This window comes from Curtobacterium sp. MCLR17_043, assembly GCF_003224215.1.
Lineage (GTDB): Bacteria > Actinomycetota > Actinomycetes > Actinomycetales > Microbacteriaceae > Curtobacterium > Curtobacterium flaccumfaciens.
Genome location: NZ_QKLH01000021.1, coordinates 1 through 53,438, shown reverse-complemented (window position 1 = coordinate 53,438; position 53,438 = coordinate 1). Strand labels below are relative to the sequence as shown.

Sequence of the window (53,438 nt, the reverse complement as noted above, 5' to 3'; positions counted from 1 at the left end):
AGATGTGTATAAGAGACAGCGCATCGGAGCGCGCTGCAAGGTCCAGAACGGTGCCCTCGTCTACGGACCGGCGGTCGTCGGCGACGGTGTCTTCATCGGCCCCGGTGCCGTCCTCACCAACGACAACACGCCGCGGGCGATCAACCCGGACGGTTCCGTGCAGGACGCCGACGACTGGCGGCCCACGGCCGTCGTCGTCGAGCACGGCGCGTCGATCGGCGCCGGGGCGCTCTGCGTCGCCCCCATCCGCATCGGCCGGTGGGCGATGGTCGCGGCCGGCGCCGTCGTCGTCCACGACGTCCCGGACCACGCGCTCGTCGCCGGGGTCCCCGCCCGCCGCATCGGCTGGGTGAGCCGGACCGGCCGACGGCTGGCGCAGGTCGACGACCGAACGCTGGTCTGCACCGAGACCGGCGACCGCTTCCTCCACTCCGAGACCACCGACACGATCGAGGCGATCCGTTGACCACCACACTCGAACTCATCCCCGCGGCGAAGCCCCTCATCGGCCTCGAAGAACGCCGCGCCGTCGATGCCGTCCTCGAGGGGGGTGGTCTCGCGCAGGGCCCCGAGGTCGCCGCCTTCGAGCGCGAGTTCGGCGACGTCCTCGTCGCCGGAGCCTCGGTCACCGCGGTCAACAGCGGCACCGCTGCCCTGCACCTGGCGCTCGTCGCGCTCGGCATCGGTCCGGGTGACGAGGTCATCGTCCCCTCGTTCACCTTCGCGGCCACGGCGAACGCGGTCCGACTCGTCGGCGCCGAGCCGGTGTTCGTCGACATCGATCCCCTGACCTACTGCGTGGACCCGGCGGCTGTCCGGGCCGCCGTCACCCCGGCGACCCGTGCGGTCATGCCGGTGCACCTCTACGGGCACCCGGCCGACATGACCGCGATCACCCGGATCGCCGAGGAGCACGACCTGCTCGTGGTCGAGGACGCTGCGCAGGCGCACGGAGCCCGGTGGGCCGGCACGCGCGTCGGCAGTTCGTCCGACGCCGCGGCGTTCAGCCTCTACCCCACCAAGAACATGACCGCGGGCGAAGGGGGCATGGTCTCGACCCGCGACGCCGCGGTGGACCGGATGCTCCGGCTGCTGCGGAACCAGGGCATGGAGCAGCGCTACGCGAACGAGGTCATCGGCTTCAACGCGCGGATGACCGACATCCACGCTGCGATCGGGCGTGTGCAGCTCCGCAAGGTGCTCGGGTGGACCGCACAGCGGCAGGCGAACGCGGCCTACTTCAGCCGTGAACTCGACGGGGTGGTGACACCGACGACCGACCCCCGAGCCGAGCACGTCTTCCACCAGTACGTCGTGCGGGTGCCGTCCGACCGCGACGGCTTCGCGGCCGCACTGCGCTCCGAGTTCGGCATCGGGACCGGGGTCTACTACCCGACGCCCGTCCACCGCCTCCCGTCGTTCGCACACGACCTCGACCTGCCCGAGACCGAGCGTGCCGCGTCCGAGGTCCTCGCGCTCCCCGTCTACCCGACCCTGACGCTCTCCCAGCTCGACCGCGTCGTCGAGGCCGTCAACACCCTCGCCGGGGCCGGACGATGAGCGGCGTGCTGCGGGCCGGGGTCATCGGCCTCGGGATGATGGGGCGGCACCACGCCCGGGTCCTCCGGTCGCTCGAGGGGGTCGAGCTCGTCGGCGTCGCCGATGCCCTCGGTGACCCGCACGACGTCGCCCAGGGCGTGCCGGTCGTCCGGTCCGTCGGTGAGCTCGTCGCACTCGGGCTCGACACTGCGGTCGTCGCGGTCCCCACGGCGCACCACGAAGCCGTCGGTCTGGAACTCGCCGCGGCGGGGGTGCACGCCCTGATCGAGAAGCCCGTCGCGGTCGACGGTCCGGCTGCCGCGCGCCTCGTGGCCGCCTTCGACCGCGCCGGACTCGTCGGCGCGGTAGGCCACATCGAGCGCTACAACCCGGCGTTGCAGGCGCTGCGACAGCGGCTCGACGCCGGTGAGCTGGGCGACGTCTACCAGATCGTCACGCGTCGCCAGGGGCCCTTCCCCGCACGGATCGCGGACGTCGGCGTCGTGAAGGACCTCGCCACGCACGACATCGACTCGACGTCGTGGATCGCCCGGTCACCGTTCGTCCACGTCGGAGCGCTCGCGGGCACCAAGAGCGGGCGTCCCCATGAGGACCTCGTCACCGTCACCGGACGCCTGGCCGACGGCACCCTGACCTCGCACCTCGTGAACTGGCTCACCCCGTACAAGGAACGTCTGTTGATCGTCACCGGTGACCGCGGCACGTTCGTCGCCGACACCCTCACCGCCGACCTGACCTTCCACGAGAACGGCACCGTCCAGACCGAGTGGGACCAGGTCGCCGCGTTCCGGGGTGTGTCCGAGGGGGCCAGCACCCGGTTCGCCATCACCAAGCGCGAGCCGCTCCTGGTCGAGCACGAGGCGTTCCGCGACGCCGTGCTCGGGCGGCCGTCGGACATCGTCACCCTCCGCGACGGCCTCCGGACGGTGCTCGTCGCCGAGGCCGTCCTCGAGTCCTCGCGGATCCAGCAGACCGTGCAGCTCGGCACGGACGCCGAAGGAGCAGCAGCATGAACGTCGTCGTCGTCGGTCTCGGCAAGATCGGGCTCCCGCTCGCCGTCCAGTACGCACGATCCGGTGCACACGTCACCGGCCTCGACGTCGCGAGCGGGGTGGTCGACGCCGTGAACGCTGCGACCGAGCCGTTCCCCGGCGAGCACGGGCTCGCCGACGGCCTGCGTGAGGTCGTCCCCGCGGGGCTGCTCCGCGCGACCACGGACGCCGCGGCAGCGATCCCCGACGCCGACGTCGTCGTGGTCGTCGTGCCGCTCTTCGTCGATGCCGACGGCATCCCCGACTTCGGCTGGATGGACGCCGCCACCGACACGGTCGGCGACCACCTGCGACCCGGCACCCTGGTCGCGTACGAGACGACGCTGCCGGTCGGGACGACCCGTGGCCGCTGGGCGCCCCGGCTCGAGGCCCGCTCCGGACTCGTCGAGGGGCAGGACTTCCACGTCGTCTTCTCGCCGGAGCGGGTCCTGACCGGCCGGGTGTTCGCCGACCTCCGGCGCTACCCGAAGCTCGTCGGTGGTCTCTCCGACCAGGGCTCGGCGCGCGGCCGGGCCTTCTACGAAGCGGTGCTGCAGTTCGACGAGCGCGACGACCGCGGTCGGCCGAACGGCGTCTGGGACCTCCGCACCGCCGAGGCCGCCGAGCTCGCGAAGCTCGCCGAGACCACCTACCGCGACGTCAACATCGCGCTGGCGAACGAGTTCGCCCGGTTCGCCGAACGGCAGTCCATCGACATCGCCGCGGTCATCGACGCCTGCAACTCCCAGCCGTACAGCCACATCCACCGGCCCGGGATCGCGGTCGGCGGTCACTGCATCCCGGTGTACCCGCGGCTGTACCTCTGGAACGACCCGGAGGCCACGGTCGTCCGTGCCGCACGTGCCAGGAACGCCGCGATGCCGGCCCACGCGGTCGACCTCCTCGAGCGCCTGCACGGGGACCTGCGGGGCCAGCGGGTCGTGGTCCTCGGTGCCGCCTACCGTGGCGGCGTGAAGGAGACCGCGTTCTCCGGGGTCTTCGGCACCGTCGACGCGCTCCGGGTCCACGGCGCAGTGGTGACCGTGTCCGACCCCCTGTACTCGGACGTCGAACTCCGCAGTCTCGGCTTCGAGCCCCACGTCGACGGCGAACCGGTGGACGCGGCGGTCGTGCAGGCCGACCACGCCGAGTACGCGACGTGGGACGAGTCCCGGCTCCCCGGCGTCCGCACGGTCGTCGACGGCCGACGGGTCCTCGACGTCGAACGGTGGGCGTCCACCACGGTGACCGCGATCGGTGCTCCGCCCGTGGTCCCCGTGGCCTGACACCGTGCGGTCCTCGCCCCGACGGCGCCTCCCGGCGATCGCGACGATCCTCGTCGGCACGGTCCTCGGACAGGGCCTGGTCGTGGCGATCTCACCGCTGCTGACCCGGCTCTACACCCCGGCGGACTTCGGCACGCTCGCGGTCGTCACGGCGGTCGCGAGCATCCTCGGAGCCGGTGCGACGCTCGGCACCGACCGTGCGCTGGTCGTCGCACACGACCGGGCGACGACCAGCGCGCTGGTCGCACTCGGTCTGCTCTCGACGCTGGTCGTCGGCGTCGGCACCACCGGGGTCGCCTGGGTCCTCCGCGGCCACGCGGCACGGTGGTTCACCGCACCGGCCCTCGAAGACCTGTGGTGGGCCGTCCCCGTGACGGTCGTCGCGGTGGGGGTGCAACGGATCGCCTCCGCCGTGCTCGCGCGGCGGCAGCAGCACCGGTCCATCGCCGTGCGCAACGCCTGCCAGGGCATCGGCCAGTCCGTCTGGAACCTGGCGATGGCCGCGGTCGGTCCGGTCGGGCTGGTGGGCGGCTTGGCGGTCGGCCGGATCGCAGCCGTGCTCGGGATGGTCCGGTTCCGGCGGGGTGACGGCGAGCGGATCACCCCTCGGTCGCTCTCGGCCGCCGCCCGTCACCACCGGCGGTTCCTCGTCGTCACGCCGTGGTCCTCGATGCTGAACGTCGTCGGGCAGCAGGCTCCCGGTCTGCTCATCGCGGCGCTGCACGGCAGCGTCGCCGCGGGCTTCGTCGCCCTCACGATGCGGGTGCTCGGTGCGCCCGTCGGCATGGTCGCCGACGCGACCGCGCAGTACGCCGCCGGGGCGTTCGGACTCCGCATCCGATCCGGCGATCCCGTGCGCCGGCTCGTCCTGCGGCTCGTCGTGCGTCTCGCCACCGCGGGTGCGGTCGCGGTGCTCGTCGTCGTGCTGCTCGGACCCGCGGTGTTCTCGACCGTGTTCGGTGTGGAGTGGGCGGTCTCCGGCACCTACTCCCAGGTCCTCGTCCCGGCGTTCGCAGTCCAGGTCGCCGCATCGCCGGTCACGCAGGTGCTGTCGATGCTGCAGCGGCAGGGGGCACAGCTGACGTGGGACGCATCGCGTCTCGTGGTGTGCGCCGCCGCGGTGCTCGTGCCGTCCGTGCTCGGGGCCCCGATGCCGGTCGTGCTCGTCGCGCTCGCCTCGGCGATGACGGTCTCCTACGCGGCGGTCCTGCTGCTCGTGGTGCGGGCGACCCGCCACCACGACGACGATCTGCTCGGCGCGATGCCGTGAGCGGCCCGCCTGCTGGAATGCAACATGTAGATAACTCGCTCGGGGGCAGCGGCGCCCCATAGTTTCGCTGCATGGCCCCTCGACCCCGCCCGTTCGACATCGTCCACGTCTCGAGCGCCCACCCGTGGACCGACAACCGAGTGCACCTCCGTGCTGCGGCGAGCGCGGCGCGTGCCGGGTACCGCACGGCGTTGGTTGCCGTCGCTGCCGCAGGCGTCGGCGCCGATCCGGACTGGCACCTGCCCGATCCCGAGACGGGGGTGTACGTCCGACGCATCCCGGCTCGGCGTCGCGGGCGACGGGTGCTGCTGTCCTCGGTCCAGGCCATCGGGGCGGCACTGTCGTCCCGGGCGCCGATCGTGCACCTGCACGACCCCGAACTGTTGTGGGCGCTCCCGCTCCTGCGCGTGCTGCACCGGACGGTGGTGTACGACGCCCACGAAGACCTGCCGGAGCAGGTGCGGGGCAAGGAGTACCTCGGCCCCGTGGCCCGCCGCGGCAGCACGGTGGCGGCGCACGCGGCAGTGGCCCTCGCACGCCGGTCACGCACCGTGGTGGCCGCGACGCCGACCATCGCGCGCCGCTTCCGCGCCGACCGGACCGTCCTGGTCCGGAACGTCCCACGGCTCCGAGCCGAGGACACCGACGCCCCGCCGGCCGCTGCTCGTGGTCGGGTGGCCGTCTACCTCGGGTCGATGAGCCGCGACCGGGGGATCGACGTCCTGACCGGGGTCGCGGCGTCGCCCGAGCTCCCGGACGGCTGGCGCGTGGTCACCGCCGGTCCGATCGACTCCGCGGTCGACCGCGGTGCGTTCGATGCGCTGGTCGACACCGGGCGCATCGACCACCGCGGCGTCCTGGCACCCCGCGCGGCCCGCGACCTGTTGGTGACGGCCCGCGTCGGGCTGCTCCCACTCCTGCCGACGCCGGCGTACGCGGCGTCGATCCCCACCAAGCTGTTCGAGTACCTGGCGGCCGGACTGGCGGTCGTCGCGACCGACGTCCCGCTCTGGCGCGAGCTGCTCGACGGCGCCGACTGCGCGACGTGGGTGCCACCGGGTGACCCGGAGGCCGTCGTGGCCGCACTCCGCCGGTACGACGGCGATCCTGATCTGCTGCGACAGCACGCCGAAGCCGGCCGCGCCCTGGTGCTCGAACGCTTCCGGTGGGACCACGAAGAGCACGTCCTGCTCGACCTGTACCGCTCGCTGTCCGGCGTCTCGCCGATGCCGGAAGCAGTCGGGCGGTGACGCCGCTCCGGACACCCCGGTCGGTCGTCAGCCGACGGGGTGCGCTGTTCGGCGCGGCCGGAGCGATCCCCGCCGCGCTGCTCGCCACCGGGACCCGCCCGGCTGCCGCGTCCGGGCGCTCGAATCCCGCTCCAGCAGACACGGCCCGGACGGTGACCGACGCCGGGGTCGCCCGGTTGCAGGACGCCGTCGCGGCCACCGACGCGGGTGCCGTGCTCGTCGTGACCCGGCACTGGGCGCTGTCCGAGCCGCTGCGGATCGACCGCGCGATGACGATCCGGTTCGTCGGCGGATCGCTCTCCACCACGCGCGACATCGACCTGGTCGTCGTCGCCGCGTCGGACGTCACCATCATCGACGCGGTCCTCCGTGGCTCCGGGTCGGACCACTCCGGACTCGGTCGGGGTGTCCACGTCGTCGGCACCGTCACCCGGCCGTTCCGCGACGTCCGGATCCACGGCGCCGACATCCGCGACTTCTCCCACGACGGTGTCCTGCTCGACCACTGCATGGCGTTCACCGTCGCGGACTGCGTCATCGCCGACGTCGGCTACGCCGGGGTGCTCATGTTCTCGTGCATCGACGGCACGGTGCGCGGCAACCGCATCGCGCGGGTGACCCAGCCCGCGCCGTACCTGAACTCCTACGGCATCGAGGCCGTCCGCGCGACCACCACCGGACTCCTCGGCGCACCACGTTCGGCCCGGATCGTCATCGCGGACAACCACGTCTCCGACGTCCCTGCGTGGGAAGGCATCGACACCCACGGCGGGCAGTCCATCGCGATCCTCCGCAACCTCGTCGAGAACTGCCGGGTGGGGATCGCCGTCGTCCCCTCGAAGGACGAGGCGAACGCCGGCGCCACGAAGTACGCGCCCCTCGACTGCTCGGTCATCGACAACGTCGTCCGCCGCACGACGTCCGGCCCCGGGTCCGGCATCGTCATCCGCGGCGCGGGCGAGACCGTCGGGGACCCCGCCGAACGGGCGAACGGCATCGTCCTCCGCAACACGGTGACGGGGTACGGGGACGGTGACCGCGACGGGGCCGTGCTCGTCTACCTGACGCGGCACCTGATCGTCGCGCACAACCACTGCCCGGGCGGAGTCCGTCGCGGGCTCTCCCTGTACCACTCGAACGACGGCATCACGCTCGTCGGCAACCGGATCGCGGGGCTGCGGCGACAGGGCACGGCGACGTCCGTCGCGATCGACGTCCGCGCCACCGAGAACCGCGGGCACCTGGTGGGCAACCGGTACGAGGGCAGCGTCGAGAGCGGTGCCGTCTACGGGGTGCTGTGCCGCCAGACGGCCAACGACCTGGTGCTCGTGGACAACGACTGGGCTGCGACGACGACAGCGGTCGTGGCCGGTGCCGGCGCGGTGCTCCGGGTCCGCGAGGGCTGAGCTGCCCGACGCCCCGGCACCTTCCGCCGGTCGGTCCGGCCAGCGATCCGCGCACGTGCTGCAGCATCGCGGCGCCCAGCACCCTGCACCGGCACCGCGCGGAGCAGCATCGGGGCCGGTGCCGACACCTGTGTCAGCGCGGGCGCGGGTGCTCCGCCCACGATCGCCGAACGGCGGCCGCTCCGGGACCGTGCTCGCAGCCGATCGTCGCCCGGAGCGGTGGGCCGCCGTCTGGGCGAGGCCCGCTCCCAGCCGCTGCGCGGGGCGATCAGCAGGATCAGCGTCCCCATCAGCAGCCCGTGCGAGAGCATCGCCGTGAAGATGGACGTGTTGGACAGCATGATGCTCGGCATCACCACTGCCATCGCCGCGACCCGCATCGGGAGCCCCCGGCTCGCGCCGTCGAGGAACCGCAGCCAGACGAACAGCGCAGCCGCCGCGACGAAGATCCCGATCCACCCCAGGTTCGCGAACCCGTCGGCGAACAGGTTGGCGTTCGCGTAGCCCACCGACCCGGGCACCAGGTAGTCGGAGATCCGTTTCGGCGGCGGCAGATCGTACGGGTACTCGATCCAGGGGCTGAGGAACGAGTACCCGTAGCGTGCGACGGGGTTGTCGGAGAAGTAGTCGACGTAGACCGATGACAGCAGCCCCGGCGTCAGCATGAAGCGACGGGTGAACACCGACGTCCAGGTGATGCCGCCCTGCACCTCGTCGGCGACCGCGGAGACGATCATGATCGCGAGGGGCGCGCCGAGGAAGGCGAGCGACCGCGCCGGCTTCGCGCCCCGGAACAGCACCGCCATCCCGAGGACGGCGATGAACGAGAACAGGACTGCCTTGAACCCGGTGCTCGAGTACAGCAGGAACTGCCCGGCCAGGGCGAGGACCACCAGGGACGGGCGGCGACGGAAGATGCCGCGCGCGAGGACCAGCGGGTTGATCACGTACGCCTGACCGGTCAGCAGGTACCCGAGGGCACCACCGGTCCCGACGTCGGCCGAGTAGTCGGCACGCACCTCGTAGATGTCGTCGAGCGCCAGGAACCGGATGTGGATGCCGACCGTGGCCGCCATCAGGCCGTAGGTGACGAGGGAGTAGAGGCCGCACACCAGCCAGGTGAGCGTGCCACGGTCGATCCGCCGCGCGCCGATGACCAGCACGTCGTCCGCCGGCTCGACCCGGGCTGCCGGAGCAGTCGCGCCGCTCGGCGTGGCCAGGCTGACCAGTGCGAACGCCGTCCCCACCGCGGCACTGAGCGCGATCGCCGTGGCGGTGGACACGTACCCGGTCGAGATGCTCATGATCATCGTCGGGCTGACGCACACCACGAAGATCGTCCAGAGCACGACGTGCGACGGCCGGACGAGCACCCGGGGGAGCGTCAGCGCCACCCCGGTCGTCAGCACGATGACGACGAGCAGTGCCTGCCAGGGCGCGGGGACGTAGCCGTACCCCAGGTACGAGAAGATCGGTGCGACGAGGTTCGCCGAGATCCAGTTCATCGTGAGGCCGAGGAGCCCGACCGCGACGAACACGCCCGTCACCCGTCCGACCGGACGTGCGAGCTCGGCCCGGTCGATCGTCGCCCGCGTCACCGGGTGGCCGTCGGCGTCGATCGTGCTGCGCGGACGCCGGGCAGGAGTTCGTCGTACATCTCGACCAACCGCTCGGCCTCCGGGGCCCAGGTGAACCGCGCGGCCGCCCGCCGGGCCTCGGCACCGTGCCGCTCGAGGAGCGCGGGGTCGTCCGCGTACCGGCGGATCGCCTCGGCGATGGCCGTGGGGTCGTCAGCGGGGACGAAGGTCACGCACTCGACCCCGCGCAACAGGTGCCGCCACAGGGGGATGTCGGTGGCGATGACGGCGAGTCCGGCCGCGAGGTACTCGAACAGCTTCGTCGGGAAGATCTGGTCGGTGACGGGCGTCCGACGGAAGGGGACCACGCCGATCCGGGCGCGGAGGAGCAGGTCGCGCGCTTCCATCGGACCGACGACGCCGCCGTGCACAGCCCGGCCGGTGGCCTCGGCGGCACGCAACCGCTCCGTCGACGTCGCCCGGTCGATCGAGCCGACCATCTCGACCCGCCATCCCGCCGGGAACGACGGTTCCTCGACGACGGACGCGAGCACGTCGATGCCACGGTCGTGACTCAGGACGCCGACGTGCGCGACCAGGGCGGGCCGCGCCTCCAGGCCGACCTGGGCGTCGTCTTCCGGACGCGCGAAGGGGAAGTTGTGGATCGCGATCCGGCGCGGTGCCGGGAACCGGCGTCCGGTCCACTCGGTCGCGGTGACCACCCGGTTCGCCGTGCCGGCCACGCGGAGCAGCCCGTGCGAGAGCCACGCGAACACGGCACGCTGCCGGTGGGTCAGGTAGTCCTTGCCCCAGACCTGGTCGGGCAGGTCCTCGTGCGCGTCGTAGACGACGGTGCGACCGGCCAGCCGGAGCACCGGGATGGTCCAGATGAGTTCGGGATCGTGCAGGTGCACCACCCGGGCACGCGACCGCAGCGCGAGGGCGAGTGCCTGCGTCGTCGACACGACCATGCGCCGGACACGCGCTCGCCGTGGGATCCGCACCACCTCGACGGCCGTGGGTGGGGCGCCGAGGTCGGACTCGACCGCGATGAGGCGGACGCGGTAGCCGGCGTCGGCCGCTGCCGCGGCTTCCCGCAGATGGACGCGGTTGTCGACCCAGGGGTGGGCGCTGGAGACGTGGACGATGTCGGGGAGCATGCTCGGGTTTCCTCGGACGGGACGGACAGGACGGGACGGGACAGGGAGGGGTCAGGCGGCGACGGTGTCGTCGAGGACGCCGGCCAGGACGCCGGCCAGGACTCGGTAGTCGTGCTCGCGCACGACATGGTCGCGGCCGCGGGCACCCATGGCCTCGCGTTCGGCGGCGGACATCGCCGCGAGCGTGAGGATGCCCTCGGCGATCGCCTCGGGGTCGTCCGGCCGGACGTGCAGGCCGCTGGCGGAAGCGACCACGGGTTCGAGGGGGACGGGTGCTCCGACGAGCAACGGGCGGCCGAGCAGCATGTACTCGTACTGCTTGTTCATCGAGACGCCGTGTTGGTACAGCGGCAGGTCGTGCATGTTGACGACCAGGCAGTCCGCTCGGCGCCCGATGCGGCGGGCGTCGTCCTGCGGCACCCGTCCGTCCCAGATCACGTCCACGCCGGCCTGGAGGCGCGACGCGCGTTCCCGGAGCGCGCTGACGTCCGATCCGTCCCCGACCATGCGGAGCACCAGACGCCGGCCGCCGCTCGCGGCTGCCCGGCGGGCGGCGAGGTCGAAGCCGTCGAGGACGGCTTCGAGCGCGTTCGCCGGCCCCATCGAGCCGATGTAGGTGACCGTGAAGCGGTCGTCAGCGGGCGCGAGTGCGGTGTCGGGCTCGTCCGCAGGCTCTTCGGGTGCGTCGGGTGCGTCGGGTGCGTCGGGTGTGTCGGGTTCGCCGGGTTCGTCGGCTCGCTCGTCGAGCGCGACACCGTTCGGGACCCAGGTGAAGGGCGTGGGCTGACCGCGGTCGGCGTAGTACCGGCCGACGCCCTCGAGCGGGGAGACGATGTGCGCTGCCCGGCGGACGACGGTCCGTTCCAGCCGCCGGAGCAGCCGGACCAGCGGGTGCCGTTCGGTCATGCCCGCCAGCCCGAGGGCTGATTCCGGCCAGAGGTCGCGCGGCTCGAAGACGAACGGCACGTCCATCCGTCGTGCGAGCACCGAGGCGCCCCACGCCGCCAGGGGATGGAAGGACCCACCGATCACGACGTCCGGTCGGGGGAGCCCTCGGAGCGAACCCGGCCGGAGCAGCAGCGCGGTGAACAGGCCGATGTCGGCGATGCGACGGATCGCCCGGCGAGCGCCGGCACCACGGTGGTCGACTCCCCGGAGCCAGCAGAACTCGTACCCGTCGCCGGTCCAGCGCTCGCGCAGCGTCGTCCCGTGCAGGTGGGAGCGGCCGGAGGGGTGGTCCGTGCCGGCGGCGATGACCACCGTGCGCCACCCGTGCTCGGTCAGACCCGCGGCGAGGTGCTGGTGGCGGGTCGCGCGGCCGTCCCGCTCGCGGTGGTGCGCGTAGTGGTTGACGATCCAGACGGTCCTCACCGTGATCCACCCGTCATCGCCGCGGTCCCCTCGAAGTCGTCGGAACTGACGTGGCCCGGCGCGGCGATGCCCTCGCGTCGGAGCACGACGACGACCGTGCGGAGCAGGATGCGGAGGTCGAGGCCGAGCGACACGGTGTCGACGTACTCGACGTCCGACCGGAGGCGCTCGGGCCACGGGAGCGCGTTGCGGCCACGGACCTGGGCGAGACCGGTCAGACCGGGCAGGACGTCGTGTCGGCGGGACTCCTCGGCGGTGTAGAGGTCGAGGTACCGGCAGAGGGTCGGGCGGGGACCGACGAAGCTCATGTCACCCCGCAGGATGTTCCACAGGCTGGGGAGCTCGTCGAGGCTCGTCGACCGGAGGAACGAGCCGAACGACGTGAGGCGATCACGGTCGCTGACGAGGCCGGCGGCGGGGTCGGGTTCGAGCATCGTCCGGAACTTCAGGATGGTGAACGTCACGCCGTTGAGTCCGGGACGCAGCTGCCGGAAGAGCACTGGTCGACCGAGCCGGATCGCCACGAGCCCCGCCACGACGGCGAGGACCGGTGACAGTGCGACGAGCGCGACGGCGGCACCGACGATGTCGAGGAGGCGCTTCGTGCGGAGGGTGCGTGTGCGGCGGGGGGACTGCATCGATCGTGTCCTTGTCGTCGGTCAGGTGGTGCGAGGGCTCGTGTAGTCCGAGCGGTAGTACGCACTGCGGGAAGCCTTGTGCTTGGTCTTGGTGAGGACGATGCCGGCGACCTGCTGCCCGACCCGTGCCAGTGCCTCGATCGCCAGCCGGACGTCGGAGCGCTTCGTCTGGTTGGCGGCGGTGACCAGCAGGGTCGTCGACACGAGGGTGCTGACGAGTGCCGAGTCGGTGACGGCCAGGACCGGCGGTGTGTCGACCAGCACGACGTCGAACCGCGACGCGAGCTCGGCGAGGACGCGGGTCATCGCCTCCGACCCGATCAGTTCACTCGGGTTCGGCGGGATCGTGCCGGCCGGCAGTACGGCGAGACCATCGAGGCCCCAGTCCTGCAGGACGTCTTCCAGCTCGACGCGTCCGACGAGCAGGTCGGTGAGCCCCACGGCCCCCTCGATGCTCATCACGGAGGCCACGTTCGGTCGACGGAGGTCGGCGTCGACGATCACCGTGCGCATGCCGCTCTTGCTCAACGCGATGCCCAGGTTGGCGGTGGTGGTGGTCTTGCCCTCGGACGGTCTGGCGCTGGTCACGGCAATGGTGGGGGCGCCGCTGGTGCGGAGGAACTGGATGTTCGTGCGGAGGCTGCGGAAGGCCTCCGATCTCGGGGTGTTCACCTCGTCCCGGACGATCAAGGGACGGCGAGCGGCATCGGTGTCGAACGCGATGTCCCCGACCACGGGGACGTCGACGTCGAGGTCCTCTCCCGAGCGGATGCGGGTGTCGACCGCAGCCCGGAGCAGGGCGAGGGCAGCACCGGCGGCGAGGCCAGCGGCCAGACCGAGCGTGAGGTCTGCTGCTTTCCGAGGGGAGATCGGGGTGGTGGGCTCGCTCGCAGGCGTGACCTCTTCGAGTCGCACCGACGGCGTCTGGTCGGCGCCGCGGGGTTCGATCTGCTGCACCACGCCGGCGAGCCGCTTGCCGACCTGCTCGGCGATCGTGGCGGCGACCTTCGGGGACCCGTCCTGGACGGCGATCTTGATGATCACGGTGCCGGCGTCGACGGAGGTGGTGATCCTGGATGCCAGGGCCGCCGGAGTGGTGTCGAGTTCGAGCTCGTCAACCACGCCCTGCAGGACGCGGGGGGAGGTCGCGAGTTGCATGTACGACTTGATCTTCTGCTGTGCGGCGTTCGACCCCTGCGCGATCTCGCCGGCGGATGCCGAGGTGTCCCCGGCGACGGACACGTAGTAGGAGGTCGATGCCTGGTAGGTGGGCGGCGTGATGCTCGTCACGACGAGGGAGAGGCCTGCTCCGAGGAGCGTGGCACCTGCGATGATCCACCAGCCCGAGACGAGGGCGCGGATGACGACGAGGTAGTTCAAGGGGGCCTCCGGTCGGGTTCGGTGATCAGTCTAAAACATCACATCTGAAAGAACAATACTGCACGCAGAAGGGGACGGAAGTGAGGCTTCCGTCCCCTCCTCGTTGTGGCTGCGCGGGCTGGACTCAGCCGGCCGCCGTGACGGTGTTCCCCTTGCCCTGGTCGTCGACCTTGGGGGCTTCCCCCTCGTAGGTCAGGCTGTTGTTGGATCCGCTGAAGAAGACCTTCTTCGTCGAGGAGACCGAGATCGTGGCGTTGCTCGCCTCGACCGTGATGGTGCCGATCGTGCCGAGGTCGTAGGTGCGGTTCGAGCTGATGAGGTTCGCCGCTGCGCAGTCCTCTGTCGTGATCGTCTTGTCCGAGTCCTCGTCCTCGTCCCAGAGCTGCACGGCTCCGTCGATGCACTCGTTGTAGGTGGTCTGAGCAGCCTTCGTCGTGCTCGAGGCGGTGGGCGCGGGGCCCTTCGCGTCAGACGTGCTGCAGGCGGTGACGCCGAACGCGGCGACGAGGGCGATGGATGCTGCGGCGAGGCCGCGGCGGATCGTGGTGTTCATCGGGTTCCTTCCGGGAGCAGAGGGGGGGCGGCCCTCCTGTCGTGGTGCGACAGGAGGGCCGCCGGGGAGCTACTGGGTGTCGGCTGCGAGGGTGAAGAGCTCGCTGACCTCGGTACGGCCGTTCTTGGTGACCTCGAGGGCGAATCGGAATTCGGTTGCACCGCGGGACACGACGCGGTCGAAGGCCCACTTGCCGTCGTTGCCGACCTGGAAGCTGCCGGGGACGATCTGCGTACCCGAGACGTTCAGGACACGGTAGGTCGCGCCGGGCTCACCGGTGCCGGTGAAGGGGTTCGAGCGACCCGGGATGAGGCGGTCCGGCGTCGTGACCGTCACCGGCGTGAGCTTGGTGGCGTTGATCGTGAACAGGTCGGAGCGGACGGTCTGGCCGTTCTTGGTCTGTTCGATCACGAAGCGGAAGTTCGGTGCGCCGTTGGAGACGACGCGGTTGAACGTCCAGCGGCCGTCGGCGCCGACCTGGAAGGTGCCGGGGACGATCTGGGTGCCGGAGACGTTGAGCACGCGGTAGGTGGCGCCGGGCTCACCGGTGCCGGTGAAGGTGTTCGAGCGACCCGGGATGACGCGGTCCGGCGTCGTGACCGTCACCGGCGTGAGCTTGGTGGCGTTGATCGTGAACAGGTCGGAGCGGACGGTCTGGCCGTTCTTGGTCTGTTCGATCACGAAGCGGAAGTTCGGTGCGCCGTTGGAGACGACGCGGTTGAACGTCCAGCGGCCGTCGGCGCCGACCTGGAAGGTGCCGGGGACGATCTGGGTGCCGGAGACGTTGAGCACGCGGTAGGTGGCGCCGGGCTCACCGGTGCCGGTGAAGGTGTTCGAGCGACCCGGGATGACGCGGTCCGGCGTCGTGACCGTCACCGGCGTGAGCTTGGTGGCGTTGATCGTGAACAGGTCGGAGCGGACGGTCTGGCCGTTCTTGGTCTGTTCGATCACGAAGCGGAAGTTCGGTGCGCCGTTGGAGACGACGCGGTTGAACGTCCAGCGGCCGTCGGCGCCGACCTCGAAGGCGCCGGGGACGATCTGGGTGCCGGAGACGTTGAGCACGCGGAAGGTGGCGCCGGGCTCGGCGGTGCCGGTGAACGTGTTCGAGACACCGGGGCGGACGGCGGCCGGCCCCGTGACGGTCACCGGTGCGAGGGCCGTCGCGTTGATCGTGAAGAGCTCGGACGTGACGGTCTGGCCGTTCTTGGTCTGTTCGATCACGAAGCGGAAGTTCGGTGCGCCGTTGGAGACGACGCGGTTGAACGTCCAGCGGCCGTCGGCGCCGACCTGGAAGGCGCCGGGGACGATCTGGGTGCCGGAGACGTTGAGCACGCGGAAGGTGGCGCCGGGCTCGGCGGTGCCGGTGAAGGTGTTCGAGCGACCCGGGGTGACCAAGGCCGGCCCGGACAGCGTGATCGGGGCCAGCTCCGCGCGGCCCTCGACCGTCGCGGTGACGGTCTTGCGGTCGACCTCACGGCCGTTGACCTCCTGGATCACGACGAGGTCGTTGTCCCCGACCTCGAGGTCGCCGACCGTGATCGACCAGGCGCCGGTCGTGGCGTCGGCCTTGGTCGTCTCGTCACCGATCGAGATGTCGGCGCCGGGGGTGGCGGTGCCGGACACCACGGCGGAACGGGCGTCGTCGTCGACCGACGAGACCTCGGCGGTCAGGGCCACGACCGAGGTGCCGACCGTGGTGGACGTCGAGCCCTGGGCGCGGAAGTCGTTCGTGCTGCTCGTTCCGCTGAAGTCGAACTCCATGGCACTCGGAGCCTCGGGCGCATCCGCCGCAGCGGTGACGTCGATCAGGAAGCGGTACTGCTGGTCGGTCGGACGCTCACTGGCCCAGTCCGCGTCGAACGTCAGGGTCGTGTTGTCGTTGGACAGACGGCCGTTCGAGAGCGGGATGGACGTGGAAGCGTTCCACGCGGTGTTGCCGACGCGACGCCACGAGCCCTGGACGGTGTCCTGCTCGGAGAAGGTCGCACCGTCCGGAGCGGTCAGCACCACGGTGCCCTTGGTGTTCGTGCGCGAGACGCGGTTCTCGACGACGAACGGGACCTGGGTGGTCTCACCGCGCTCGAGCTCGACGGGGCCCTGGTCGACGCCGAAGAGGCCGCCGCCCTCGACGATCGTGACCGAGACGTTCTGACGGTCGATCTCGGTGGCGCCGCGCTTCTGGATGGCCACGAGCGAGTTCGCGCCGTTCACGAGGCCGGTGACCGTCATGTTCCACTTGCCGTCCGCATTCACGTTGACAGTCTTGGAGCCGATCGTGACGGTCTGGTTCGGCGTCGCCGTTCCGGAGATGACCGCCGACTTGTTGATGTTGCTCGTGCTCGTGACGCTGGCGACCAGCGGCTTGTTGATCGACGCGACGATCTCGTCGTAGGTCGCCAGCGAATAGCCGGACAAGTATCCCAGGTAGAAACCAGTCTGGGCCGAGTTTCGGTAGACCCCGAGTCCAAGGTTCTCACTCATCGTGAACTGGCCTGCCGCTGTCCCGCAGTTGCTTGACCACGGGGCGTACATGCCTCCAAGGCTGCTCAGGCACTGGCCCTTCGAGTTTTTGATGACACCACGAGTCCCGGGCGCGGGAAACTCGACGCGATCCGCCGATGCCTTTGCTTGAGCAAACGTGGTGTACGCCTTTGCTGATGCGCCACTGAGAGCCCCGGAGCCAAGGTTGGCTGCCTGGACCGCAAAATATGTGTCCGTTCGCGCTTCTCGGAGCACGAGGGAACCGACGACCCGCTCGGACGGCTCCGCTCCAGGACCAGCGGCAGTGGCCGGGGCCGCGCCGAAGGAGAGGCCAGACACGATGGTGGCTGCGGCCAGCCCGGCCGCACCCATGGACTTGAGGGCAGTTGATGCCCTCTTCTTGTGAGACATGTGCATCTTTCAGGACAGGCCGCGCGACGGCGGCTGTGCGGGAAGGGACACGCCCGTCGAGGTACTCCAACGGCGCATGTACATCCAGAATATCATGTGAAATATCAACATACGAACGTGCTAGTGCTCGCCGACGCGCCTGGGTGTTGAGTGAGACCGGCGCAGGTTTGCTTTCTCAGAAGTTGACTCCAGGTGACTCAGGAGTAGGGTTGAGTCCATCGGACGCAAGTCCAACGACTTACCCCCAAAGCAAGAGGAGCAACACATGGGACGTGCAGTAGGCATCGACCTCGGAACCACCAACTCCGTCGTCGCAGTTCTCGAAGGTGGCGAGCCCACCGTCATCGCCAACGCCGAGGGCATGCGCACCACGCCGTCGATCGTGGCGTTCACGAAGGACGGCGAGGTCCTGGTCGGCGAGACCGCCAAGCGCCAGGCCGTGACGAACGTCGACCGCACCATCGCGTCGGTCAAGCGTCACGTCGGCACCGACTGGACCACCGAGATCGACGGCAAGAAGTACACGCCGCAGGAGATCTCGGCCCGCACGCTCGGCAAGCTCAAGCGCGACGCCGAGCAGTACCTCGGCGAAGATGTCACGGACGCGGTCATCACCGTGCCCGCGTACTTCAACGACGCCGAGCGCCAGGCCACGAAGGACGCCGGTGAGATCGCCGGCCTCAACGTCCTCCGCATCATCAACGAGCCGACCGCGGCCGCACTGGCCTACGGCCTCGACAAGGGCAAGGAAGACGAGCTCATCCTGGTCTTCGACCTCGGTGGCGGTACGTTCGACGTCTCCCTGCTCGAGGTGGGCAAGGACGACGACTTCTCGACGATCCAGGTCCGCGCGACCTCCGGTGACAACCGCCTCGGTGGCGACGACTGGGACCAGCGCATCGTCGACTACCTGGTCAAGAAGTTCAAGGACGAGCACGGCGTCGACCTGTCCACGGACAAGATCGCCAAGCAGCGCCTGAAGGAAGCGGCTGAGCAGGCCAAGAAGGAGCTGTCGTCGCAGATGTCGGCGAACATCCAGCTCCCGTACCTGACGCTCACCGCCGAGGGCCCGCTGAACCTGGACGAGACCATCTCGCGTGCACAGTTCGAGCAGATGACCTCCGACCTGCTCGACCGCACCAAGAAGCCGTTCAACGACGTCATCAAGGAAGCCGGTGTCTCGGTCAACGACATCGCCCACGTGGTGCTCGTCGGTGGCTCGACCCGCATGCCCGCCGTGGCCGAGGTCGTCAAGTCGCTGACCGGTGGCAAGTCCCCGAACCAGGGCGTCAACCCGGACGAGGTCGTCGCCGTCGGCGCCGCACTGCAGGCCGGTGTCCTGAAGGGCGAGCGCAAGGACGTCCTGCTCATCGACGTCACGCCGCTGTCGCTCGGCATCGAGACCAAGGGCGGCCTGATGACGAAGCTCATCGACCGCAACACCGCGATCCCGACCAAGCGGAGCGAGACCTTCACGACCGCTGACGACAACCAGCCGTCGGTCGCCATCCAGGTCTTCCAGGGCGAGCGCGAGTTCACCCGCGACAACAAGCCGCTCGGCACCTTCGAGCTCACCGGCATCGCACCGGCTCCCCGTGGCGTCCCGCAGGTCGAGGTCACCTTCGACATCGACGCCAACGGCATCGTGCACGTGTCCGCGAAGGACAAGGGCACCGGCAAGGAGCAGTCGATGGTCATCTCCGGCGGCTCGTCGCTGCCGAAGGAGGACATCGAGCGCATGGTCCGCGAGGCCGAGGAGCACGCAGCCGAGGACAAGGCCCGTCGCGAGGCCAACGAGCGTCGCAACCAGGCCGAGCAGCTCGTCTACTCGATCGAGAAGCTCATCAAGGAGAACGACGAGAAGCTCCCCGCGGACGTCAAGTCCGAGGTGCAGGCCGACGTCGACGCGCTCAAGTCCGCACTCGCGGGCGAGGACGACGACGCCGTGAAGTCCGCCTTCGACAAGCTCAACGAGTCGCAGGGCAAGCTCGGCCAGGCCATCTACAGCCAGCAGGACGCAGCATCCGGCACCGCCGGTGGCGAGCAGCCGGCCGACGACGAGGACATCGTCGACGCCGAGGTCGTGGACGACGAGGACGACAAGGACAAGAAGTAACGATGACGGATCCCAAGGACAACGCGCCCAACGAGCCTGTGCCTGAAGACCCGGCGCCCCAGGTCGAGGGCGACGCCACGAACGCGGCCGAGCCCGAGGACCTCATCGAGGCGGAGGGGCCCGACGTCGAAGTACCGATGGACGGCCCCGCCGCCGGGGGCCCCGCGGCCGACGCAGCGAACGACCTCTCCCCGGAGGACGAGGCACTGCTCGCCGACGCCGCCCGCGGCATCGCCGAGGACAAGCTGAGCACCGAGGACCGCGACCTCGTCGCCGAGATGCGTGCGGACATGCTCCGTGCGCAGGCCGAGCTGGTGAACTTCCGAAAGCGCGTCGAGCGTGACCGTGAGGCCAACCGCGAGGTCGCCATCGCCGAAGTGGTGCGGGCACTGCTGCCGGCGCTCGACGACCTCACCCGGGCCGAGGCCCACGGTGACCTCGCCGAGGGCCCGATGCAGGTCATCGGCCAGAAGATCCGCGGGGGCTTCGAGAAGTTCAAGCTGGTGCAGATCGGCGAGAAGGGCGAGGCGTTCGACCCGAACATCCACGAGGCGATCGTCCAGCTCCCCACCCCGGGTGCCACCGGACAGACCGTCGCGGACGTCGTCGAGCCGGGCTACAAGCTCGGTGAGCGGGTCCTCCGCGCGGCCAAGGTCGCGGTGGCGGTCCCGGCCTGAGCCGGGTCCCCACGGTGACGACAGAAGAAGGCAGGTGATCCATGGCCAGTCAGGATTGGTTCGACAAGGACTTCTACAAGGTCCTCGGCGTGTCCAAGGACGCCTCCGACGCCGAGCTGAAGAAGACGTACCGGAAGCTCGCGCGGCAGTTCCACCCGGACTCCAACCCGGGTGACACCGCCGCCGAGAACCGCTTCAAGGAGATCAGCGAGGCCTACTCGGTGCTCTCCGACAAGGAGCAGCGCCAGGAGTACGACCAGGTCCGCGCCATGGGTTCCGGCGCTCGCTTCACGGCGGGCGGCGGGGGCCAGGGCGGGTTCGAGGACGTCTTCGGCGGGATGTTCGGGCAGCAGGGCGGTGGCGGACAGCGCGTCCGCTTCGGCCAGGGCAGCCCGGGCGGTGCCGGCGGTTTCGAGGACATCCTCGGCGGGATGTTCGGCGGGGGTGGAGGCTTCGGCCAGACCTCCGGCGGCTACCGCGGGTTCGGCGGTCCGACGAAGGGCCGGGACGTCACGGCGTCGACGACCCTCGACTTCACCACGGCGATCGCCGGCGACACGGTCAAGCTCTCGCAGGGCAACGGTCGGCCGGTGAACGTCCGCATCCCCGCGGGTGTCGCCGACGGTCAGAAGATCCGTCTGCGCGGCCGCGGCGAACCGTCGCCCGACGGCGGTGAGGCGGGTGACCTGGTGGTCGCCGTGTCGGTGCGGAAGCACCCGGTCTTCGAGCGCGACGGACTGAACCTGCGCGTGGACGTCCCCGTGACGTTCACCGAGGCGGCGCTCGGCGCGACGATCGAGGTCCCGACGCTCGGCGGCTCGCCCGTGAAGCTCAAGGTCGCCCCCGGTACGCCGTCGGGTCGGGTCCTGCGCGTCAAGGGTCGCGGCGTCACGACGAAGAACGGCACGGGCGACCTGCTCGCGACCGTCCAGGTCGCGGTGCCGTCCCACCTGTCGGAGAAGCAACGCGAGGCCGTCGAGGCACTCGCGGCCGCGCTGCCCGACGAGAACCCCCGCGAGGACCTCCTCGCCAAGGCGCGCGACTAGCGCGCGCGACCACAGCAGTGGACCCAGCCTGGAGGCTCGGCGCGGCTCCGTCAGGAAGCCGCCCCGAGCCTCCAGGCTGGTATCCACCCCACGCGGACGACGGAAAGGAACACGCCATGACCGACATGGACGAGAACTCGCCCGTCTTCGCGATCGCGGTCGCGGCGGAGCTCGCCGAGATGCACCCGCAGACGCTGCGGCAGTACGACCGGCTCGGCCTGGTCGTGCCGGGCCGCACCCGCGGCGGTTCGCGGCGCTACTCCATGCGAGACGTCGCGCAGCTGCGCGAGATCGCGCGCCTCGGCTCCGAGGGCGTGTCGCTGGAGGGGATCCGGCGGGTGCTCGACCTGGAGAACGAGAACAAGGCGCTGCGTGACCGGGTGCGGGAGCTCGAGTCGGCGCTGGCCGACCAGCTCATCAACCGGCCCGGCGCACGGGTCTTCGCCGCCACCGCGAGTGGGGCGGCGATCTCGCTCAAGGCTGGGTCGAGGCCACAGCGGAACACGCAGATCGTGCTGTACCGCGGGCCGCGCTGACTTTTGTCCCGTATGCATTGCATGTAGTATTTCAACATGCGGAAATGGGCTGCACTCTGTTCATCACTGATCGTCGTCGCTGTGGCCAGCGGAACCGGTGCTGTACCCGCCGCGGCAGACGTCCGGCAGGAGGACCGTCGTACGGCGATCGAGCACTCGGCCGACGGGTCGGAGACTGCGGTGCTCGTGCACGGGATCGGCAGTGCGTCCGCCGCTGCCTCTGCTGAGCGCCGTCGGTTCGCGCACAGCGACCTGCAGCCCGCCGGGCGCTTCGTCGAGGCGGGCGAGGTCGTGACGGTCTCAATCCCGCAGGGTGCGCCCACCATGGAGATCGCGATCGGGTTGATCGGCACGTACGCGGCCCACAACGACGGCCGCGACGTCGGATACCGGCGGACCGCGCTCGTCCCCGGCGTCAACGAGGTCACCGCGGTGCACGACGGCATGGTGTCGCTCGTCAGCACGGCGGACGACGGCTCGGCGACGGCGACGGTCTCCGGGGGCGAACCCGTACCGACCTGGGTGCGTGGGCAGAGCACCGCTGAGTCCTTCGCCGCGGACCTCGAGCGGTGGGCGGCCGCCCCGTTCGTCGAGGTCGTCTCGGACCGCATGTTCGGCGACTTCCAGAAGCCGAAGACGGGCACCCTGATCCCGGCGGACGACCTCGCTGCGCGGACTGCGAACTGGGACCGGGTCGTCGAGCTCACGGACTCGACCTACGGACTGGACGACGACGCGGTCGGTGCGTCGCGCAAGCATCCGCACCGCATACACATCGTTGCCCCGGACACCGGGGGTGGGTACGCGAACGCCAGCAACGGCCGGATCCTGTTCCACGTCAGTTCCGGTGCGGCCGGGGACCTGTTCCGCGACCCGCTGCACGACCAGTGGGCGCTCTGGCACGAGATCGGGCACACCTACGAGTCGACGATCAACTCCTTCCCGGGGACGGCCGAGACCATCACGAACATCTCGTCGCTCGCGGTGCAGGACGGGCTTGGTTTCGGGAGCCGGTGGGACGAGACGACCGCGTCGTTCGAGCGGTACTTCGCCTCGGAGGACCGGAACTGGCTCGAGGCGAGCGACCGCGTCCGGCTGCTCGCGTGGGAGCAGCTGCGCCGTGCGTTCGGTGATGCCTTCCTGCCCCGGTTCTTCGCGGCTCTCCGCGCTGAGTCTGCGGTCGTGAACCCGCACGTGCTCACCACCGATGACCGTCACGCGCTCTTCGTGACGACGGCGTCTCGGGTCGCCGATCGGAACCTCGCACCGTTCTACGACGCCCTCGGGTTCCCGATGTCCGACGCGACGCGGTCGGCCATCGGCGAACTGCCGCCGCTCGACCAGCGGATCTGGGACAACGTCGACTCGCGCCACCGTGTCATCGAGTACGTCGTGCCCGGCTACGACCCGCCCGTCGGTGTCATCGACGGTCCGCTCCCGACGGTGCCGGTCGGGCGTCGCCTGGTCGACGCTCCGGCCGTCACGGCGCTCGGCACCGCGAGCGGTCGTGGTTCGGCTGCGGTGGTCGATGCCACCGCGGCGGCTGACGTCGTCGGATCCGACACCGGCCGGCTTGCCGTCCGACTCCGGAGCAGCGACGGCACCGAGGACTCCATCATCGTCACGACCGCTGCCGTCGGTGGTGACGCCGTCGTGGCGCGAGGGCAGGCGAACCGTCCGATCGGTGTGCTGTGGCTGGACGGCCGCGGCACCCTGGGTTGGCGAGCGGCGACGTCCTGGAACGCGCACACATCGTGGTCGGGTCACGCCTACCTGCACATCGAGCAGTACGACCCGGACGGCACCCTCATCACGGCGGGCTCAGTCCACGGCGACGAGACCGGCACGGTGCTCGACCGGGTGTTCGGGGGCAGACCGTACCGCGACGGACAGTTCCTGCTGGTGACGCACGCCCAGCCGGACCTGCTCCGGGTCTACGGCAACGGCGCTCCGATCAGCGGGAACGGCGCACCTCGGGCGTACCGGATCGAGGGGCACCACCTGGTGTCGGCCGATCGCGATGACGTCCCGGGGTGGCAGGTGATCCGTGGAGCGGCGGGCACGCCCGTGGCGCTGGAGCGTGGGACGGATGCTCCGATCGAGGCGCAGGTCTCGGTCCACGCGCAGATCTCGGCGATCACCGCGACGGTCACCGTACAGAGCCCCGACGGGACGACGTTCGTGCCGGGCCAGACGACGATCCCCGGGATGTACCAGAAGCCGGGAGAGGGGTGGCGTGAGAGTGCGAACCTGCTCCTCCGTGCAGGAACGGTGAGCGACGACGGTCGTACTCTCCGGTTCACCCTGCAGACCGGTGGAGGGTTTTCGATGCCGCCGGGGTCGATGCTGCGCTGGCAGCCGGTGGTCGGGGTGGCGTCGGACGCGCCCGCGGGGGCGTCATCGCTCCGCATCGTCGTCGAGGGCAGTGCGCGCTGAGCGATCGGTGGAGGAACAGGGAACACCCCCGGGGCCGTCTGGTCCCGGGGGTGTTCCCGTCGGTCAAGCGATCAACGCGTGTTCGCGTAGATCGTGTAGAGCGACGTGGTGTACTCCGATCCGGAGACGGACACGGAGAACTTGAAGTCGAACTTCGTCACCCCGCGCGAGAGCGCGCGGTCGAAGCTCCAGTTGCCGTTCTGGTCGACCGTCACGTCCGCGGGCACGATCTGGTTGCCCGAGGCGTTCAGGACCTGCATCGTCGCGCCGGCAGGGCCGGTCCCGGTGATGGTGTTCGTGACTCCCGGGTCGACCGATCGTGTGCTCACGACGACCGGGGCGAAGCCCTGGTTCGCCGCGATGCTGAACAGCTGGGACGGCTCAGGACCCTGGTCGCCCTTCGTCTGCTCGATGACGAACTCGAACTTCGTCGCGCCGCGGGACACTGCGCGTTGGAAGGACCAACGCCCGTCCGCGTCGACCTCGCCGGTTCCCGGGACGAGTTGCGATCCCGAAGCGTTGAGCACGCGGAAGGTCGCCCCGGGCTCGCCTGTGCCGGTGATGGTGTTGACGACGCCCGGCGTGACCGTCGACGGGCCCGTCACCGTGACGGGGGTGAGTCGGCCGCTCTCGCCGGGGTTGATCGTGACCTCGGCGACGGTGGTGTTCGCGCCCTTCGACTTCTGCACGGCGCGGAGCACGTGCTCCGCGCGGTCGAGATCCTCTGTCTCGACGTCCCAGCGTCCGTTCGGCAGGACACCGTTCGGGCTGCGGCCGACGACGCGCTCGCCGTCGGCGGTGACCTCCACGATCTCGACCGCGGAACCAGGCTCGCCGGTGCCCGCCATCGCGACGGGACCGCTGCGGTGTGCGGCGCCGTCCTGCGGGGTGGAGATCGCAACGGCCGCGCCGTAGTCGACGCTGCGCGTGACGTCGTGTGCGGTGTCGCGGACGTTGTCGATGAACTGCGACGCGGTCACCATCAATGCACCGCCGGCGTTCGGCGCCGGGATCGTGGTCGACCAGGAACCGTCGGCCGCGGTCTGCACGGTCTCGCCCAGCTGGAGGCCGTCGTGGCCGAAGAGCTTCACCTCGGAGCCGACCTGCGCTGTGCCGGAGGCCGTCACCTCGGCGGTCCGGTCGGTCGGGAACCGGGCTTCGAACGTGAGGGCAGTGACCTGCAGGTCGACCTCGAGTTCCAGCTGACCGGTGCGGTCGTTCCCCTCGTACTGCTCGAGCTGCAGCGTGCTCGTGCCGAAGGGCAGCTCGGTCACGCGCGCGGTCCACCGACCCTGCTGGTCGACGATCTGCGGTCGGCGACCGTCGATCAGGACGGTCGCGCCAGGGGTTCCGGTACCGGACAGGTCGGCGCTCCTGGTGGGCGCGTCCACGGCGTCGACCCGGGCGCTGAACGACGGGACGAAGTCGCCGGTGTTCGGCAACCGGTCCGCGACGTTCTGGCCTTGCAGCCGCATCACCGAGTCGGTGTTGAACAGGCCGAGGAATCCGCGGTTGTACGTCGACTGCAGCCCGGTGCCGATGGGGTTGTTCGATCCCGTGTTGGCAGCCAGTCGGAACTGCTGCTTCGGGTCACCGTCGACACAGGACTCCAGGGTCACCGGCGAGTAGCTGTTGATCGACGCGGAACCGGCGGTGACGCAGAGCGCGGGAGCGGACATCGGCCGCACCGTCGTCGTCTCACCGGCGACGGGGATGGACCACCGGACCGCGGCTGCCCTCGCCGCTGCCATCGTCGACTGGCGGTTCGCGGGGATCTCCGAGCCCGCTCCGGCAACGCCCGGAGCGCTGAAGGTCGGCGTCGAGGGGTCGCCCGCGAACGCGGACGTCTCCGTGATGAGGGGGCCGACCTGTGTCCGTTCGGTGTCCATCGGCGAGGTGGCGTTCGCAGCGGTGACGCCGACGCTCGCGGCGATGGTCAACATCGTGAGGCCAGCGGCACCGAGGGTGGTCGTCCGTCGTGGATGTCTCGTCATGCTTGTGTCTCTCTCGTTTCTCACGTGGGTCGATCCCGGTGGATCGACTGCGCCAGCATATTCGTGGTGACACGTCAGATGTCACACTCGTCGGGCGATATTCACGACATATCGCCGATTAGGCGTGGTCGTGTTCATCACGGTCGCGCCCGGATGGTGAACAACCCGCTCGACGTCACGACCCCACTCGTCGTCTGCTGGATCACGAAGCGGAACTCGGTCGCCCCCTTCGACACCACCCGGTCGAAGGCCCACGAGCCGTCGTCGCCCACGACGTGGTGTCCGGGGACGATGTCGGTGCCCGAGATGTTGAGGACACGGAACGTGGCGCCCGGGTGCCCACGGCCCGAGAAGTGGTTCAGGACGCCCGGCTCCACCGACGTGGTGGTGACCGACACCGGGGCGATCTCCTGCGGGTGGAAGGTGAACAGCGGTGACGTCGAGACCGAACCGTTCCGGGACTGCTGGAGCGCGAACCGGAACTCGGTCGCCCCGTTCGACACCACCCGCTGGAAGGTCCAGCGGCCGCGCTCGTCGATCGAGAACGGTCCACCGGTGACGATCTCGGTGCCGGATGCGTTCACGACCCGGTACTCGGCACCGGGTGTCGCGGTCCCACTGAAGGTGTTCACGGCGCCTGCGCTGACCGTGGTCGGGTCGACGGTGACGTCGTGGAAGGTGTCCGCCGGCACGGTGAAGCGATCGGAGGTCTCGGTCCGGCCGAAGGCTGACTGCCGGATCGCGAAGCCGTACTCGAGCGTGCCGAGGGGCACGTGCGCTCTGAAGCTCCAGGTGCCGTCGTCGGCCACGGTGAAGGGGCCGCCGGGAACGATGACGGCCCCCGACGGATCGACGACCTCGAACGACGCGCCGGGTGCCGCCGTGCCGGTGAACTCGTTGACCGCGCCCGGGGAGACGGCTCGCGGGCCGCTGAGGGTGACCGGGTCCAGAGCGCCGCGCTCGACCACGACGGGCGTCCGCGCCACCGTGTCGAACGATCCCTGTGGCGCGGTGCCGACCGCGGTCATCCGCAGTTCGCCGGAACCTGGGCTGGAGCCCGCATTGACGACGGGTACGCCGAAGCGGACCTCGGTACCACGTGGGAGCGACCAGCGCGAGCCGGTGGACGTCCAGGTGAACGCGACCGTGCGTCGGTCGGTCGACACGGAACCGTCGACGAGCGCGTCGGAACCGAAGTCGCGCCAGTCGCCACCGGTTGCGCTCCGGTACTGACCGCGGACGGTGCTGAGGCCGGCCGGGAAGGTGGTCCCCGTCGGTGCCTCGAACCGGACGCGGCCGTCCGACAGCGGTGCGCTGACGTCCGAGTTCGCTCGCAGGTGGGCGCGCACGGTCGTCTCCGATGCTCCGGGGAGGGTGACCGTCTCGCCGGTCACGCCGACGAGGAGGTCTCGCGCCAGGAACGTCACGTCCACCGGGACGTCGTCCTCGAAGGCGTCTCCGATCCACTGCTCGAAGACCAACCGGCTGGTGCCGATCGGCAGGTCGGCGACCGACGCGTTCCAGTTGCCCGAGCCGTCGGCGACGGCGACCTGCCGGTCGTCCCGTCGTACGGAGGCGCCCGGGGTGGCGGACCCTGCGATGTGCGCCGTGCGCGGTTCGTCGTCCTGCCCCACCAGCCGGGCGGTGATGGGGCGGACCGCACGGGGCCTGGTGATCGGTCCGAGCAGGGTGTGCTCCCTGCTGGCCCACGTGAAGCCGAAGATGTCCCGTCCGTAGGAGTGGACGTACCCCGCGGAGACGGTCTGGCCCTCCTGCCAGCCCGACGGCCACGGGACGAAGTACCCGCCGGTGGTCGTGACGTCCTTCACGTCGACACCGGTGCCGGGCACCACGAACCAGGATCGGCACGTCTTGGTGCCGGAGCAGTCCGGGGTCGCGAAGACGGTGAAACCGTCCTGGTCGACCGTTGTCCGGACGTTGGTCGGGGCGCGGAGCGAGAGGACGCGCGGCTCGACCCTGTGGGGAGACGGTCCGTCGGCGACCGCACTGGACGACGCGGTCAGCGTCGTCGCAGCCGTCGGCGATGCCGTGGCGATCGTGCTCAGCACGAACGCGACGAAGGTGATGAGCGCAATGAGCGCAGTTCTGAGGTACACGTGGGTTCCCTTCTCGATGCCCGAGCAGAAACGTTACATACACTGTGTGACGTGCCGGTACCACGTGCCGGCCGATCGAGAACGAGGGGATTCCGTTGGAACGAGCACGACTGGACCGCCGGTCCGCACTGGTCGCAGGTCTGATGACGGCGGCGTTGGGTGCAGCAGCACTCGGTGTCGCGCTCCGACCAGGGGCAGCCGAAGGCGAGGAACCCCGCACCGATCCGCTGCAGGACGCGCTCGACGCGACCGGAGACGGCCGCACGTTGGTGATCGACCGGGTGTGGACCCGGACTCGTCCGTTGCTGGTCCGGCGACGGCTGACCCTGCGGTTCGCCGCGGGCGGCGCCCTGCGCATGACCGCCGACGACCACGGGATCGTCGTCACCGCCTCCGGTGTCCGCGTCGTCGCTCCGGTCATCGAGGGAATCGGTGCGTCGAAGCGCGGTTCCGGCCACGGGATCGTGGTGCGCGGCACGCGGGAGGCGCCGTTGGACGACGTCCGCATCAGCGGTGGCAGGCTCGAGCGGCTCCCGAGCGACGGCGTCCACGTCGAGTACTGCGACCGGTTCGTCCTCGAGCGGGCCGCCGTCTCGAGCGTCGGCTACGCGGGCGTGCTGCTCCTCGGGGTGGTCGACAGCGTCGTGCAGGACACCGTCGTGTCGGACGTGCGGCAACCGGCCGGGTTGGTGAACTCCTACGGCATCACCGTGACGCGGGACGCCACTGCGACGGTGGACGTCGCTCGACGGTCGTCGCGCGTCCGCATCCTCCGCAACCGCATCAGCGACGTGCCGCACTGGGAGGGCATCGATACCCATGCCGGTGATGCGATCGAGATCCGGGACAACATCGTCACCGGGTGCCGCGTCGGGATCGCGGCCGTGCCGAGCAAGGCCGTCGGCGACCGATCCGCCACCGACGTCGCGCCGACGAGGCTGCTCATCACCGGGAACCGGGTCACGCGGAACGCGGCGCTCGCCGCCGGCTCCGGGATCCTGGTGAGTGGATCCGGCATGACGGTCGGGTCGAGTCTTCCGCGGGCGACCGGCTCGGTGTCCGGGAACACCGTGACGGGAGCAGGGGGCACCGGCTCGGCCGGTGTCCTCGTCAAGCTCACTCGCGGCTTCGTCGTCGCTGACAACACGGTGGCGTCGAGCGTGGACGACGCGATCCGGGTGGAGCACTCGAACAGTGCCGTGACCGTGCGCGACAACCGCATCACGAAGGTGACGGGCGACTCCGTCGCGATCGACGTCCGCAGCGGTGGGAACGACGGCACGGTCGTCCGCAACCGGATCGACGCACCGGCGAGATCGGTTCGTGTCGGGCTCCGGTTCGGAACGCGCGACAATCGGTTCCTCGTGCGGGGGAACGACTTCTCCGCGGCCGTGACACGGGAGTTTGCGCACGGGGCATCGATCCGCCGGTGATCCGTCGCCTCGCCCGTGCCGAAAAGCACGACGCACGGCACCCCCGCGACCACCCGGGCCGCGGGGGTGCCGTGTCGCTCCGGACGACGGGTCAGCGGGCGGTGAGTGAGAACGTGCCGGACTTGATCGTGGCGCCGTTGACGGTCTGCTCGATGACGAAGTCGAGTTTGGTGCGCCTCGGGAGACGACGCGGTCGAAGGACCAGGTGCCGTCGGCGGCGACGTCGTGGGTACCGGGGACGATCTGGGTGCCGCTGGGGTTGAGGACCCGGTAGGTCGCGCCCGGGGTGGCGGTGCCCTCGAAGTGGTTCGAGACACCGGCCGTGACGGACTTCGTCGTGACGCTCACGGGCACGGTCTGCTGCGGCTCGGCGTCGAAGGCGATGTCCTCCATCACGGAGGTGCGGCCGTCGGTGGTGGTCTGCGTGAAGGTCACCGTGTACCCGGAGTGGCTCGAGAGGTCGGCAGAAGCGCTCCAGGTCCCGACGCCGGACCTGGCGCCGCGCGCCTCGGTGCGGAAGAGCTCGCGGCCGTCCTGGTCCGTGGCGGAGATGGTCGCGCCGGCCTCGGCCGATCCGGAGAAGGTGCGCTCGCCTGGCTGGTAGGTGTTCGACTCCGCGATGCCGTCGACCTGCAGCGGGCGCGGGAGTGCGACGCGTTCGACGTTGCATGGAGCCGCTGTCCGTCGAAGCCCAGGGCGACGAGGTCGAGCTGCTTGCCGGTGAACTCGTGTCCGATCCGGAAGCTCCACCCGTTCGAACCGCCGTCGAAGTCGCCGAGGACGCGGTCGCCGTCGAGCACCTGGACGCCGAGGGTGTCCTGACGACGGTGATGCCGTCGGTCGGCCGCGACTGCGCGGCCGAAGCCGTCGAGGGGGTCGGCGTCGCTGCGACGGCGACCGTGGGAGAGATCGCGCCGAGGCCGATCGACGCGGTGAGGATCGTGCAGACGACGGCTGCAGGGTGGAAGGGGGAGGGTGCCATGTGGACTCCTTATCGAGGAGGGCAAGTGTTTCGCATGTCATATTCACAAGGTGAACACCTGCCGGGGGCAATGGCTACGGCCCGACCCATCGATGGTGGGTACGCTGACGCGGTGCCAGACTTCGCCGACCTCTTCCGCCGCCGGGACGACTCCGCGCCCGACCTCATCGCGATCGACGGCACGGACCGCTTCCTGATCGACGAAGCACCGCACGTGCACGGCGACGCGCTCCGGCAGCCCGGTGAGGTCGCCGTGGTCGACGACCGCCACGGCGTCCTGACGCTCGGGCTCATCACGCAGCACGGCGCGAAGGACGTCCGGGTGGTGCAGGACTCCCTGGTCGGGCAGCGTGCTCTCGAGGCGAACGCCGGCACCTTCGGCATCCGCGGGTTCCGGCACCCGGCATCGCTCGAGGACGCTTTCCAGGACGTCCGACTCGTGGTGCTCCGGCTGTCGAAGTCGCACGATCGTCTGGACGAGGTCGCCCGTGCCGTCGCCCGCTTCGCGGCACCCGACGTCGTGCTGCTGTGCGGGGGCAACGTGAAGTACATGCACCTGTCGCAGAACGACGTGCTCCGGCGATCGTTCGGCGAGGTGACCCCATCCCGGGGGCGTGGCAAGTCACGCCTGCTCATCGCGCAGGACCCGCTGCGTGCGCAGGCGAACCGTGCCGCCACGACAGCCCCGTGGCCACGTTCGGTGCACGTCGACGAGCTCGGCATGACGATCGTCGCGCACGGCGGCGTGTTCGCTGGGACGTCGCTCGACCAGGGCACCCGGGTGCTGCTCGGCGCGATCGACGACGCGGTCCCGACGGCGCGGACGATCGTGGACCTCGGGTCGGGCAACGGTGTCGTCGCCGCCGCTGTGGCGGTCCGGCGTCCGGACGTGCAGGTGATCGCGACGGACGTGTCGCGGATCGCGGTCGAGTCGACTCGCGCCACCGCCGATGCGAACGGCGTGGGCGACCGGGTGACAGTTGTGCGGGCCGACGCCGGCGACGAACTCGCGTCCGGCTCAGCGCAGCTGGTGCTCTGCAACCCGCCGTTCCACGCGGACACCACGGTGACCACGGACGCGGCCGAGGCAATGTTCCGGAACGCGGCGACGATCCTCCAGGCCGGCGGTGAACTGTGGTGCGTCTGGAACTCGCACCTGCGCTACCGACCTGTGCTCGAGCGTCTCGTCGGGCCGACACGGCAGGTGGTGCGGACGGACAAGTTCACCGTGACGGCGTCGGTGGCCACCGGGCGGTGACCTCGAGCACGTGCGCGTCGTAGTGCACGGCGAGCGCGTGAACTGCCGCACTGGCGAGGTCGGGGTCACCGGTGTCGATCGCCTCGTCGAGCAGGGAGAGCACGTCGTCCACGCCCCACTGCCGGAGCGGTGGGGCCTCGTCGAACACGAACGCGAGCCGACTGATGGCCAGACGCATGTTGCCGGCGACCCAGGGGTTGGGAGTGTGCCGGCTCAGGGTGCGGGACAGCTCGACCATGCCGACGGCGAAGGCGTAGTCGCGAGTGCGCGCGTACTGCCGCACGGTGGCGATCACCCGGTGGAGTTCGGCTCGGCCGTCGGCGGAGAGCACCGGAACGGCTGACCGAGCGCACATCTCGGTGAGCGTCGTGGCGAGTTGCAGGGAGTCGACCCAGTGCTGCACGCCGGGGTCCGTGATCCGGACGGAGTCGAGGGCGTCCGGTGGCCGCTCGACCAGGCCCATGAGCTCGAGTCGACGGAACAACGGCGTGAGGATGCGTGCCGAACGTCGGAGGCGTGCGGCGACATCCTGCGGCGGGTAGGTCCGCCCGCGCTCCAGCGTGCCGTCGCGGACCAGGGCGAGCAGGTCCCACCACAGATCGTCCGGCGCCCAGGCGGCCCAGGTCGGGACGTCCGCCGCTGCCGACGTCACGGTGAGGAGGCCGGCCGGGTTGTACCCGAGGCTCGGCGCGACGGCAGCGAGCTGGTTCTCCCACACACGAGCGAGCACGTGGGCGGCGCGTTCCGCTGCCCGGGGCGACGGGTACCGCAGTGCCTGCTCTGACGCCGCGGCCCAGTCGTCGACGTCGGTGTTCCGGAACGGGACGGAGGGACTGGTGCCGAAGCGGACCCGTTCGAGGGCGCCGCGTCCCAGCCGAGCGAGTGCGGCGTTGGGCGAACGGTCGATCCAGAACCGCAGCGACGCCCAGAACGCGGGGTCGAGGTCGGGTGTGCGCAGCGTGGCCGCGCGGCGGAGCGCCTCGAACACGACGTCGTGCTCGGCAATGTCCGAGGATGCCGATGCCGATGCCGATGCCGATGCCGATGCCGATGCCGATGCCGATGCCGATGCCGTCTGCACGGAGCGCAGTACGCCCTCCATCAAACCGATGAGCAGGTGGCCGTTGTCGTTCCACGCCGGCACCGACAACGTGCCGAAGCGGACGGTGCCGTCGGTGACGAACGTCACGAGCCCGACGTCGGTCAGGCGCTCGAGCACCGCGTGCAGGATCACCGGGTCGAGACCGAACCGCCCGGAGAGCACGAGCTCGTCGTGGTCGACGTCCCGCTCGATCGAGCTGTCCCGGGCGGCGCCGAGGACCGTCCGGTAGGCGTCGTCGAACTGCCGCGCCCCGTCCGTCTCCGTGGACATTGCCACCCCCTCGTCGTGCAGCGTATCCGGCACCGATGCGACAGTCGCGACGCGACAGGAGCCGCCCGCGGTGCGGACGGCTCCTGTCGGACGCGGGGACCGATCAGGCCGGCACGTAGTCGAACGTGTCGGGGTCCGGACCCGTGCGGTGGCCCTTGTCGAGGGCGGTGATGTCCGTCATGTCCTCGTCCGAGAGCTCGAAGTCGAAGATCGCGAAGTTCTCCTCGACGCGGGCACGCGTGACCGACTTCGGGAACACGATGTCGCCGCGCTGGATGTGCCAGCGGAGGACGACCTGGGCCGGGGACTTGCCGACCGACGTGGCGACGCGGGTGATGGTCTCGTCATCGAGGACGAGGCCCTGCGCGATTGGGGACCAGGCCTCGGTCGCGATGCCGAGCTCGCGGTTCACGGCGCGGAGGTCGTCCTGCGCGAGGTACGGGTGCACCTCGATCTGGTTGACCGACGGCGGGACGTCGGTCTCGGCGCGCAGGCGGTGCAGGTGGTGCGCCTGGAAGTTCGAGACACCGATCGAGCGGGCGGTGCCGGCGTGGTACAGCTCCTCGAGGGCCTTCCACGTCGGGACGAAGTCCGAGACGGTGGGCAGCGGCCAGTGGATGAGGAACAGGTCGCTGTAGCCGCCGAGCAGGTCGGCCGACTTCTTGCCGTTCTCCAGCGCTGCCTCGGGGGCGTGGAAGCCGTTGTTGAGCTTGGAGGTGACGAAGATCTCGGAACGGTCGATGCCGGACTCGGCGATCGCCTCGCCGACCTCCTTCTCGTTGCCGTACATCTCGGCGGTGTCGATGTGGCGGTAGCCGACCTCGAGCGCGGCCAGTGTGGCGGCCTTCGTCTCGGAGGGGTCGATCTGGAAGACACCGAAGCCGAGCTGCGGGATGGTCTTGCCGTCGTTCAGGGTGATGTTCGGAACGGTCATGGTGTCATGCAACCAAACGCCCCTCAGCGCCCGCTCCGCCAACACCCAGGAACGCCGACCCGGGGCACGCCGCTCAGGCTGCGCAGCTCAGGCGAGCGCGGCCGTGATGTACGCCTGGAGGGCCTGGCCGTACGCGATCGCCGGCACCTCGGACGCGAAGCTGCGGTCGGCCCCGCCGATCGTCGCCGTCACGGTGAAGACCACGCGACCGCCGACCTGCACGCGGGTCAGTCCGATGAACGACGGCCCGAGCAGTTCGCGCAGCTGGTCCTCACGGGGGAGCCAGAGCGACTCGGTGGCGGTGACCGAGTCGAGCGCCCACTCGGTGGTGCCGTTGAAGCCGAGGATCGTGCCGGTGGGGGAGTCGTGCCGTTCGACGGTCATCTCGGACACCGTGTAGACGTCGTCGTCGATGCCGGGCTTGTCGATCACGAACCGGTCCCCGGTCTCGGGGTGCCAGCGGAGGCCGGCGTCACGGAGGGACCTGGCGAGTTCGACGGTGATCACGTTCCCACCTTGCCCGCGCGACCCGCCCCTGTCACCACCTAGGTTGCCGAAAGCATCCCGTACTAGCATCGCCGAGCACCCCTCGCGCGAGCGCAACCCGTTCGTGCGCGCGACGTGACGACGCCCGGGCAACCGGTGCCGAGCCTCCAGGCCGTGGGAACCGGCCGCGGGTCGGACCGCCGGTCGACGTCCCCGACCGAGGCTGACGGACACCCTGCCGCCGAAGAGAAGGACCCGCATGACCCTCGAACGCGAGGAACTCCGCGACGACTGGACCGTGACGATGGCCGGAGGAACCGGTGCGCCGGACGGCGTCGCGGGCCGCACCATCCCGGCGACGGTGCCCGGCCAGGTCCACACCGACCTGGAGCGGGAGGGCCTGCTGCCGGACCCGACGTTCCACCTGAACGAGCAGGCCGCGAAGTGGGTCGGACGCGCCGACTGGGCCTACCGCCGCACGGTCGACGTCGACCCGCGGGGCCACGAGCGCGTCGACCTGGTCTGCGACGGCCTGGACACGGTCGCGGAGCTCAGCCTGGACGGCGTCGTCGTGGGCACGACCCGCAACATGCACCGCCGGTACCGGTTCGACGCACGGGTGCAGACGGGGTCGGGCGGCACCACGAAGGACCTCGAGATCCTGTTCGAGTCGCCCTACCGCGAGGCCGGTCGGGTCGCCGCGAAGGCCGGCAGCATGCCCGGTCCCTACGACGAGCCGTTCCCGTACATCCGCAAGATGGCGTCGAACTTCGGCTGGGACTGGGGCCTGACGGCGGTCACGAGCGGCCCTTGGCGGCCGGTCGCGATCGAGCGCTGGTCGACCGCGCGCCTGCGCGAGGTCCGCCCGCTCGTCGACGTCGAGGCCGGCGAGGGCGTGCTCGACGCGCACATCACCGTCGAGCGCTCGGGCATGAACGACCTGGACCAGGACGGCGAGGACGACGACCTCGTGCTCGTCGTCACCGTGAGCGGCGAGACCGAGGACGGCGGCACCACGCGCCAGCGGTCGCGCGCGCAGCTGACCCCGAAGGACGACGAGACCGTCGTCACCGTGCGCGTCCCCGAGGCGCGGCGCTGGTGGCCGCGCGGCTACGGCTCGCAGCCGCAGTACGACGTCGTGGTCGAGCTGCAGACCGTCGACGGCGAGGTGCTCGACCGCGACACGTTCCGCACCGGGTTCCGGTCCACCCGCATCGAGACCCAGGTCGACGGCATCGGCCGCCCCTTCGCGGTGCACGTCAACGGCACGCTCATCGACGTCCGGGGTGTCAACTGGATCCCCGACGACGTCATCGTCTCGCGCGTCGACCGCGCCCGACTGGAGTCCCGGCTGGGTGCCGCGGCCTCGCTCGGCACGAACCTCGTGCGCGTCTGGGGCGGCGGAGTGTACGAATCGCGCGACTTCTACGAGGTCTGCGACGAACTCGGTCTGCTCGTCTGGCAGGACTTCCCGTTCGCGTGCTCGGCCTACCCCGAGGTGGAGCCGATCCGCAGCGAGGTCATCGCCGAGGCGCGCGACAACGTCGCCCGGCTCGCCCGCCACCCCTCGCTGGTGGTCTGGAACGGCAACAACGAGAACATCTGGCTGCACGACGCCGACGGCTGGGGTGCGGAGCTGGGCGATCGTGGCTGGGGACTCGACTACTACCTCGACCTGCTGCCGACCATCGTCGACGCGGTCGACCCGTCACGCTTCTACACGGTCGCGTCGCCGTGGTCCGGCTCCGAGTCGCTGCCCGCGAACGAGGTCGACCACGAGACGCACCACTCGTGGGACGTCTGGAACCGGCTGCCCGACACCGCCTACCGCGAGTCGGTGCCGCGCTTCGTGTCGGAGTTCGGCTGGCAGGCGCCGCCGGCTTGGCGCACACTGCGTGACGCGGTCACGGACGCGCCGCTTCGGGTCGACTCGCCCGGTGTGGTCCACCACCAGAAGGCGGCGGACGGGATGGCCAAGCTGGCCCGCGGGCTCGAGCCGCGCTTCGGCGCGGTCGACCCGGCCGCGTTCGACACGTGGCACTACCTGACGCAGCTGCAGCAGGCCCGGGCGATCGCGACCGGCATCGAGCACTGGCGCACGCACTGGCCGCGCAACACGGGTGTCGTGGTGTGGCAGCTGAACGACCTGTGGCCGGTGTCGTCGTGGTCGGCGATCGACTCGGCTGGGCGGCTGAAGCCGCTGGCCCACGAGCTGCGCCGCCTGTACGACGACGTGCTGCTGACGATCCGCCCGGTGTCGTCGGTGTCGGTGACGCCGGGTGCGGAGCGGACTGGAGGCCCGGATCACCCGGGTGCGTCGCCTGCGGTCGGCGAGACGGCCGATTTGGGCGAGCTCGCGGACACGCTCTCGCTGGGCGTCTCACCCGGTGCGTTCGGGTCCTCGCCCGTCGAGGTCGCCGTGCGGTCGACGCGCGGTGGGCACGACAGCGTCGTGCGGGTGCGCCGGATCACCACGGCCGGCACGATCCTGGCCGAGGTGTCGCTGCCGGTCCGGCTGTCGGCCGCCGGTGTCGGGGTCGTGGCGCTGCCCGAGTCGGTCGGCGTGGTGGACGACCCGGCGGGCGAGCTCATCATCGCGGACATGGACTGGCGCCGCGCGGTCTGGACCCCGGGTCCGGATGCCGCGATGCGCTGGGAGCCCGCGCGCTACCGGACCTCGTTCGCGGTGGTCGACGGTGGCCTGGACCTGACCGTCGAGGCCGACTCGCTCGTCCGCGACCTGCTGGTGCAGCCGGACCGGGTGGCCGCCGGTGGAACGGTCGACCGCGGGTTCATGACGCTGCTGCCCGGCGAGCGGGTGGTGTTCCGGCTCGGCGGGGTGACCGAGGCCGACATCCCGGCGCTCCGCGAGGCGCCCGTGCTGTGGAGCATCGACGGCGTCCTGCGGTGACCGGAGCGCTTCCCTGGATGAACGGTGTCCGTTCCGAGGACCGGCCTGGGCATCCAGGGGCGGGGGAGTTACCATGGGGGAACACGGACTTTCGCCGCGGTGATCGACGACGATCAGCGGACGGCGACCAGTTCCAGACCAAGGAGTCATGATGCTCGGAAACCTGACCGGCCTTCACCTGCTGATCATCCTCGGGATCGTCATCCTGCTGTTCGGCGCGACCAAGCTCCCGGCGCTCGCCAAGGGCCTCGGCCAGTCGATCAACATCTTCAAGAAGGAGATGTCCGACGACGAGAAGAAGGCCCAGGCCAACGGCACGGCTCCGGACGGCACGGTGCAGAACACCACCGTTCAGAACGTTCCCGCCGAGCCCGCCGCCGGTCCGGTCCTGAACCCGGGGCCGACCGCCCAGCCGAACACCGACTCCCGGCGTTAGGACACCCAGCCCCGTCCTGTCGGCAGCCCCCGCGACCACATCGGTCGCGGGGGCTTCGTCGTGCGGGATCGACCGCCGGGCACCGTGTGCCGCAGGATGAGCACATGACCGCTCCCGTTCCCGTTCCGGCCCCCGTGCCGCACGGCGTCGCGCCGCTCCGGGACGACCGGCGGATCGTGCTGGTGGTGGCGATCCTGGCGTCGTTCGTCGTCGGGCTCGACTCGAGCGTCGTGAACGTCGCACTCCCCGCGATCCGGCAGGAGCTCGGCGGCGGACTCGTCGTGCAGCAGTGGGTCGTCGACGCGTACCTGGTCACCCTCGGCTCGCTCATCCTGGTCGCCGGCAGCCTGTCCGACCTGTTCGGCCGCGTCCGGATCATCACGTGGGGGCTCGTGGTCTTCGGGATCGCGTCCGTGGTGTGCGCGGTCGCCCCGACCGGCGAGGTGCTCATCGTCGCCCGGGCGCTGCAGGGCGTCGGCGGGGCACTCGTCATGCCGAGCGCGCTCGCCCTCATCGTCGCCGCGTTCCGCGGGGCGGCGCAGGCGAAGGCCATCGGCACGTGGACGGCCTGGTCGAGCGCCGCCACGATCCTCGGCCCCGTGGTCGGCGGGCTGGTGGTGGACGGCATCGGGTGGCGGTGGGTCTTCGTGCTCACCGCGGTACCGATCGCCGTGACGATCCCGCTGGTCCTGCGCATCACGGGCGACGTGCACCCCGCCGTCCGTCCGCGCATCGACGTGGTCGGCGCCGTGCTCGCCGTGGTGGGCGTCGGCGGGGTCGTGCTCGGCCTCATCGAACAGGAGCGTCTGGGGTGGGGTGCGCCCGTGGTGGTCGGCGCGCTCGTGCTCGGGACGGCCGCGCTCGTGGCCTTCGTGCCCTGGGAGCTGCGGGTGACGCGGACGAACGGATCGCCGCTCGTGCCGCTCGAGCTGTTCCGGGCGCGGAACTTCGCGGTCGGCAACCTCGCGACGCTGTCGATCTACGGCGCGCTCGGCATGGTGTTCTTCGTGGTCACCCTGTTCCTCCAGGAGGTCTGGCGCTTCCCGGCGTGGCTCGCCGGCCTCGCGACGCTGCCGCCGACGATCATGCTGCTCGCGCTGTCCACCGCCGTCGGGTCCGCGGCCGGTCAGTACGGCCCGCGGTGGTTCATGGCCGCGGGGCCGGCGGTCGGCGCGGTCGGGGCGCTCCTGCTGCTGCTCGCCGGCGACGACCCGAACGGCTACTGGTGGTCGGTGTTCCCCGGACTGGTGCTGATCGGCGTGGGCATCGCGCTGATGGTCACACCCCTGACGAGTGCCGTGCTCGGGTCGGTGCCGGAGTCGGAGGCAGGGTCCGGTTCGGCCGTGAACAACGCGGTGGCACGGATCGCCGGACTCGTGACGGTGGCACTGGCCGGCGTGGTGCTCGGCGGCGAGGTGAGCGTCGACGGGCTGCACCGGGCCATGGTGGTGATGGCGCTCCTGCTGCTGGCCGGCGCCGTCGTCTGCGCGGTCGGGATCCGGAATGTCCCCGAGCGCACGTAAGTTGAGTGGAGTAGACTCAACTCCAGGACCACCGCAACGAAAGGACGGAACGCATGGCGAACCTCCAGGGCGCTCCTGACTCGCAAGAACGACAGAAGACCGCCCTCGAGCAGTACGGCATCGACCTCACGGCGATCGCCCGCAGCGGCAAGCTCGACCCCGTGATCGGCCGTGACTCCGAGATCCGGCGCGTCTCCCAGGTGCTCACGCGCCGCACCAAGAACAACCCGGTGCTCATCGGCGAGCCCGGCGTCGGCAAGACCGCCGTCGTCGAGGGGCTCGCGCAGCGCATCGTCGCCGGGGACGTCGCCGACTCCCTCAAGGACAAGCGGCTCATCTCGCTCGACATCTCCGCCCTCATCGCCGGCGCCAAGTACCGCGGCGAGTTCGAGGAGCGGCTCAAGGCCGTGCTCAAGGAGATCAACGACTCCGACGGGCAGGTCATCACGTTCATCGACGAGCTGCACACCCTGATGGGTGCCGGCGGCGGCGAGGGCTCCGTCGCGGCGTCGAACATGCTCAAGCCGATGCTCGCCCGCGGGGAGCTCCGGCTCATCGGCGCGACGACCCTCGACGAGTACCGCGAGTACATCGAGAAGGACGCCGCGCTCGAACGACGCTTCCAGCAGGTCTACGTCGGTGAGCCCAGCGTCGAGGACGCCGTGGCGATCCTCCGCGGGCTCAAGGAGCGCTACGAGGCGCACCACAAGGTGACGATCAACGACTCCGCACTGGTCGCGGCCGCGAGCCTGTCGAACCGGTACATCTCCGGCCGGCAGCTGCCCGACAAGGCCATCGACCTGATCGACGAGGCCGCGAGCCGACTCCGTATGGAGATCGACTCCAGCCCGGTCGAGATCGACGAGCTGAAGCGGAACGTCGACCGTTTGCGCGTCGAGGAGTTCGCGCTCAAGCAGGAGAAGGACGACGCCTCCAAGGCCCGCCTCGAGACCCTGCGCAACGAGCTGCGCACCCGCGAGGAACGGCTGGCCGAGCTCGAGCAGCGCTGGCAGGCCGAGCGCGCGAGCCTGAACCGCATCGGTGAGCTCAAGCAGCAGCTCGACGACCTGAACATGCGGTCGCAGCGAGCCCAGCGCGAGGCCGACTACGAGCTCGTGTCCCGGCTGGAGTACGGCGAGAAGCCCCGCATCGAGGCCGAGCTCGCCGCCGCCGAACAGGCCGAGAGCGCCGACCGGATGGTGAACGACAGCGTCACCGACGAGGACATCGCCGCCGTCATCGCGCAGTGGACGGGCATCCCGCTCGGCCGGCTGCTGCAGGGCGAGACCGAGAAGCTCCTGCACCTCGAGAGCGAGCTCGGCCGCCGGATCATCGGACAGCGCACCGCCGTGACCACCGTGTCCGAGGCCGTCCGTCGCACCCGCGCCGGCATCTCCGACCCGGACCGCCCGACCGGTTCGTTCCTGTTCCTCGGACCGACGGGCGTCGGCAAGACCGAGCTGGCCAAGGCGCTCGCCGAGTTCCTGTTCGACGACGAGAAGGCCCTCGTCCGCATCGACATGAGCGAGTACGGCGAGAAGCACTCCGTCGCCCGCCTGATCGGTGCTCCGCCCGGGTACGTCGGGTACGAGGCCGGTGGACAGCTCACCGAGGCGGTCCGCCGCCGTCCGTACTCGGTGATCCTGCTCGACGAGATCGAGAAGGCCCACCCCGAGGTGTTCGACGTGCTGCTGCAGGTGCTCGACGACGGGCGACTGACCGACGGCCAGGGGCGCACCGTCGACTTCCGGAACACGATCCTCGTGCTGACGTCGAACCTGGGGTCGCAGTTCATGACGGACCTGTCCCTGAGCGACGCGCAGCGGGAAGAGGCGGTCCGTGAGCTCGTGCAGCAGGCGTTCCGGCCGGAGTTCATCAACCGGCTCGACGACATCGTGGTGTTCCAGGCCCTGACGGCCGACGACCTCGGGCAGATCGTGTCGCTCGACGTCGACCGGCTGGCTCGTCGCCTGACCGACCGCCGACTCGAGCTCGCCGTCACCCCGGAGGCGCGCGGCTGGCTCGCGGAGCGCGGGTACGACCCGCTGTACGGCGCGCGGCCCCTGCGTCGCCTGATGCAGCGGCAGATCGACGACCGGTTGGCGCGCGCCATCCTGTCGGGTGACGTCCGCGACGGCGACACGGTCCGGGTGGACGTCGCGGCGGACGGCGACGGCCTGACGGTCGAGCCCTTCGAGCTGGCCGAGATCGTCGAGGAGTAGCCCACCACGACGGACAGGAGGCCCGTCACCGGTTCCTGGGACCGGTGACGGGCCGTTCGTCTACCGTCCACGGCATGCCTGAGATCCGCGCGATCCGTCGCCTCACCGACGCCGTCGAGCACGCGAGTGTGCTCGACAAGGCCGTCGACATCGACCGTGCCGTCGTGAACGCCCTCGCCAAGCCGAAGGCGCTGCGCCAGCTGTTGCACGGTGTGCCGTTCGGCCACCCGATCCACCCGCTCATGGTGCAGGTGCCGCTCGGTGCCTGGATCTCCGCCGCGGTGCTCGACCTGGTCGGCGGGAAGGGCAACGCGAAGGCGGCCAAGACCCTGGTCGGCGTCGGGGTCGTCTCGGCGAGCAGCGCGTCGGTCGCCGGCTACGTCGACTGGTCCGAGCTGAACCGCGAGCAGCTCCGCACCGGATGGGTGCACCAGGCCGTGAACTGGACCGGTCTGTCGCTGTACGGCCTGTCGTGGCTGCAGCGGAAGCGCGGCAACCACGGTGCCGGCAAGCTCCTCGGCTTCGCGGGTCTCGCCGTCGTCAGCGTCGGCGGGTACCTCGGCGGGCACCTGTCGTACCGGCAGCGTGCCGGCGTCAGTGAACACGGCGAGGTGCCGTTCGACGCCTGACCCCTTCCCAGGTCCAGCAAAGGTACGTCACGTGTGATGTATCGATGCGCGTACTCGTGGTGGACGACGAACGAGCCCTCGCCGACCTGGTCGCGACGGGCCTGACCCGACAGGACATGGCGGTGGACGTCGCCTACCGCGGCGACGACGCCGACGAGCTGCTGGCGGTGAACGACTACGACGTCGTCGTGCTCGACCGGGACGTCCCCGGGCTGCACGGTGACGAGGTCGCACGGCGTCTGGCCGCACGAGGGGCGCTCACGCGGATCCTCCTGCTCACCGCCGCGGCCACCCTGGGTGACCGGGTGCACGGGCTCGAACTCGGGGCCGACGACTACCTGACGAAGCCGTTCGAGTACCCGGAACTCGTCGCGCGGGTCCGGGCACTGGGGCGTCGCAGCGCCGCGCCCGTCGCCCCGGTGCTCGAGCGCGCCGGGCTCGTCGTCGACACGAACCGGCGGATCGCGACGCGCGACGGCCGGCCGCTCGACCTGACCTCGAAGGAACTCGGCGTCCTCGAGACCCTGCTCCGTGCTGATGGCCGGATCGTCTCCGCCGAGCACCTGCTCGAGAAGGTCTGGGACATGAACATCGACCCGTTCACCGCCGCGGTCCGGGTGACGGTGTCGAAGCTCCGCCGGAAGCTCGGGGACCCCGACCCCATCCGGACGGTATCGGGTCAGGGGTACGCGCTGTGAGACGACGGCCCGGGCTGTGGAGCATCCGGGCACGCACCGCGTGGACGTTCGCGCTCGCGGCGATGGCGCTGGCCACCGGGGTCGTGGTGTTCTCCAACGTGATGTCCTTGGCGGGCGTGGGTGCGGGACTCGACACTGCGGCGGTCCGACGGGCTGCACCAGCGCAGTCCGTCCCGACGTCCAGGCCGGTGCCGCTCGGCGAGGGCTCCGCACGCGGCGACACAAGGGAGGCGGTGTCGGTCGTCCGCCTCGTCGCGGTGCAGCAGTGGCAGTGGTCTGCGATCGGCATCGGCGGCGCGGGGGTCGTGGCCGGCGGGGTCGGGTGGCTGGTCAGCCGCAGGATGCTCCTGCCGATCGACCGGATCACGGCGACCGCGAACCGGATCACGGCGTCGAACCTGCACGAGCGCATCGCCCTCGACGGTCCGGACGACGAGCTGCGGCGGTTGTCCCGCACCGTGGACGACCTGCTCGATCGGCTCGAGACGGCGTTCGAGAGCCAGCGCCGTTTCGTGGCACAGGCGTCGCACGAACTGCGGACGCCGCTGGCGGTGCAGCGGGCCGCGGTGCAGATCGGGCTGCACGACGCGGCCGACCGCGGCGAGGTCCGCGCGACGCGCGAGGAACTGCTGGAGCAGAACCGGCGGACCGAACACCTGGTCGAGTCGCTCCTCGTCCTGGCCGAGGCGGACCGTGGGCTGGCCGGCGCGACGCAGGCCGTCGACGTCGACGAGGTGACGGACGCGGTGATCGCGGCGATGTCCGGGACCGCCGCCGACGCCGGGGTGACCCTCGTCCGCGCAGCCCACACCGGGCCTCCCGGCCTGATCGTCGCAGGCGAGCCGACGCTGCTGCACCAGCTGCTCGTCAACCTCGTCGGCAACGCCGTCGAGTACAACGAACACGACGGGTTCGTCCGGGTCACGACGTCCGCGGCCGGGATCGTCGTCGAGAACTCGGGGCCCGTCGTGCCCGCGTCCGACGCTGTCCGGTTGGTCGAACCGTTCCGGCGCTGCCCGTCCGGCCCCCGTGCGCACCGGCACAGCGGGCTCGGCCTGTCCATCGTCGCCGCGATCGTGCAGGCGCACGGTTGGCACCTGGCGCTCACGGCGCGGCCGACGGGCGGGCTCGTCGTCCGCGTCGACGTTTCGTCGGTGTAACCCGGCCGGTACACGCGCCGAAACAGCCGGTCGGGTGTCCTGGGGTCATGAACACGACCAGGACGACCACCCGTCGGAACCGATCCCTGCTCGCTGCCGCCGCGGCGACCCTGCTACTGCCCGGACTGCTCGCCGCCTGCTCGGGCAGTACGCCCGGGGGAGACGCGGCGTCGACGGCTGACACCGCAGCGAAGGGGTCCTCGCTCGCCGAGTGCATGCGGGACAAGGGCTACGACATGCCGGACCCGGGGAGCGGCTCGGGCCTGCAGCTCAGCGCTCCCGACGGCGTCGACGAGGAGCAGTACCAGGGGGACCTCCGGAGCTGCCTCGACGACACCGCGGGAGCCGGCGACGCCCGGGTCGCGGAGCAGATCCCGGGCGACGACGACCGGACGCTGCGGACGGCGGAGTGCATCCGCGAGCAGGGGTTCTCCGACTACCCGGACGACGAGGACGGCAAGATCCGCTACCAGCCGGACGACCAGGAGGCCTTCGACGAGGTGGCCCGCGCGTGCGACGCGGAGGCGGCGGAGTCCGCCGGTGCGGGGGTGGCACGGTGATGGTCGGCACGCGCCGCCGGACGATCGCGGCCGTCTGTCTCGTGGCCGCACTCGCGGCCGGGACCGGCACGTGGGCGCTCGCCGGACTGCCGAGCGGATCGGCGGCGTCGACGTCCCCGGGCACCGAGGCCGGCGGAGCGGGCGCCGGGGCGACGGCGGTCGTCACGGAGGGAGACCTCACCGACTCGAAGGTGTTCGCAGGGACGCTCGGGTACGGCGCCGCGGTCGGTGTCCCCGGCGCGGCGTCCGGCACGATCACCTGGTTGCCGCGACCCGGCGACGTCATCGAGCGCGACGGGTACCTCTACGCCGTCGACGAGCGCGGCGTCCGGGCCATGTACGGCACGGTGCCGCTGTGGCGCTCGCTCGAGCGCGGGCGGACGGGCACCGACGTGCGGCAGCTCAACGAGAACCTGTCGGCGCTGGGGTACGACGTGTCGGTCGACGACGCGTTCGGTCCACGGTCCGAGCGGGCGGTGCGGCAGTGGCAGGCCGACCGGGGGCACGAGGTCACCGGGGTGCTGACGGCGGACGACGTCGCCTTCGTGGACGGTGCGGTGCGGGTGGCCGCTGTCGACGGACGGCTCGGTTCTGACACCGGGTCGACGGGTGGCGCCGGTGGGGTCGGTGGTGACGGCGTGTCCCGCGGGACCGGCGGTGGCGCCGCCGGCGACGTGCTGCAGGTCACCAGCACGGAGCGGATCGTCATCGTGACGGTGTCCCAGCGCGATGCCGAACGGCTCACCGTCGGCTCGACGGTCGACGTCCGGATCAACGGGGCCGGAGCGCGGATGCCCGGCGAGGTCGTCGACGCGCAGCCGACCACCACCGAGGACGGCGGGTCGAAGGTCGACGTGTCGGTGTCGTTCGACCCCGGTCGGCGCGAGCTGCCCGGTGCCGCCTCGGCGCAGGTCGACGCGCAGGGCACGACCGAGCGCGACGTGCTCTCCGTCCCGGTCGCCGCGCTCGTCGCCGGGGCCGGCGGGGCGTACGCGGTCGACGTGGTGCAGCGCGACGGCACGACGAAGCGGGTTCGGGTCGACCCCGGGTTCACGGCCGACGGGCGGGTGGCGATCACCGGTGCGGTCACGGCCGGCGACCGCGTGGTGGTGCCCACGTGAGCGCCGGGGCCGGAGCGAGCACCGTGCTCGCGCTCCGGGAGGTGACGAAGGTCCACGGGGACGTCCACGCGTTGCGCGGGGTGTCGATGGAGGTGCTCGCCGGGGAACTCGTCGCCGTCGTCGGGCCGTCGGGGTCCGGCAAGTCGACCATGCTGAACATCATCGGCACGCTCGACCGGCCGACGTCGGGCACCGTGACGATCGCGGGCAACGACGTCGCCGTGATGTCCGACGACGCGCTCTCGGAGCTCCGGGCCGACCACGTCGGCTTCGTGTTCCAGCACTTCCACCTGCAGGCCGGAGCGACCGCGGCCGAGAACGTCGCCGACGGGGTGCTCTACGCCGGGGTCCCGAGGCGCGAGCGGCACCGGCTGGCGGTCGAAGCCCTGGGCCGGGTCGGTCTGTCGCACCGGGCGGACCACCGACCGCACCAGCTCTCCGGCGGTGAGCGCCAACGGGTCGCCATCGCGCGGGCCGTCGTCGGCGACCCGACGATCCTGCTCGCGGACGAACCGACCGGGGCGCTCGACACGGCATCCGGCGCGGCGGTCGTCGGACTGCTGCGTGAGCTCAACGCGGCGGGCACCACGGTCGTGGTCATCACGCACGACCTGGACCTCGCCGCGTCGCTGCCCCGACGGATCCGGATGCGGGACGGCCGGATCGAGCACGAGGGCGACCGGTGACCCGGCGTCGGACCGTCGGTGCGGGCGACCTGCTCCGACTCGGGGCGTTCGGGCTGCGGACCCGGCCGGGGCGCGTGGTGCTGTCGGCCCTCGGCATCGCGATCGGCATCGCGGCGATGATCGCGGTCGTCGGGATCTCGTCGTCGAGCAAGGCGAAGGTCGACCAGGTCCTCGACGCGCTCGGGACGAACGTGCTGACGGCCACGCAGGCGCAGGGCTTCGGCGAACCGGTCCCGCTGCCGTCCACCGCGCTCGGTTCCGTGCTGCGGCAGGACGACGTCGAGTCGGCTGCTGCGGTCGGCACGGTGCCGGACACCGGCGTCTACCGCAACGCGTTCGTCCCGGTGCCGCAGACGAAGGGCATCGGGGTGCTGGCCGCGTGGGGTGACGTCCCACGAGTCCTCGGTGGCGAGCTCGCATCGGGCCGGTGGCTCGACGACACGACCGGAGCGCCGCCGCAGGTGGTGCTGGGCTCCCGGGCCGCCGCTGCCCTCGGCATCGAGGACCTGCACCCGGACAGCCGGGTCTGGATCGGCGGGCAGTGGGTGCAGGTGGTCGGGGTACTCGGACCCGTCGCGCTCGCCGAGGACCTCGACTCGCAGGTGTTCGTGCCGAGCGGGTTCGCCGAGCAGCTGGGGTTCGACGGAGTGCCGACCGCGGTCCACGCGCGCGTCGACCCGGCGCACGTCGAACGGTCGAGGGACCGGCTCGCCGGCGCGATCCGACCGGGCGACGCGCAGGACGTCGGGGTGACGCGACCGTCGGACGCGTTGGCGGCGAAGAACGCGACCGACGACTCCTTCACCGGGCTGCTGGTCGGGATCGGGGGCGTGGCGTTGCTGGTCGGCGGCATCGGGGTGGCGAACACGATGGTGATCACCGTCCTCGAACGCCGCGCCGAGGTCGGTGTCCGCCGAGCCCTCGGCGCCCGACGTCGGAGCATCCGCGACCAGTTCCTGGTCGAGTCCTTGCTGCTGTCGTTCCTCGGTGGTGTGGCCGGCGTCGTGCTCGGCGTCGGGGTGACGGTGGTGTTCGCCGTCGCGCAGGGCTGGCCGGTCGCGCTGCCGGTGTGGGCCGTCGTCGGGGGCCTCGGCGCCACCGTCGTGATCGGCGGGGTGTCCGGGCTCTACCCGGCGGCGCGCGCCGCACGGATCCCGCCGACGTCCGCACTGGCGGCCGTCTGACGCGTGCGGTGGACGCGCGCACGGGAGGCCCGGTGCCGGTCCGGCGGACCGGCACCGGGCCTCCAGGCGGTCGCTTCCACACACCGGACGCGAGTCGCAGATCATGCCTGGTCATGACCACCTGGTCAAGCACCTGCATCGATCTGTTCGACATCCGTGATGCCCCGGAAACACGCGGATCGAAAGCGGTCACAGGGACCGATCCAACGGTTGACAAGGGGCCCCGCAGGGTCTTCTATTGCGAATACGCAACGTCCTTTCATAAAGGTCGGACCAAGGGAGTCATCGTGACACGAACGCGTTTCGCCGCACTCGGTGCGCTCGCCCTCGCAGGCGCGCTCGCCCTCACCGGGTGCTCCGCCGGGAGCAACGCCGCTTCCGACGGCGGCACGAAGTCCATCGGCACGCCCGATGGCACGGGCAAGACCATCACCGTCTGGATGATGAACGGCGACCTGAGCGACAAGGTGCTCGACGCCGCCGGCAAGCAGTTCACCGCCGACACCGGGGCGAAGGTGAAGATCCAGACCCAGCAGTGGGACGGGATCACCACCAAGCTCACCACGGCGCTCGCGCAGAGCGACGCCCCCGACGTCGTCGACCTCGGCAACACGCAGGTGCCGGTCTACGCGGCCGCCGGCGGGTTGACCGACCTGACGCCGTACCGCGACGAGCTCAAGGACGGCCAGACCTGGCTCACCGGGCTCGAGGGCCCCGCCACCGTCGACGGCAAGCTCTACGGGGCGCCGCTGTTCGCCGGCAACCGGGCCGTGGTCTACGACAAGCAGGTCTGGAAGGACGCTGGCGTGACCGACGTGCCGACCACCTACGACGAGCTCACCGCCGACCTCGACAAGGTCAAGGCCGCCAACCCGGCCAGTGACTTCTCCGCCTTCTACATGCCGGGGCAGTACTGGTACGGCGGGCTGCAGTGGGTCTGGGACGCCGGCGGCGAGATCGCGACGGACAAGGGCGGCAAGTGGACCGGCACGCTCGACTCCGCGGACGCGGTCGAGGGGCTGACCGCCTGGAAGGACTTCCAGAACACGTACTCGGCGAAGTCCACCCAGGACATCAACACCGACAAGCCCTCGCAGAGCGACGTCTTCGCGCAGGGCAACACCTCGGCGTTCCTCGGGTCCGCCTGGGAGATCGGCTCGATCACGACGGCGAAGCCGGAACTCGCCGATCGCATCGGCACGTTCCCGATGCCGTCCTCGACCGCGGGGAAGACGCAGCCGGTGTTCCTCGGCGGCTCCGACCTGGGGATCCCGGCCAAGGCGAAGAACCAGGAGCTCGCGCTGTACTACCTGAAGATCCTGACCTCGAAGGAGTTCCAGCAGGACCAGGTGTTCGGGGTCGACGGCTGGGAGCCGAACTCGACCGAGCTGCTCGACGCGGTCGCCGGCGACGTCGACGAGCTGCACAAGCCGTACTTCGAGGCGGCCGGCACGAGCCGACCGACCCCGGCCACGCCGGGCTGGGCCACCATCGAGGGCGACGCCTCGTTCCAGTCGATGTTCGCCGACGTCGCCACCGGCCGGAAGTCGCCGGAGCAGGCCGCCGAGGGCTTCTCGAAGCACCTCACGACCGCGCTGAACGCGCAGCCGTAGGCGATGACGTCCACTGCGGAGCCGGTGACCGACGCGGAGCAGTCCGCGCCGGGCACCGGCGGGCGGGGCACCGGCGGCCGGTGGACCGGCGGCCGACGGGTCGACGGGCCGGTGCAGGGGCCGTCGCGGGGTGTCCGTCGGGGTGGGCGCGGCGCGGGTCGTCGGTCGCCGGTCGGGTCGCGGGCGCCGCTCGTCCTGCTGGCCCCGGCGGCACTGCTGCTCCTCGCCCTCGTCGTCTACCCGCTCGTCCGGCTCGTCATCATCTCGTTCCAGGACTACGGACTGCGGGCGATCTTCACCGGGCAGGCCGGCTTCACCGGGCTGACGAACTACACGGACGTCCTGACCGACGCGTCGTTCTGGCCGGTCATCCTGCGCACCGTGCTCGTCACGGGCGCGATGGTCCTCGGCACGATCGTCATCGGCATGGGGGTGGCGCAGCTGCTCACCCGTCTCGGGGTCGCGATGCGCACGATCGTCAGCGTCGTGCTCGTGCTGGCCTGGGCGATGCCGAACGTGGCCTCGAGCCTGGTCTGGCAGTGGCTCTTCCAGCCGTTCTACGGCGTGCTCAACTGGCTCATCACGCAGCTGCGGGTGTTCGGCGACCACACGCAGGACAACTGGGCGTCGCACCCGGGGCAGGCGTACACGATCGTGCTGACGCTCGTCATCTGGCAGGCCGTGCCGTTCGTGGCGCTGACGCTCTACGCCGCGCAGTCCCAGATCGCGCCGGAGTACTACGAGGCGGGTGCGCTCGACGGGGCCTCGGTGTGGACGATGTACCGCGCGATCACGCTCCCGGCCCTCGCGCCGACGCTGCTGCTCGTGTCGATCCTGTCGGTGATCTGGGACTTCAACGTCTTCAACCAGATCTGGCTGCTCACCCGCGGCGGACCGGAGGAGGCCACGTTGACGCTCGGCATCTGGACCTTCGTGCAGTCGTTCGTGTCCAATGCCTACGGGCAGGGCGCGGCGATCGCCGTGATCTCGACCCTGATCCTCGGGGTGCTCACCAGCTACTACATCCGCCGGCTCGTCCGGAGCGGGGAGGAGGACCTGTGACCGTCCCTGTCCGGAAGCGCAAGCCGCGCATCGTCGCGAACACCATCGCCGTGGTGTTCTGCCTGGTCTGGGTGTTCCCGATCTACTGGATGGTGAACACGGCCTTCAAGCCCGCCGACGAGGTCACCACGATGACCCCGATCTGGGCGCCGCTGCACCCGACGCTCGACAACTTCACGCGGGCGCTCACGCAGGAGGGATTCCTGGTCTACCTGCGCAACTCCACCATCGTCGTGGTGGCGGCCGTGCTGCTGTCGATCGTCGTCGGGTTCCTGGCGTCGGCGGCACTGTCGCGGTTCCGGTTCCGGGGTCGGCGGGCGATCCTGGTCGCGATCCTGTTCGTGCAGATGATCCCCTCGGGCGCACTGCTCATCCCGCTGTTCCTGTCGTTCCAGACCCTGGGGCTGCTGAACAGCTACGTCGGGCTGATCCTGGCGTACGTGGCGAGCGTGCTGCCGTTCTCGATCTGGGTGATGCGCGGCTTCTTCGTGGCCGTCCCCGTCGAGATCGAAGAGGCCGCGAAGGTCGACGGCGCCGGCACCTTCCGGATCCTGTGGAGCGTGCTGTTCCCGCTCGTCATGCCCGGGGTCATCGCCACGAGCGTGTTCGCGTTCATCGCGGCGTGGAACGACTACCTGATCGCGTACGTGATGCTCAAGGACCAGGGGATGTACACGCTGCCGGTCTGGCTCGCCGGGTTCTCGACGAACAAGGGCACGGACTTCGGTGGGCTGATGGCGGCGAGCGTGCTGTTCTCGATCCCGGTCGTGGTGTTCTTCCTGATCGTGCAGCGCCGGCTGGTCAGCGGGATGACGGCAGGTGCCGTGAAGGGGTAGCGCTCGGACGACCGGCACCTGTGTGGTGCTGCGCCCCGGTCCACTTCGAGCGGACCGGGGCGCTGTCGCGTGGTCAGAACACCCCGCGTGCTCGCCTGCGAACGGTCACGGAGCGTCGGTTGGCGCCCTCGCACCCGACACTTCATGACCCCACGGGCTCCGGCTCGCGACGTGTCGTGACCGCGGCAGGACACCCCCAGCACCTGTGGACGTGTTGGTTGCGTGACGGAACGGTTGCGTTCTTGTGGGTTTCAGACGTACAGTGCTCGAAACCCAACGGAACGAAGGAGTTCGGGCATGTACGCAACCGAGCGGCACACCGCCATCGCCGCCGAGCTGCAGTCCGCCGGTCGCGTGTCGGTCGCCGGTCTGGCCGAGCACTTCGACGTCACCACCGAGACCGTTCGCCGTGACCTCGACGCCCTCGAGTCCGCCGGGGTCCTGCGCCGGGTGCACGGGGGAGCGGTCCCCGTCGGCCGCTCGAGCGTCGTCGAACTCAGCGTCGCCGAGCGCGAGGGGCAGCACGGCACCGCGAAGTCAGCCATCGCCCGCGCCGCGATGCGCCTGGTGCCGCCGACCTTCACCGGCTCGATCGCACTCGACGCCGGCACCACCTGCGCCGCCGTCGCCTCCGAGCTCGCCCGCTGGGAGCCCGAGGTCGCCGGCTCGACGATCACCGTCATCACGAACTCGGTGCCGATCGCCGCGACCCTGCAGCACAGCGAGCACCTCGAACTGCACCTGCTCGGCGGCCGCGTGCGTGGCGTCACGAGCGCCGCGGTCGGCACGGCCACCGTCGAGCAGATCGGCGCGCTCCGGCCCGACGTGGCGTTCATCGGCACGAACGGCCTGTCCGCCGGCTTCGGTCTGAGCACCCCTGACGAGTACGAGGCCGCCGTGAAGGGCGCCTACGTGCTCGCCGCCCGACGGGCCGTGGTGCTCGCCGATGCCGCCAAGCACGGCGTGGAGGCCCTGATGCGGTTCGCGCGCCTGGACGAGATCGACACGCTCGTCACCGACGAACAGCCCCCGGCCGACCTCGCCGGCGCGCTCGCCGACGCCGACGTCGAGGTGGTCGTCGCATGAACGCCCGCATCGTCACGGTCACCCCGAACCCGTCCCTCGACCGCACGATCGAGCTCGCCGGCGAACTGCAGCGCGGCGCCGTCCAGCGTGCGACCCGGTCCACCGCGGAACCCGGCGGCAAGGGCGTCAACGTCTCCCGCGTGGTCGTCGCGAGCGGCGGGGACACCGTCGCCGTCCTGCCCGGCGACGAGCTCGACCCGGTCCTGCTCGGCCTGGCCACACGCGGCATCCCGACGGCCGCGCTGGCGATCGGGGCGCCCCTCCGCTCGAACGTCACCGTGACCGAACCGACCGGCACCACGACGAAGCTCAACGAACCCGGCCCCTCGCTCGCCGGCCGCCTCGACGACCTCGCCGCCCTGGTCGCCGACACCGCCGCTGCGACCGCCACCGGCCCCGCCGCCCGCTGGGTCGTGGTCGCCGGGTCGCTGCCGCCCGGTCTGCCCGACGACGCACTCGCCGTGCTCGTCCGGGCCGTCCGTGCCCGCCACGGTGCCGACGTCCGGATCGCCGTCGACTCGTCCGGGGTGCCGTTCACCGCGCTGCTGCAGTCGGGCGAACGGATCGACCTGGTGAAGCCGAACGCCGAGGAACTCGCCGAGGTCGTCGGCGGCGACCCCGAGGAGTACGAGCGCGACCTCGACGCCGCGGTGGCCGGAGCCCAGCGGCTGCGGCGGAGGAACGTCGGCACGGTCCTGCTCACCCTGGGCAGCGCCGGCGCCGTGCTGGTCTCCGACGAGGGGGCGTTCGCCGCCGCCGCACCGAAGATCATCGCCCGCTCGACGGTCGGCGCGGGGGACTCCTCGCTCGCCGGGTACCTGCTCGCCGAGGTGGCCGGAGCCTCGCCCGAGCAGCGTCTCGCACAGGCCGTCGCCACGGGTGCCGCTGCCGCAGCCCTGCCCGGTAGCGACGTGCCGGCACTCGACCACACCTGTCTCTTATACACATCT

At 70.9% G+C, this 53,438-nt stretch carries 42 protein-coding genes; 31 read left to right on the top strand and 11 right to left on the bottom strand.

All coding sequences use genetic code 11. The features are described from left to right. The 7 genes from DEJ03_RS16630 to DEJ03_RS16600 all read left to right on the top strand — a co-directional run. Nucleotides 1-466: N-acetyltransferase (locus DEJ03_RS16630; protein ID WP_110865493.1), on the top strand; the 466-nt coding region annotated here is incomplete at its 5' end. Next, complete coding sequence (locus DEJ03_RS16625; RefSeq protein ID WP_110865487.1) at nt 463-1,560, top strand: DegT/DnrJ/EryC1/StrS aminotransferase family protein; 1,098 nt, start codon at nt 463-465, stop codon at nt 1,558-1,560. The genes DEJ03_RS16630 and DEJ03_RS16625, both read left to right, overlap by 4 nt. After that, entirely contained in the window at nt 1,557-2,573 is a 1,017-nt protein-coding gene (locus DEJ03_RS16620; RefSeq protein WP_110865486.1) for a Gfo/Idh/MocA family protein, read from the top strand. Before DEJ03_RS16625 ends, DEJ03_RS16620 begins: the two co-directional genes overlap by 4 nt. Further along, nucleotides 2,570-3,877: a nucleotide sugar dehydrogenase gene (locus DEJ03_RS16615; RefSeq protein ID WP_110865485.1), complete on the top strand. Its 1,308-nt coding sequence runs from the start codon at nt 2,570-2,572 to the stop codon at nt 3,875-3,877. Before DEJ03_RS16620 ends, DEJ03_RS16615 begins: the two co-directional genes overlap by 4 nt. Before the next feature lie 4 nt (nt 3,878-3,881). Then, nucleotides 3,882-5,147, top strand: a complete 1,266-nt coding sequence (locus DEJ03_RS16610) for a lipopolysaccharide biosynthesis protein (protein WP_181422765.1) — start codon at nt 3,882-3,884, stop codon at nt 5,145-5,147. A 71-nt stretch (nt 5,148-5,218) separates the two neighbouring features. Continuing rightward, a complete protein-coding gene (locus tag DEJ03_RS16605; protein ID WP_110865483.1) occupies nt 5,219-6,397 on the top strand; it encodes a glycosyltransferase in 1,179 nt (392 codons plus the stop codon). After that, nucleotides 6,394-7,803, top strand: a complete 1,410-nt coding sequence (locus tag DEJ03_RS16600) for a right-handed parallel beta-helix repeat-containing protein (protein WP_110865482.1) — start codon at nt 6,394-6,396, stop codon at nt 7,801-7,803. The genes DEJ03_RS16605 and DEJ03_RS16600 overlap by 4 nt, the downstream gene beginning before the upstream one ends. A 1,594-nt stretch (nt 7,804-9,397) precedes the next feature. Here the strand turns inward: DEJ03_RS16600 and DEJ03_RS16595 are convergent. The 6 genes from DEJ03_RS16595 to DEJ03_RS16570 form a co-directional block, all read right to left on the bottom strand. Beyond that, nucleotides 9,398-10,540 carry a glycosyltransferase gene (locus DEJ03_RS16595; protein WP_110865481.1) on the bottom strand — a complete coding sequence of 381 codons (1,143 nt, stop codon included), beginning with the start codon at nt 10,538-10,540 and terminating at the stop codon, nt 9,398-9,400. Between the two features lie 51 nt (nt 10,541-10,591). Further along, entirely contained in the window at nt 10,592-11,911 is a 1,320-nt protein-coding gene (locus DEJ03_RS16590; protein ID WP_181422764.1) for a glycosyltransferase family 4 protein, read from the bottom strand. Next, nucleotides 11,908-12,549 carry a sugar transferase gene (locus DEJ03_RS16585; protein ID WP_110865492.1) on the bottom strand — a complete coding sequence of 214 codons (642 nt, stop codon included), beginning with the start codon at nt 12,547-12,549 and terminating at the stop codon, nt 11,908-11,910. The genes DEJ03_RS16590 and DEJ03_RS16585 overlap by 4 nt, the downstream gene beginning before the upstream one ends. A 21-nt stretch (nt 12,550-12,570) precedes the next feature. After that, entirely contained in the window at nt 12,571-13,929 is a 1,359-nt protein-coding gene (locus tag DEJ03_RS16580) for a polysaccharide biosynthesis tyrosine autokinase (protein WP_110865479.1), read from the bottom strand. Between the two features lie 124 nt (nt 13,930-14,053). Beyond that, nucleotides 14,054-14,482, bottom strand: coding sequence for a DUF3060 domain-containing protein (locus DEJ03_RS16575; RefSeq protein WP_110865478.1), 429 nt, complete (start codon nt 14,480-14,482; stop codon nt 14,054-14,056). A 69-nt stretch (nt 14,483-14,551) separates the two neighbouring features. Beyond that, nucleotides 14,552-16,897 (bottom strand): hypothetical protein, encoded by a 2,346-nt coding sequence (locus tag DEJ03_RS16570; protein ID WP_110865477.1) that lies wholly within the window; start codon nt 16,895-16,897, stop codon nt 14,552-14,554. A gap of 742 nt (nt 16,898-17,639) precedes the next feature. Between DEJ03_RS16570 and dnaK the strand changes: the two genes are divergently transcribed. The 5 genes from dnaK to DEJ03_RS16545 all read left to right on the top strand — a co-directional run bounded on the left by dnaK (nt 17,640) and on the right by DEJ03_RS16545 (nt 24,185). Then, the gene (dnaK, locus tag DEJ03_RS16565) at nt 17,640-19,490 is read left to right on the top strand and encodes a molecular chaperone DnaK (protein WP_110865476.1); all 1,851 of its coding nucleotides are present in this window, start codon (nt 17,640-17,642) and stop codon (nt 19,488-19,490) included. Between the two features lie 2 nt (nt 19,491-19,492). Further along, a complete protein-coding gene (locus DEJ03_RS16560) occupies nt 19,493-20,167 on the top strand; it encodes a nucleotide exchange factor GrpE (RefSeq protein WP_258370723.1) in 675 nt (224 codons plus the stop codon). Between the two features lie 41 nt (nt 20,168-20,208). Then, entirely contained in the window at nt 20,209-21,213 is a 1,005-nt protein-coding gene (locus DEJ03_RS16555; RefSeq protein ID WP_110865475.1) for a DnaJ C-terminal domain-containing protein, read from the top strand. Between the two features lie 125 nt (nt 21,214-21,338). Then, the gene (locus DEJ03_RS16550) at nt 21,339-21,749 is read left to right on the top strand and encodes a heat shock protein transcriptional repressor HspR (protein ID WP_110865490.1); all 411 of its coding nucleotides are present in this window, start codon (nt 21,339-21,341) and stop codon (nt 21,747-21,749) included. 81 nt (nt 21,750-21,830) lie between these two features. Next, nucleotides 21,831-24,185 (top strand): M60 family metallopeptidase, encoded by a 2,355-nt coding sequence (locus DEJ03_RS16545; RefSeq protein WP_181422763.1) that lies wholly within the window; start codon nt 21,831-21,833, stop codon nt 24,183-24,185. 71 nt (nt 24,186-24,256) lie between these two features. Here DEJ03_RS16545 and DEJ03_RS16540 read toward each other — a convergent pair whose 3' ends face one another. Together DEJ03_RS16540 and DEJ03_RS16535 are read right to left on the bottom strand one after the other, a co-directional pair. After that, nucleotides 24,257-26,179: a hypothetical protein gene (locus DEJ03_RS16540; protein WP_146237768.1), complete on the bottom strand. Its 1,923-nt coding sequence runs from the start codon at nt 26,177-26,179 to the stop codon at nt 24,257-24,259. A 137-nt stretch (nt 26,180-26,316) separates the two neighbouring features. Further along, nucleotides 26,317-28,296 (bottom strand): hypothetical protein, encoded by a 1,980-nt coding sequence (locus DEJ03_RS16535; protein WP_110865472.1) that lies wholly within the window; start codon nt 28,294-28,296, stop codon nt 26,317-26,319. A 95-nt stretch (nt 28,297-28,391) separates the two neighbouring features. On the opposite strand from DEJ03_RS16535, the gene DEJ03_RS16530 reads away from it, so the two are divergent. The 3 genes from DEJ03_RS16530 to DEJ03_RS16520 all read left to right on the top strand — a co-directional run bounded on the left by DEJ03_RS16530 (nt 28,392) and on the right by DEJ03_RS16520 (nt 31,969). Next, nucleotides 28,392-29,729, top strand: a complete 1,338-nt coding sequence (locus DEJ03_RS16530) for a right-handed parallel beta-helix repeat-containing protein (protein WP_146237767.1) — start codon at nt 28,392-28,394, stop codon at nt 29,727-29,729. A 322-nt stretch (nt 29,730-30,051) separates the two neighbouring features. Next, complete coding sequence (locus tag DEJ03_RS16525) at nt 30,052-30,333, top strand: hypothetical protein (protein WP_146237766.1); 282 nt, start codon at nt 30,052-30,054, stop codon at nt 30,331-30,333. Nucleotides 30,334-30,823: 490 nt separating this feature from the next. Continuing rightward, nucleotides 30,824-31,969: a class I SAM-dependent methyltransferase gene (locus DEJ03_RS16520; protein WP_111099856.1), complete on the top strand. Its 1,146-nt coding sequence runs from the start codon at nt 30,824-30,826 to the stop codon at nt 31,967-31,969. Here DEJ03_RS16520 and DEJ03_RS16515 read toward each other — a convergent pair. The 3 genes from DEJ03_RS16515 to DEJ03_RS16500 all read right to left on the bottom strand — a co-directional run bounded on the left by DEJ03_RS16515 (nt 31,935) and on the right by DEJ03_RS16500 (nt 34,782). After that, nucleotides 31,935-33,341: an FCD domain-containing protein gene (locus DEJ03_RS16515; RefSeq protein WP_181422762.1), complete on the bottom strand. Its 1,407-nt coding sequence runs from the start codon at nt 33,339-33,341 to the stop codon at nt 31,935-31,937. The two genes, DEJ03_RS16520 and DEJ03_RS16515, sit on opposite strands and share 35 nt — an antisense overlap. 103 nt (nt 33,342-33,444) lie before the next feature. Beyond that, complete coding sequence (locus DEJ03_RS16505) at nt 33,445-34,275, bottom strand: aldo/keto reductase (protein ID WP_110865466.1); 831 nt, start codon at nt 34,273-34,275, stop codon at nt 33,445-33,447. Nucleotides 34,276-34,362: 87 nt separating this feature from the next. Continuing rightward, nucleotides 34,363-34,782: a hypothetical protein gene (locus tag DEJ03_RS16500; protein WP_027464885.1), complete on the bottom strand. Its 420-nt coding sequence runs from the start codon at nt 34,780-34,782 to the stop codon at nt 34,363-34,365. 238 nt (nt 34,783-35,020) lie between these two features. Between DEJ03_RS16500 and DEJ03_RS16495 the strand changes: the two genes are divergently transcribed. The 16 genes from DEJ03_RS16495 to DEJ03_RS16420 all read left to right on the top strand — a co-directional run. Beyond that, nucleotides 35,021-37,672, top strand: a complete 2,652-nt coding sequence (locus DEJ03_RS16495) for a glycoside hydrolase family 2 protein (RefSeq protein WP_110865465.1) — start codon at nt 35,021-35,023, stop codon at nt 37,670-37,672. 148 nt (nt 37,673-37,820) lie between these two features. Next, on the top strand, nt 37,821-38,108 hold the full coding sequence (gene tatA, locus DEJ03_RS16490) for a twin-arginine translocase TatA/TatE family subunit (protein WP_375342300.1): 288 nt from the start codon (nt 37,821-37,823) through the stop codon (nt 38,106-38,108). Between the two features lie 104 nt (nt 38,109-38,212). Beyond that, nucleotides 38,213-39,631, top strand: coding sequence for an MFS transporter (locus tag DEJ03_RS16485; RefSeq protein ID WP_110865464.1), 1,419 nt, complete (start codon nt 38,213-38,215; stop codon nt 39,629-39,631). Nucleotides 39,632-39,684: 53 nt separating this feature from the next. Continuing rightward, on the top strand, nt 39,685-41,853 hold the full coding sequence (locus DEJ03_RS16480) for an ATP-dependent Clp protease ATP-binding subunit (RefSeq protein WP_110865463.1): 2,169 nt from the start codon (nt 39,685-39,687) through the stop codon (nt 41,851-41,853). 74 nt (nt 41,854-41,927) lie between these two features. Further along, the gene (locus tag DEJ03_RS16475) at nt 41,928-42,482 is read left to right on the top strand and encodes a DUF2231 domain-containing protein (RefSeq protein ID WP_071246123.1); all 555 of its coding nucleotides are present in this window, start codon (nt 41,928-41,930) and stop codon (nt 42,480-42,482) included. Between the two features lie 44 nt (nt 42,483-42,526). Continuing rightward, a complete protein-coding gene (locus tag DEJ03_RS16470) occupies nt 42,527-43,180 on the top strand; it encodes a response regulator transcription factor (protein ID WP_110865462.1) in 654 nt (217 codons plus the stop codon). After that, nucleotides 43,177-44,340: a HAMP domain-containing sensor histidine kinase gene (locus DEJ03_RS16465; RefSeq protein ID WP_110865461.1), complete on the top strand. Its 1,164-nt coding sequence runs from the start codon at nt 43,177-43,179 to the stop codon at nt 44,338-44,340. The genes DEJ03_RS16470 and DEJ03_RS16465 overlap by 4 nt, the downstream gene beginning before the upstream one ends. Nucleotides 44,341-44,387: 47 nt before the next feature. Further along, a complete protein-coding gene (locus tag DEJ03_RS16460) occupies nt 44,388-44,900 on the top strand; it encodes a hypothetical protein (RefSeq protein ID WP_110865460.1) in 513 nt (170 codons plus the stop codon). Continuing rightward, nucleotides 44,900-46,021 carry a peptidoglycan-binding protein gene (locus tag DEJ03_RS16455; protein WP_110865459.1) on the top strand — a complete coding sequence of 374 codons (1,122 nt, stop codon included), beginning with the start codon at nt 44,900-44,902 and terminating at the stop codon, nt 46,019-46,021. The genes DEJ03_RS16460 and DEJ03_RS16455 overlap by 1 nt, the downstream gene beginning before the upstream one ends. Beyond that, complete coding sequence (locus DEJ03_RS16450) at nt 46,018-46,707, top strand: ABC transporter ATP-binding protein (protein WP_220034157.1); 690 nt, start codon at nt 46,018-46,020, stop codon at nt 46,705-46,707. The genes DEJ03_RS16455 and DEJ03_RS16450 overlap by 4 nt, the downstream gene beginning before the upstream one ends. Beyond that, nucleotides 46,704-47,891 carry an ABC transporter permease gene (locus DEJ03_RS16445; protein ID WP_110865458.1) on the top strand — a complete coding sequence of 396 codons (1,188 nt, stop codon included), beginning with the start codon at nt 46,704-46,706 and terminating at the stop codon, nt 47,889-47,891. Before DEJ03_RS16450 ends, DEJ03_RS16445 begins: the two co-directional genes overlap by 4 nt. 287 nt (nt 47,892-48,178) lie before the next feature. Beyond that, nucleotides 48,179-49,504: a sugar ABC transporter substrate-binding protein gene (locus DEJ03_RS16440; protein WP_220034156.1), complete on the top strand. Its 1,326-nt coding sequence runs from the start codon at nt 48,179-48,181 to the stop codon at nt 49,502-49,504. 3 nt (nt 49,505-49,507) lie between these two features. Continuing rightward, the gene (locus DEJ03_RS16435; protein ID WP_110865456.1) at nt 49,508-50,566 is read left to right on the top strand and encodes a carbohydrate ABC transporter permease; all 1,059 of its coding nucleotides are present in this window, start codon (nt 49,508-49,510) and stop codon (nt 50,564-50,566) included. Beyond that, on the top strand, nt 50,563-51,402 hold the full coding sequence (locus DEJ03_RS16430) for a carbohydrate ABC transporter permease (RefSeq protein WP_258370892.1): 840 nt from the start codon (nt 50,563-50,565) through the stop codon (nt 51,400-51,402). The genes DEJ03_RS16435 and DEJ03_RS16430 overlap by 4 nt, the downstream gene beginning before the upstream one ends. A 297-nt stretch (nt 51,403-51,699) precedes the next feature. Beyond that, on the top strand, nt 51,700-52,488 hold the full coding sequence (locus DEJ03_RS16425) for a DeoR/GlpR family DNA-binding transcription regulator (RefSeq protein ID WP_071404329.1): 789 nt from the start codon (nt 51,700-51,702) through the stop codon (nt 52,486-52,488). Next, the coding region (locus tag DEJ03_RS16420) for a 1-phosphofructokinase family hexose kinase (protein WP_110865455.1) at nt 52,485-53,438 on the top strand (954 nt) is incomplete at its 3' end. The genes DEJ03_RS16425 and DEJ03_RS16420, both read left to right, overlap by 4 nt.

Bases quoted from the DNA above. Each gene is read 5' to 3' on its own strand.
- DEJ03_RS16605 (WP_110865483.1), top strand. From the start codon at position 5,219: ATGGCCCCTCGACCCCGCCCGTTCGACATCGTCCACGTCTCGAGCGCC.
- DEJ03_RS16595 (WP_110865481.1), bottom strand. From the start codon at position 10,540: ATGCTCCCCGACATCGTCCACGTCTCCAGCGCCCACCCCTGGGTCGAC.
- DEJ03_RS16585 (WP_110865492.1), bottom strand. From the start codon at position 12,549: ATGCAGTCCCCCCGCCGCACACGCACCCTCCGCACGAAGCGCCTCCTC.
- DEJ03_RS16560 (WP_258370723.1), top strand. From the start codon at position 19,493: ATGACGGATCCCAAGGACAACGCGCCCAACGAGCCTGTGCCTGAAGAC.
- tatA (WP_375342300.1), top strand. From the start codon at position 37,821: ATGATGCTCGGAAACCTGACCGGCCTTCACCTGCTGATCATCCTCGGG.
- dnaK (WP_110865476.1), top strand. From the start codon at position 17,640: ATGGGACGTGCAGTAGGCATCGACCTCGGAACCACCAACTCCGTCGTC.
- DEJ03_RS16425 (WP_071404329.1), top strand. From the start codon at position 51,700: ATGTACGCAACCGAGCGGCACACCGCCATCGCCGCCGAGCTGCAGTCC.
- DEJ03_RS16485 (WP_110865464.1), top strand. From the start codon at position 38,213: ATGACCGCTCCCGTTCCCGTTCCGGCCCCCGTGCCGCACGGCGTCGCG.
- DEJ03_RS16550 (WP_110865490.1), top strand. From the start codon at position 21,339: ATGGACGAGAACTCGCCCGTCTTCGCGATCGCGGTCGCGGCGGAGCTC.
- DEJ03_RS16515 (WP_181422762.1), bottom strand. From the start codon at position 33,341: ATGTCCACGGAGACGGACGGGGCGCGGCAGTTCGACGACGCCTACCGG.
- DEJ03_RS16540 (WP_146237768.1), bottom strand. From the start codon at position 26,179: ATGACGAGACATCCACGACGGACGACCACCCTCGGTGCCGCTGGCCTC.
- DEJ03_RS16455 (WP_110865459.1), top strand. From the start codon at position 44,900: ATGGTCGGCACGCGCCGCCGGACGATCGCGGCCGTCTGTCTCGTGGCC.
- DEJ03_RS16480 (WP_110865463.1), top strand. From the start codon at position 39,685: ATGGCGAACCTCCAGGGCGCTCCTGACTCGCAAGAACGACAGAAGACC.
- DEJ03_RS16620 (WP_110865486.1), top strand. From the start codon at position 1,557: ATGAGCGGCGTGCTGCGGGCCGGGGTCATCGGCCTCGGGATGATGGGG.
- DEJ03_RS16505 (WP_110865466.1), bottom strand. From the start codon at position 34,275: ATGACCGTTCCGAACATCACCCTGAACGACGGCAAGACCATCCCGCAG.
- DEJ03_RS16460 (WP_110865460.1), top strand. From the start codon at position 44,388: ATGAACACGACCAGGACGACCACCCGTCGGAACCGATCCCTGCTCGCT.
- DEJ03_RS16575 (WP_110865478.1), bottom strand. From the start codon at position 14,482: ATGAACACCACGATCCGCCGCGGCCTCGCCGCAGCATCCATCGCCCTC.
- DEJ03_RS16495 (WP_110865465.1), top strand. From the start codon at position 35,021: ATGACCCTCGAACGCGAGGAACTCCGCGACGACTGGACCGTGACGATG.
- DEJ03_RS16475 (WP_071246123.1), top strand. From the start codon at position 41,928: ATGCCTGAGATCCGCGCGATCCGTCGCCTCACCGACGCCGTCGAGCAC.
- DEJ03_RS16435 (WP_110865456.1), top strand. From the start codon at position 49,508: ATGACGTCCACTGCGGAGCCGGTGACCGACGCGGAGCAGTCCGCGCCG.
- DEJ03_RS16555 (WP_110865475.1), top strand. From the start codon at position 20,209: ATGGCCAGTCAGGATTGGTTCGACAAGGACTTCTACAAGGTCCTCGGC.
- DEJ03_RS16470 (WP_110865462.1), top strand. From the start codon at position 42,527: ATGCGCGTACTCGTGGTGGACGACGAACGAGCCCTCGCCGACCTGGTC.
- DEJ03_RS16615 (WP_110865485.1), top strand. From the start codon at position 2,570: ATGAACGTCGTCGTCGTCGGTCTCGGCAAGATCGGGCTCCCGCTCGCC.